Annotated in this window: 48 protein-coding genes and 1 riboswitch (2 of these 49 cut by a window edge); of the genes, 38 read left to right on the top strand and 10 right to left on the bottom strand. The window is 43.6% G+C overall.

Going from position 1 to position 57671, the window contains the following annotated elements:
• The 3 genes in view from MM817_RS06820 to MM817_RS06810 are tightly spaced (at most 44 nt apart) and all read left to right on the top strand, a layout consistent with a single transcriptional unit that may run on beyond the window.
• Positions 1-109 carry the final stretch of a D-alanyl-D-alanine carboxypeptidase family protein gene (locus tag MM817_RS06820; protein ID WP_241712939.1) on the top strand. Its footprint begins 1163 nt before the window's first position, so the window shows 109 of its 1272 coding nt (coding positions 1164-1272); its start codon lies off the left edge, out of view; the stop codon is at positions 107-109.
• A 44-nt stretch (positions 110-153) separates the two neighbouring features.
• Positions 154-1488, top strand: coding sequence for a GH1 family beta-glucosidase (locus tag MM817_RS06815; RefSeq protein WP_241712937.1), 1335 nt, complete (start codon positions 154-156; stop codon positions 1486-1488).
• 5 nt (positions 1489-1493) lie between these two features.
• Entirely contained in the window at positions 1494-2864 is a 1371-nt protein-coding gene (locus MM817_RS06810) for a class II fumarate hydratase (protein ID WP_241712935.1), read from the top strand.
• A gap of 51 nt (positions 2865-2915) precedes the next feature.
• On the opposite strand, the gene MM817_RS06805 is transcribed toward MM817_RS06810, so the two are convergent.
• Positions 2916-3776, bottom strand: coding sequence for an arginase family protein (locus MM817_RS06805; protein WP_241712933.1), 861 nt, complete (start codon positions 3774-3776; stop codon positions 2916-2918).
• A 158-nt stretch (positions 3777-3934) separates the two neighbouring features.
• Here MM817_RS06805 and MM817_RS06800 point away from each other — a divergent pair, with 158 nt between their 5' ends.
• Entirely contained in the window at positions 3935-4273 is a 339-nt protein-coding gene (locus MM817_RS06800; RefSeq protein ID WP_241712931.1) for an SCP2 sterol-binding domain-containing protein, read from the top strand.
• A gap of 75 nt (positions 4274-4348) precedes the next feature.
• On the opposite strand, the gene MM817_RS06795 is transcribed toward MM817_RS06800, so the two are convergent.
• Positions 4349-4534, bottom strand: coding sequence for a hypothetical protein (locus MM817_RS06795; protein WP_241712929.1), 186 nt, complete (start codon positions 4532-4534; stop codon positions 4349-4351).
• Positions 4535-4711: 177 nt separating this feature from the next.
• Between MM817_RS06795 and acnA the strand changes: the two genes are divergently transcribed.
• Both acnA and MM817_RS06785 read left to right on the top strand, forming a co-directional pair.
• On the top strand, positions 4712-7429 hold the full coding sequence (gene acnA, locus MM817_RS06790; protein ID WP_241712927.1) for an aconitate hydratase AcnA: 2718 nt from the start codon (positions 4712-4714) through the stop codon (positions 7427-7429).
• Positions 7430-7731: 302 nt separating this feature from the next.
• Positions 7732-9129, top strand: coding sequence for an MFS transporter (locus tag MM817_RS06785; RefSeq protein WP_241712925.1), 1398 nt, complete (start codon positions 7732-7734; stop codon positions 9127-9129).
• A 72-nt stretch (positions 9130-9201) separates the two neighbouring features.
• On the opposite strand, the gene MM817_RS06780 is transcribed toward MM817_RS06785, so the two are convergent.
• Positions 9202-11121: a hypothetical protein gene (locus MM817_RS06780; RefSeq protein WP_241712923.1), complete on the bottom strand. Its 1920-nt coding sequence runs from the start codon at positions 11119-11121 to the stop codon at positions 9202-9204.
• 200 nt (positions 11122-11321) lie between these two features.
• Between MM817_RS06780 and MM817_RS06775 the strand changes: the two genes are divergently transcribed.
• The 4 genes from MM817_RS06775 to metH are packed head-to-tail and all read left to right on the top strand — an operon-like array spanning position 11322 to position 22787.
• A complete protein-coding gene (locus tag MM817_RS06775; RefSeq protein ID WP_241712921.1) occupies positions 11322-12119 on the top strand; it encodes an ABC transporter ATP-binding protein in 798 nt (265 codons plus the stop codon).
• A gap of 15 nt (positions 12120-12134) precedes the next feature.
• A complete protein-coding gene (locus MM817_RS06770; RefSeq protein WP_241712919.1) occupies positions 12135-15566 on the top strand; it encodes a PD-(D/E)XK nuclease family protein in 3432 nt (1143 codons plus the stop codon).
• Position 15567: 1 nt separating this feature from the next.
• Positions 15568-19293, top strand: a complete 3726-nt coding sequence (gene addA / locus MM817_RS06765; protein ID WP_241712917.1) for a helicase-exonuclease AddAB subunit AddA — start codon at positions 15568-15570, stop codon at positions 19291-19293.
• 53 nt (positions 19294-19346) lie between these two features.
• Positions 19347-22787 carry a methionine synthase gene (gene metH / locus MM817_RS06760; RefSeq protein ID WP_241713311.1) on the top strand — a complete coding sequence of 1147 codons (3441 nt, stop codon included), beginning with the start codon at positions 19347-19349 and terminating at the stop codon, positions 22785-22787.
• A gap of 54 nt (positions 22788-22841) precedes the next feature.
• On the opposite strand, the gene MM817_RS06755 is transcribed toward metH, so the two are convergent.
• Entirely contained in the window at positions 22842-24011 is a 1170-nt protein-coding gene (locus MM817_RS06755) for a THUMP domain-containing class I SAM-dependent RNA methyltransferase (protein WP_241712908.1), read from the bottom strand.
• A 113-nt stretch (positions 24012-24124) separates the two neighbouring features.
• On the opposite strand from MM817_RS06755, the gene MM817_RS06750 reads away from it, so the two are divergent.
• Genes MM817_RS06750 through MM817_RS06715 form a run of 8 tightly spaced genes read left to right on the top strand, consistent with a single transcriptional unit; the run spans position 24125 to position 29327 of the window.
• Positions 24125-24562 (top strand): MaoC family dehydratase N-terminal domain-containing protein, encoded by a 438-nt coding sequence (locus MM817_RS06750; RefSeq protein ID WP_241712907.1) that lies wholly within the window; start codon positions 24125-24127, stop codon positions 24560-24562.
• Positions 24559-24972, top strand: coding sequence for a MaoC/PaaZ C-terminal domain-containing protein (locus MM817_RS06745; protein ID WP_241712905.1), 414 nt, complete (start codon positions 24559-24561; stop codon positions 24970-24972). The genes MM817_RS06750 and MM817_RS06745 overlap by 4 nt, the downstream gene beginning before the upstream one ends.
• Before the next feature lie 14 nt (positions 24973-24986).
• A complete protein-coding gene (gene fabG, locus MM817_RS06740) occupies positions 24987-25739 on the top strand; it encodes a 3-oxoacyl-ACP reductase FabG (RefSeq protein ID WP_241712903.1) in 753 nt (250 codons plus the stop codon).
• Positions 25739-26281, top strand: coding sequence for a cysteine hydrolase family protein (locus MM817_RS06735; protein WP_241712901.1), 543 nt, complete (start codon positions 25739-25741; stop codon positions 26279-26281). Before fabG ends, MM817_RS06735 begins: the two co-directional genes overlap by 1 nt.
• A gap of 14 nt (positions 26282-26295) precedes the next feature.
• Positions 26296-27618, top strand: coding sequence for a glucose-6-phosphate isomerase (locus MM817_RS06730; protein ID WP_241712899.1), 1323 nt, complete (start codon positions 26296-26298; stop codon positions 27616-27618).
• Positions 27615-28532 carry a cysteine synthase A gene (gene cysK, locus MM817_RS06725; protein WP_241712897.1) on the top strand — a complete coding sequence of 306 codons (918 nt, stop codon included), beginning with the start codon at positions 27615-27617 and terminating at the stop codon, positions 28530-28532. Before MM817_RS06730 ends, cysK begins: the two co-directional genes overlap by 4 nt.
• A 14-nt stretch (positions 28533-28546) precedes the next feature.
• Positions 28547-28972: an OsmC family protein gene (locus MM817_RS06720; RefSeq protein ID WP_241712896.1), complete on the top strand. Its 426-nt coding sequence runs from the start codon at positions 28547-28549 to the stop codon at positions 28970-28972.
• A gap of 28 nt (positions 28973-29000) precedes the next feature.
• Positions 29001-29327: an ASCH domain-containing protein gene (locus tag MM817_RS06715; RefSeq protein ID WP_241712893.1), complete on the top strand. Its 327-nt coding sequence runs from the start codon at positions 29001-29003 to the stop codon at positions 29325-29327.
• Between the two features lie 50 nt (positions 29328-29377).
• On the opposite strand, the gene MM817_RS06710 is transcribed toward MM817_RS06715, so the two are convergent.
• Positions 29378-30703 carry an NRAMP family divalent metal transporter gene (locus tag MM817_RS06710; protein WP_241712892.1) on the bottom strand — a complete coding sequence of 442 codons (1326 nt, stop codon included), beginning with the start codon at positions 30701-30703 and terminating at the stop codon, positions 29378-29380.
• Positions 30704-30814: 111 nt separating this feature from the next.
• Between MM817_RS06710 and MM817_RS06705 the strand changes: the two genes are divergently transcribed.
• Positions 30815-31498, top strand: coding sequence for a helix-turn-helix domain-containing protein (locus tag MM817_RS06705; protein ID WP_241712889.1), 684 nt, complete (start codon positions 30815-30817; stop codon positions 31496-31498).
• A 30-nt stretch (positions 31499-31528) separates the two neighbouring features.
• Here MM817_RS06705 and iadA read toward each other — a convergent pair whose 3' ends face one another.
• Positions 31529-32863: a beta-aspartyl-peptidase gene (iadA, locus tag MM817_RS06700; protein WP_241712887.1), complete on the bottom strand. Its 1335-nt coding sequence runs from the start codon at positions 32861-32863 to the stop codon at positions 31529-31531.
• 171 nt (positions 32864-33034) lie between these two features.
• Between iadA and MM817_RS06695 the strand changes: the two genes are divergently transcribed.
• The 17 genes from MM817_RS06695 to MM817_RS06615 all read left to right on the top strand — a co-directional run bounded on the left by MM817_RS06695 (position 33035) and on the right by MM817_RS06615 (position 51776).
• Positions 33035-34225, top strand: coding sequence for an amidohydrolase (locus MM817_RS06695; RefSeq protein WP_241712885.1), 1191 nt, complete (start codon positions 33035-33037; stop codon positions 34223-34225).
• A gap of 153 nt (positions 34226-34378) precedes the next feature.
• A riboswitch (cobalamin riboswitch) is annotated at positions 34379-34562 on the top strand.
• Positions 34563-34701: 139 nt separating this feature from the next.
• Positions 34702-35622, top strand: coding sequence for a sirohydrochlorin chelatase (locus MM817_RS06690; protein WP_241712883.1), 921 nt, complete (start codon positions 34702-34704; stop codon positions 35620-35622).
• A 2-nt stretch (positions 35623-35624) separates the two neighbouring features.
• A complete protein-coding gene (gene cobA, locus MM817_RS06685; protein WP_241712881.1) occupies positions 35625-36389 on the top strand; it encodes a uroporphyrinogen-III C-methyltransferase in 765 nt (254 codons plus the stop codon).
• Positions 36390-36426: 37 nt separating this feature from the next.
• Complete coding sequence (gene cobJ, locus MM817_RS06680; protein ID WP_241712880.1) at positions 36427-38091, top strand: precorrin-3B C(17)-methyltransferase; 1665 nt, start codon at positions 36427-36429, stop codon at positions 38089-38091.
• 15 nt (positions 38092-38106) lie between these two features.
• Entirely contained in the window at positions 38107-38901 is a 795-nt protein-coding gene (gene cobK / locus MM817_RS06675) for a precorrin-6A reductase (protein ID WP_241712877.1), read from the top strand.
• A gap of 15 nt (positions 38902-38916) precedes the next feature.
• Positions 38917-39591, top strand: a complete 675-nt coding sequence (locus MM817_RS06670; RefSeq protein ID WP_241712875.1) for a precorrin-8X methylmutase — start codon at positions 38917-38919, stop codon at positions 39589-39591.
• A gap of 1 nt (position 39592) precedes the next feature.
• Positions 39593-40696 carry a cobalt-precorrin-5B (C(1))-methyltransferase gene (locus MM817_RS06665; RefSeq protein ID WP_241713309.1) on the top strand — a complete coding sequence of 368 codons (1104 nt, stop codon included), beginning with the start codon at positions 39593-39595 and terminating at the stop codon, positions 40694-40696.
• Positions 40680-41933 carry a precorrin-6y C5,15-methyltransferase (decarboxylating) subunit CbiE gene (gene cbiE, locus MM817_RS06660; protein WP_241713307.1) on the top strand — a complete coding sequence of 418 codons (1254 nt, stop codon included), beginning with the start codon at positions 40680-40682 and terminating at the stop codon, positions 41931-41933. The genes MM817_RS06665 and cbiE overlap by 17 nt, the downstream gene beginning before the upstream one ends.
• Positions 41926-42648 carry a precorrin-2 C(20)-methyltransferase gene (gene cobI, locus MM817_RS06655; protein WP_241712873.1) on the top strand — a complete coding sequence of 241 codons (723 nt, stop codon included), beginning with the start codon at positions 41926-41928 and terminating at the stop codon, positions 42646-42648. Before cbiE ends, cobI begins: the two co-directional genes overlap by 8 nt.
• A complete protein-coding gene (gene cobM / locus MM817_RS06650; RefSeq protein WP_241713305.1) occupies positions 42639-43430 on the top strand; it encodes a precorrin-4 C(11)-methyltransferase in 792 nt (263 codons plus the stop codon). Before cobI ends, cobM begins: the two co-directional genes overlap by 10 nt.
• On the top strand, positions 43427-44518 hold the full coding sequence (locus MM817_RS06645; RefSeq protein ID WP_241712871.1) for a cobalt-precorrin 5A hydrolase: 1092 nt from the start codon (positions 43427-43429) through the stop codon (positions 44516-44518). Before cobM ends, MM817_RS06645 begins: the two co-directional genes overlap by 4 nt.
• A 43-nt stretch (positions 44519-44561) precedes the next feature.
• Positions 44562-45995: an APC family permease gene (locus tag MM817_RS06640; RefSeq protein WP_241712869.1), complete on the top strand. Its 1434-nt coding sequence runs from the start codon at positions 44562-44564 to the stop codon at positions 45993-45995.
• A gap of 47 nt (positions 45996-46042) precedes the next feature.
• Positions 46043-47434, top strand: a complete 1392-nt coding sequence (locus tag MM817_RS06635; protein ID WP_241712867.1) for a cobyrinic acid a,c-diamide synthase CobB — start codon at positions 46043-46045, stop codon at positions 47432-47434.
• Between the two features lie 15 nt (positions 47435-47449).
• A complete protein-coding gene (locus tag MM817_RS06630) occupies positions 47450-49021 on the top strand; it encodes a cobyric acid synthase (RefSeq protein ID WP_241712865.1) in 1572 nt (523 codons plus the stop codon).
• Positions 49018-49605: a cob(I)yrinic acid a,c-diamide adenosyltransferase gene (locus MM817_RS06625; protein ID WP_241712863.1), complete on the top strand. Its 588-nt coding sequence runs from the start codon at positions 49018-49020 to the stop codon at positions 49603-49605. Before MM817_RS06630 ends, MM817_RS06625 begins: the two co-directional genes overlap by 4 nt.
• A gap of 99 nt (positions 49606-49704) precedes the next feature.
• A complete protein-coding gene (locus MM817_RS06620; RefSeq protein WP_241712861.1) occupies positions 49705-50409 on the top strand; it encodes a precorrin-2 dehydrogenase/sirohydrochlorin ferrochelatase family protein in 705 nt (234 codons plus the stop codon).
• 14 nt (positions 50410-50423) lie between these two features.
• Positions 50424-51776 (top strand): DNA recombination protein RmuC, encoded by a 1353-nt coding sequence (locus MM817_RS06615; RefSeq protein WP_241712859.1) that lies wholly within the window; start codon positions 50424-50426, stop codon positions 51774-51776.
• A 33-nt stretch (positions 51777-51809) separates the two neighbouring features.
• Here the strand turns inward: MM817_RS06615 and MM817_RS06610 are convergent, their stop codons facing one another.
• The 4 genes from MM817_RS06610 to MM817_RS06595 all read right to left on the bottom strand — a co-directional run bounded on the left by MM817_RS06610 (position 51810) and on the right by MM817_RS06595 (position 56797).
• Complete coding sequence (locus MM817_RS06610; RefSeq protein ID WP_241712857.1) at positions 51810-52568, bottom strand: LutC/YkgG family protein; 759 nt, start codon at positions 52566-52568, stop codon at positions 51810-51812.
• An 8-nt stretch (positions 52569-52576) separates the two neighbouring features.
• Complete coding sequence (locus MM817_RS06605) at positions 52577-54016, bottom strand: LutB/LldF family L-lactate oxidation iron-sulfur protein (protein ID WP_241712855.1); 1440 nt, start codon at positions 54014-54016, stop codon at positions 52577-52579.
• Positions 54013-54780 (bottom strand): (Fe-S)-binding protein, encoded by a 768-nt coding sequence (locus MM817_RS06600; protein ID WP_241712853.1) that lies wholly within the window; start codon positions 54778-54780, stop codon positions 54013-54015. The genes MM817_RS06605 and MM817_RS06600 overlap by 4 nt, the downstream gene beginning before the upstream one ends.
• A 232-nt stretch (positions 54781-55012) precedes the next feature.
• A complete protein-coding gene (locus MM817_RS06595) occupies positions 55013-56797 on the bottom strand; it encodes a S9 family peptidase (protein WP_241712851.1) in 1785 nt (594 codons plus the stop codon).
• Between the two features lie 166 nt (positions 56798-56963).
• Here MM817_RS06595 and MM817_RS06590 point away from each other — a divergent pair, with 166 nt between their 5' ends.
• Together MM817_RS06590 and MM817_RS06585 are read left to right on the top strand one after the other, a co-directional pair.
• The gene (locus MM817_RS06590; protein ID WP_241712849.1) at positions 56964-57302 is read left to right on the top strand and encodes an SCP2 sterol-binding domain-containing protein; all 339 of its coding nucleotides are present in this window, start codon (positions 56964-56966) and stop codon (positions 57300-57302) included.
• Positions 57303-57368: 66 nt separating this feature from the next.
• Positions 57369-57671 carry the 5' end (the start) of an SPFH domain-containing protein gene (locus MM817_RS06585; protein WP_241712839.1) on the top strand. 528 nt of this gene lie beyond the right edge of the window, so 303 of the gene's 831 nt are visible here — the first part of the coding sequence; it begins with the start codon at positions 57369-57371; the stop codon falls past the right edge of the window.

Genomic DNA, 57671 nt, shown 5'->3' with positions numbered 1-57671 from the left:
GAAAGCAGATTTAATTCAAAAGTTATGGCGCACTGTAGTAGCCTCTGCTCATCAAGGTGCAAGACATATTGTGAAGTGGGTTGGATCTAAAGTCCGCAAGTATGTGTAGACTACAAAGATGCATGGATTGGTTGTAGGAGGCGGGTTTGTGCCATGTCAAAGCAGTTTCTGCGCAATTTTGTGATTGGAGCGGCAACGGCTGCTTATCAGGTAGAGGGAGCAACGCGTGAAGATGGACGCCTTCCTTCTATTTGGGATGTATTCTCTCATACACCAGGGAAAACTTTTGAAGGCCATACCGGTGATAGAGCGTGTGACCAATACCACCTATTTCGTGATGACATTCGCCTAATGAAGGATCTTGGTCTAAGCAGTTATCGATTTTCTGTATCGTGGTCACGTATTTTTCCAACGGGTAAGGGAGCATTCAATCAAAAAGGGATGGATTATTATCGTCGCCTTGTCGATGAATTACTGGCACATGATATTCGTCCTCTTGTGACGTTGTATCACTGGGATTTACCACAGGCTCTAGAGGAACAGGGGGGCTGGCTAAACAGGGATACACTCTCGTATTTTGCGTCATATGCAGAGACCGTAGTACGTCAATTTGAAGGTGCGGCAACGCGGTTTATTACGATCAATGAGCCATCTGTGGCGGCTTATGAAGGATATTTAACAGGTCAACATGCACCAGGCCACTCTGATTTGACAGAAACGCTACATGTCGCACATCACTTTATGGCAGCACATGCTTATGCGGCAGAGGCAATTCGAGCATTAGCGATGCCAGTGGAGATAGGAGTTGCACTCAATTTATCTCCAGTCTACCCGGCATCGCCTTCAGAACTGGATATTGCAAAGGGCTACGATCGCATAAGTAATCAATTCTTTCTCGATGCAGCGTGCAAAGGGAAATACTCACCAGAAATACTGAGTCTATATGGCGAAATCATGGATTTATCCTTTATACGTGACGAGGATCTCTTGGTTATGTCGAAACAGTCACTTGATTTTCTTGGTGTGAACTATTACTTTCCAACGATTGTTCAGGAAGGGATGCATCCTTTATTGCCTGATGTGTTGCCACCGAGTGAACCGTTAACTGATATGGGATGGACAATCGATCCTCAGGGATTACGTGAGTTGTTAGTGCGGATCCATCAAGATTATCCTCAAATCCCCATCTATATAACAGAAAATGGAGCAGCATTTGCTGATGAAGTCGTTTCTAATCAAGTGAACGATCCCAAGCGCATTGCTTTTATTGAGGGACACCTACAAGCATGTATGGATGCAATGGAACAAGGAGTAGATGTCAGGGGATACTATGTGTGGTCACTGCTTGACAACTTTGAATGGGCGTATGGGTACAGTAAACGCTTTGGACTTGTGTATGTCGATTATGAATCGATGAGGAGAATACCAAAAGCAAGCGCGTATTGGTTGCGTGACTGGATGATGGCCCATACCCCAAAGGAGGTGTAACAAGTGTGGAATATCGCATAGAAAAGGACTCCATGGGTGAAATGAAGGTGCCAGTAGATGCGTTATATGGAGCATCTACTGCACGAGCTGTAGCCAACTTTCCGATAAGTGGTAAAACGTTGCCAAGATCTTTTATTCAAGCACTGGGTTGGATTAAGATAGCTGCTGCACAGACAAATGCAGATCTTGGATTATTGAGTGAAGAAGTTGCAACAGCGATTATAGATGCCGCGAAGCAGGTTTTGAATGGCGAACATGATCAACAATTTGTAGTGGATGTATTTCAAACTGGTTCAGGTACCAGTACTAACATGAACGCGAATGAAGTGATTGCACATATCGCCCGCTTAGCGAGCGATGAACAGATACACCCAAATGATCATGTCAATATGGGACAGTCGAGTAACGATGTGATACCTACAGCGACTCATTTGGCAGTGAAATATCAAATCGAACAACATGTTGTACCTGCATTGCAGCAATTAAAGACCGCGTTATCTGCTAAAGCAGTGTTATTTCATGACATCTTGAAGTCGGGGCGAACCCATCTTCAAGATGCCGTTCCCATTTCTGTTGGTCAAGAGTTTGCAGCGTATGCGTGGCAGGTAGAAGAATCTATTCGTCGCTGTACACGGGCTGCGAAAGAATTAGGTTCGCTTGCACTTGGTGGAACGGCAGTGGGAACAGGGGTCAATACACATCCTGATTTTGCACAACATGCAATCGCCCATATTGCAAAGCAAAGTGGCATGCAATTATCAGAATCTGGCAATCACGTCGCAGCACAGGCAAGTCCTGATAGTGTACTTGATGCATCGGGAGCATTTCGCCAGACTGCTACTGTGCTGATGAAAATTGCAAATGATATTCGTTGGATGGCTTCTGGTCCAAAAGCAGGCATTGGTGAACTTCACTTGCCGGCTGTGCAGCCAGGTAGTTCAATTATGCCAGGTAAGATCAATCCGGTCATTGCCGAGTCTTTGATCATGGTTTGTGTACAAGTGATTGGCAATGATGCGACGGTGGCTATTGCTGCGCAATCAAGCAATTTCGAATTGCACACGATGTGGCCGCTTTTGGCTGACCGAATGCTAGATTCTGCAGACATTCTTGCTCGTGCAGTGACTAATTTTTCTATGCGACTTGTAGATGGAATCACTGTTTCGAAGGAGCGTTGTGAAGAGTTACTATTGCATAATGCTTCGATAGCTACAGTTCTTGTACCAAGTCTTGGATATGATCGAGTAGCTGCTCTCGTTCATCATGCAAACGAGACGGGCGAACAAATCATGCATACCATTGATGGCCGCGATGATGTGTATCGAGTAGGCGACGAAATGATCCCGAAAAGTTGGTTAATTGGTCCGCACAAGTAAAAAGAGACCCATCGATTATAGTACTCATTAATCGGTGGGTCTCTATAGGTATCATGATCTTTGAGACGATTGTTGCACAAGGGTTTGAATGCACGTAGTTAAAAGTTCTTTTATGGTTTCATACCCTATGCCATGAGGATCGCGGTATGGATTATAAACGGTCATTTCAAGTCCGCGCAGCGTCTTTTTTGTGGCGATTGTTTGTAGTGCCATGTTTAGTTGTTCTTTTGTAATCCCTGGTGGATAAGCAATATCGACAGCTGGCATAGAGGTTAGGTCTAAGACGTCGACATCCAAGTGAATGTACAAGTTACCTTCTACTAGGTCATTTTCAATCCAATGTTGAATATTCTCAGGTTGACAATGGGTAATACCATATGAGCGCATAGACATGATTTCTGTCCAATTGGCACCTCGCCCTGACAATAAAGTAACTTGTTTTCCATCAAGAATCGCTGGATCACCTGCAGCTCCAACAACATGTGAGAGTGACATCCCTCCAAGATAATGTGAAACGGTAGTTTGCTGATTTTCGAAATCTGCGTGACTATCAAACCATAAAAGTTGTAAATCATGATACAAGTGGGTAAGTCCACGCATAGTACCAGATGCTAGGGTACATCCACCGCCTAATACTAGTAAAAAATCACACTGACGTGCTGCATGTTCAGTTTGTGTTTCAATGATAGCATAAGTTGACTCGAGTTCTGGAAAAGTTTTGGCATTTTTAGGGTAAGAAAGTGTGAGATCGCCAAAATCTTTTACAATTGCACCTGTTTCTCGAATCACTTCAAGTAGCCCTGCGTTTCGTAACGCCTGTGGTGTTTCATTCAATTGCTCTAATGGTTTTGATGCATCTGTAGGTAAGAGAACACTTAGCGGAACGCCAAGAATTCCGACGGTTAAGGACATGCAGTAAGCCCCCCAAAAAATTCAAGGCATCAATTTTATGTGATCATAAAAAAGAAATAGCAAGCTCTAGTTAGTATCTCCAATCATATGATGCATATGCTTTGATCATATGGACAGCTTATTCATAGACAATGAGTGTACTTCAAGGAGGAAGTTGGATGGCAGAAGTCACAGCACAAGAAATTTTTGCAGGTATGAAGGAAAATTTTGTGCAAGATGCAGCGAAAAATATAGAGGCTACAGTTGTGTATGTATTGCAAGGTGATGGAGGTGGCACATGGACACTGCGCGTACATAACAATGAATTATCTGTTGACGAAGGTCTTCAAGATGGAGCAAACGCGACAGTGACCATGGCTGCAAAAGAGTTTGTAAAAATAGCCTTGGGACAAGGAAATCCAGTATCTGCATTTATGACTGGGAAAATTAAAATTCAAGGGGATCCATTTTTGGTACAAAAATTTCTTTCTATGTTTAAAAAACCAAATAACATATGATTATTGTTGTTTGTGTGATGAGATAGTAGAAAGAGCGGGGAGTTTATCCCCCTCTCTTTCTGGTGCCAAACTGCATCAGTCTGGCGAACATGGACGAACGAGGTTGTTTCTCAATATGGGGGCACCAATAGGAAAGTTTTGATCAACCACACCACCGCCCTCGTCGGCCATTCGATCGATACCTTCTGTGATATCTTCATGCACTGGTTGCATAGATGTACTTTCTACTGCTTGTGATGAATCATCGCGATTTATCTCCATCGCGTTTGCTGCCCCCCTTCATAAATGTGGTATAATCTGAAGATGAAAAGCTTTGGGTACCTCTACCTCATAGCATGCGGATTGATCGCCGAGTTTATGTAGAGGAGCGGGTGCACCTCTTAGCATTATTTATAGTGGTAGCTAACCTGTCTTATATATGGAGTGAGGTTGAACGAAATGGCAAAACATAGTGATCCATTTGGCACGCGTTCGGTGCTTTCAGCCAATGGTAAGCAATACAATTATTATCGGTTAGATCGCTTAGAAGAACTAAATATAGCAAAGATTTCACGCCTTCCTATTTCTATAAAGATTTTACTTGAAAGTGTACTTAGGAAACTCGATGACTACATCATTACGCAAGAGCATGTGAAACAAATCGCAAATTGGAATGCGCAGGCTCCTGACCAATCACAAGAAATTCCCTTCATGCCAGCACGTATTTTGTTGCAAGATTTTACAGGTGTGCCAGTGGTGGTCGATCTTGCTGCTTTGCGTCAAGCGGTTCATCGTTTAGGCGGAGATCCTAAGAAAATCAATCCACTTGTTCCTGTAGATCTCGTCATTGATCACTCTGTACAAGTCGATAGTTTTGGTCAAGATAATTCTCTTTCAATCAACACTGATTATGAATATGCTCGCAATGAAGAACGCTATAAATTTTTACACTGGGCGACAAAGGCATTCGAAAATTTCCGCGCAGTACCTCCTTCGGTCGGGATCGTCCATCAAGTGAACCTCGAATACTTGGCCTCAGTTGTTCAGGTTTCGGAAAATGAGGATGGACTTGTCGCGTTTCCTGACTCGCTTGTTGGAACAGACTCACATACAACGATGATTAACGGACTTGGCGTACTAGGTTGGGGCGTTGGCGGTATCGAAGCTGAGGCAGGCATGCTTGGTCAACCGCTATATTTTGTGACGCCAAGAGTGGTCGGATTTAAATTAGTTGGTCGCTTACCGGAAGGATCAACAGCAACAGATCTAGCTCTTACTGTCACTAATATTTTGCGAAAAAAAGGTGTTGTGGGACAGTTCGTAGAGTTTTTTGGTCCTGGTCTGAGTGCTATGACGCTTGCTGATCGCGCTACAATTGCCAATATGTCTCCAGAATATGGTGCTACCATGGGATTCTTCCCAGTCGATGCAGAATCGCTTAATTATCTGCGGATGACTGGTCGGGATGAAGAACAGATTGCTCTAGTCGAAGCGTACACAAAAGCGCAAGGTATCTTTAGAACGGACGACATGCCAGATCCTGAGTTTTCAGACGTCGTCACGCTCGACCTCAATACAGTTGTACCTTCACTTGCAGGTCCTCGTCGTCCACAAGATAAAGTGGAACTCACGGCGATGAAGGAGCAATTTAACACGCATTTACGTGCACCCCTTAAACAGGGTGGATTTGGCTTAACAGAGGAACAAATTCAAAAGACAGTCAAGGTAACGCAAGCTAATAAAGAGTCATCTGAATTAAAAGCAGGCTCGATTGTGATTGCTGCCATTACTAGTTGTACTAATACCTCCAATCCATCTGTTATGTTAGCTGCTGGATTACTTGCAAAAAAAGCTGTCGAAAAAGGTTTGTCGCGTGCACCACATGTGAAGACGAGCCTTGGCCCTGGTTCTCGAGTGGTCACAAGCTATCTTGAAAAATCAGGTACCTTGCCATATCTCGAAAAACTCGGTTATGAGGTTGTAGGGTATGGGTGTACGACATGTATCGGAAATAGTGGACCGCTTATTCCAGAAGTGGAGACTGCTATTCGAGAACAGGAATTGACAGTCGCATCTGTATTGAGTGGAAATCGTAATTTCGAAGGAAGGATTCATCCATCTGTTAAAGCTAATTATCTAGCTTCACCACCGCTTGTCGTAGCTTATTCGATCGCAGGAACTGTGGACATTGATTTAGCAACAGAACCATTAGGGCATGATGCTTCAGGCCAGCCTGTCTTTTTGCGCGATATCTGGCCATCGTCCAAGGAAGTGGATCAAGCAATTGCTCAGTTTGTGACACCGGACATGTTTAAGGAAAAATATCGGGATGTCCTTCATTCAAGTGAACGTTGGAATGCATTGCCAACACCCGAAGGGGAATTATTTGAATGGGATAAGGATTCTACCTATATTCAAGAACCACCTTTCTTTGTTGGGCTTGATACAAAAGTATCGCCAATTGCACCCATACACGATGCGCGCGTATTGGCCTTATTGGGTGATTCAGTAACTACCGATCACATTTCACCTGCGGGTGCGATCAATCCTAAGAGCCCTGCTGGTCTGTTTTTGCAATCGCATCATGTCGATGTTCGCGACTTTAACTCATATGGCTCGCGACGAGGCGATCATGATGTGATGATGCGAGGAACTTTCGCAAATGTGCGTATTCGCAATGAAGTGGCACCTGGAACTGAAGGCGGTGTTTCCACTTATCTTCCAACTAATGAAGTCATGTCTATTTATGACACGGCCATGAGATACATGGAAGATGGAGATGCGATGGTTGTCATTGCAGGTAAAGAATATGGAACGGGAAGTTCTCGCGATTGGGCTGCAAAGGGGACGTTCTTACTTGGTGTGAAGGCTGTCATTGCAGAAAGCTTTGAGCGCATACACCGCAGTAACTTGGTCGGTATGGGCGTCTTACCATTGCAATTTGATGCAGGTGTGAGTTGGCGAGCGCTGGGACTCACTGGATATGAAAGGTACCATTTTGAGGGTATCGATGATACATTAAAACCACATCAGCGTGTAAAAGTTAAGGCTACAAAAGAGGATGGTTCGACGATATCCTTTGATGTAACGGTACGCATTGATAGTCCTATTGAGGTTGATTATTATCGCAACGGTGGGATATTGCAAATGGTACTGCGCAACTTAATGCAAGCGTAATGCTATCATGAGGTGTCACCAAAAAAGAGGGGGGATAATCCTCCTCTTTTTTGGTGTGTGCATCACATAGTACTTGCTCTCTTTTTCAACTGAGTCAGTCGTTGTGAAAAATAGTCACTCTCTACATAGGATACAGTGAAATAGGGATTATAAGGAATTCAGTGGGTTAAAATAATATGCAATTATTTAATTGCATGATGTCTTTACGGAACCTTTACAATTCCTTATTAAACACCACACGAGTTCTTGGTATGATCATTACGAATGATAGATTGCATCCCATTTTGCAGGAGGAACCCATTGTGCGAACGCGTGCAGACATCCTAGAGACTCTTGAAGAATCAAAAATTCAGTCTTTCCACTGGAGAACTATGTTTACGTCTGGGATGGGATTTTTTACAGATGCTTATGACTTATTTATTATCGGTGTTGTAACGACGATTCTTGCTCCGATTTGGCATTTAGGCAAAGCGGAGATCGGTATTTTAAATGCTACTTCTTTAATTGCAGCAGCTATTGGTGCTATATTATTCGGTAAATTAGCTGATCGTTTTGGACGTAAATCAGTGTATGGGATCGAAGTCATTATTTTAACTATAGGTGCTTTATTATCTGCCACATCGCAAAATTTTGATCAACTGTTATTCTGGCGCTTTATTATTGGTCTTGGCATTGGTGGGGATTATCCTACAAGCGCTATCATTATGAGCGAATATGCTAATCGCAAAAATCGCGGACGCTTAGTGACGAGCGTTTTTGCTATGCAAGGGTTTGGTTTGCTTGTAGGACCACTGGTTGCGTCAGGTTTACTCGTGAGTGGCATCTCACATGATATGATTTGGAGGATCATGCTTGCACTAGGAGCTGTTCCTGCAGCAGCAGTCATCTACTTGCGTCGAACAATTTCTGAAACGCCAAGATATCTGTTGGAAGTAAAAAAAGATAAGGCAGAAGCTGCAAAAGTAGTGTCTACGTTAACGCAGCATGATGTTTCTTCTGATGATCAAACCCATAGTGATGGGTGGACAAAACGACAGTTTTGGGTTCGCGTGATAGGAACGGCTGGTTCGTGGTTCTTTCTGGATATCGCTTTTTATGGGAACAGCGTCTCATCCACGTTGATTATGAAGTCTCTTGCTCCTCATGCCTCACTTTTACACACGACTCTTGTATCTACGTTAATTTTCTTAGTGTTTGCGGTTCCTGGGTATTGGGTAACTGCATTTACTATCGATCATATCGGTAGGAAAACAATTCAAATGTTAGGATTTATGATGATGGCACTGTCGTTCGCGGGTTTATATTTTATCCCCAATATTACGATGATGACGATTCCGTTTCTCTTGATTTATGGTCTTAGTTATTTCTTTACTGAATTCGGACCAAATACAACTACATTTGTCATTCCTGCGGAAGTTTTTCCTACTCGTTGGCGTGCATTTGGCGATGGGCTATCGGCCGGAGCTGGGAAAATGGGTGCATTTCTTGGCGTACTATTTGTCCCCATACTACTTAGTCGATTATCATTAACCGGTACAGAGGGCGTTATGGCCGTCGCTTGCATACTAGGAATGGGTACGACATTACTTGTTCCAGAGTTAAAACATAAGTCCTTATCAGCTACTTATCACGATACAGATCCAGGTTCTGACTCAAGTAATACGCAGTCCAAAGTGAAAAATCGCCATGCAGTAAGTTAGTATATAGACTTTCTATAGATAGGAAGCAGGATCCAATGGACACATATTACCTGTCCATTGGATCCTGCTTTTTTATGAGGTTTTCGTTCCCTTCTGGTTGAGTGTATTGTCTTTAATTGAGTTGATGGTGATTGGGGCAGTCTGTCCTTTAGTGAAAGTAATCGTAATGTTATCTCCTGGTCTTACAAATGGTACGATATTTGGATTGAGTGATAGTGAAGCGCGATACGATGTTCCATTTAAAAGAAATAGCCAATACTCTTTGACGGGTGCTCCATTGGCTCCACTTGAAGACAATACATTGGCAATCCGTTGTACGGTGGCTGTTAATACTCCGTTGCTGGCTTGTGATGTTGAAGAAGTAGAACCGCCTGTAGCAAGGTAGTTTTGCCACGATGAAAGCGCATCGGCCATAGTGGGTGAAATAATGGGCTGCGTTGTATTGCGCGGATCAACGAGTGCAACTTCCTGGATGATACCCGATTGATTGACAACAGGTGCAATATAAGCATATTGACCTGAAATATTATAGAGTAGCGGGCGTCCAGCAGAAAGTGAACTATTTAAGGTGGAGCCATTAATTCGTTGCTCAGCAGCAAGGTCATTTTGCAACCCGGTAAATGGCGTATACGTGACCTTATTTGTTTGTGCATTGACGATGACAAGTCCTGATAGTGAATTGTCATCACTGTTAGGCGATGTCATAGGGATTTCCCAAGCCAGATCGCCATTGGATAATAGGACATTATAAGGCGTTGCGTGTACTGGTTCTGTCGTTAGTTGATGTGTAAAGGTGGAGGCGAATAATCCGGCACGATCCCATCCAAAACGCATCGCTTCATTTTGTGCAAAATTTGGACCTACAACTTGACTCACCCAAGCAGGTTGCTTTCCTATTGGATAAAACATAACATGCCCTGTTGTAGGATTGGTTAGAGCTGATCCGACAATGACTTTGGTTACTAATCCTGCAAGACCTGGTGCTGGTGAGTAAAGGGATGTTACCCAGTACCCTTGACCGTTTGGATTCAGTTCCCAATCCGATGTTCCTATGTAGTGGGTTGGGAAATTCTGATATAAAACGCGGCGCAAGTTATCACTAAATCCAGCCTGTGGTGTAATGGTATATGCTGTATTTTGTACAAGTACTGGTTTAGCACTTGGATTACTAGCCGATGTCCACACGTATCCAGGAGAGATGTGTTTGGTTAACCAGATCAGTCCATTGTTATAATCTAGTGGTGCAGCCCAAATTAATTGTCCTTGATAACGTACGAGTGATAATCCTTGGTTTGAGACATGGTATTGGGTACCAAGTCCCCCAATGCTATTAGAAAGCACGATCTCAGCGTTTGTGCGCTCAACAATAGGGACATCAGTTGCTGCAACGGGTGGAATGGAAGCTTTAATGTGTGCCTTCACAAGTGCTACTTGTGCGCCGTATGTTGATGCTGCGCTCACTTGTGATGCAGCACCACCGAGAGCACTACTAGCAATCATCGAGATGGCACCAATTGCAGAAAGGAGGGCGATCGGTCCAAGCCTTGCGAGGCTTTGGCGCCAACTTTCAATTGCATTAAGAATACTATTGGACTGATTGCCCACAGGACGTGGACCCCTTGGTTGTCTGCGACTGCGGTAAATAGCCCATCCAATAACAAAGATAATAATGGCACCGCCACTAAACAATGCAAATGCTAATAAAACAAGCGCAGCAATCAGAATGGGTTTTAGCCAGCGGTTGCGAGATAGGTGAGCAAATGATCGCACCGTTAATAATCGTAGCATCCAGGTTACAATAAAGAGTACGATAAGATACAAAGCAAAAAGAATATTGATCGTTGGAAAGAAACCACTAAAATATTCTCCGAGGCTAAGCGCAATGATGGCTATGACAACAAACGCATACGTTTTTTTCGAAATGCGCTGTATACCATAACCAAGCACAACTGCCAGTGCAATTCCAAGCGGAGCAAGCAAATATACGTACATTAGAATCACCTCTTTCTATAGTCATCGATTGTGGACGATGTGCTACATGTGATGGACACGTACAGATAGTGTACCATCCTTAATTTATGATTACCTATATTTCTTTCTCTTTTGTGTCATAGACCTACCTTTATTTGTTCTGTACAATGAAAAACATAATCAATACTTGAGCACTTAGCTTATGGATAGGATGTGCCTTCGTGAATCAATCGACTGCCGTTGTGAAACTTCATAATGTATCCGTTAGACGTCTTGATCAACTTCTACTCGATCGTATTGACCTAGCAACAAACTTAGGTGAGCATTGGGCACTATTAGGTGCAAACGGCGCTGGAAAGACAACTTTGCTACAGGTGATCATGGGAATGCTCTGGCCTACAGGCGGTGATGTAGATGTACTGGGGCACCGTCTAGGAGAGTACGATGTCCGGGAATTACGTAAGGAAATCGGATTTGTAAGCAATCGCATGGACGGCTATCTGGAACAAAGCGTACGTGCAGTGGACATCGTTGCTGCTGGAAAATACGCAACGAACGGTATGTATGCAACGATTACTCGGGAGGATGAAGTACGAGCACAAACCTTGTTACAAGGACTAGCAGCGGAGACGATTGCACTTCGAGCCTATGCTTTGTTATCACAAGGTGAACGCCAAAAGGTTTTGATTGCACGAGCGCTTATGGCAAATCCAAAGTTGCTGATCATTGATGAACCGTGTACTGGTCTTGATTTCCCATCTCGTGAACATGTATTAATGGCACTCGAAGATTTAGCACAAGCAACTACTTTACAATTACTCTACGTGACCCACTATCCAGATGAGATATTTCCTGCAATTACCCATGTGGCGATATTGAAACAAGGGAAGTTGCTTGCGGCTGGTGAAAAAAAAGCGGTGCTCACAGACGACATTCTATCTGATGCTTATGGATTACCAGTTCAACTGCATTGGCAAGATGAACGTCCGACAGTTCGTGTCAAACGAACAACGCCATAGAGGAGTTGCGTATACATGGTTCGATTATTTACTGGAAGAGCAGGTACAGGTAAGACAGAACGTATGGTGGAAGAAATTATTCGTTTGATTGACGAAGATCCACTGGGTCCACCAATTTATCTTATTGTTCCAGATCAGGTGACCTTTTATATGGAGCGAGAATTGACGCGACGTGTTGGGGGACAAGCGTTGGTTCGCGCGCAAGTAATGAATTTTCGCAGGTTTAGTTGGCGAGGATTACAATCCATTGGGAAATTGCCCATTCAACCTATCTCTAAAAATGGAAAATTTGCAATGGCCGCAGCCGTGTATGAGAAAGTGGCGAACCAATTGCAGGTATTAGGGCGAGATAACCCTTCACCATCATTTATAGAAAGAATTTTACTTACATTAGATGAGTTTCAATCTGCTAAGACTAGTTCTTCACAACTTGTACAAATTGCCTTGCAGTGTTCGCCAGGCTCTCAGTTAGAAGCAAAGCTACAGGACATTTCATTACTTTTAGAGGTATACGAACAATCTTTACAAGGTCGCTTTATTGATCCACTTCATTTGATTCCCTTATTTGCGAATAATATAGAAAAATATACTTCACTTTCTTTAGCCCATGTGTATGTTGATGGTTTCTTGGGATTTACTGCACAAGAATTCACTCTTCTTGGCGAACTCTTTGCACATATAGAGCACATGAATATCGCTATGACCATTCCATTTGAGCGTGCAAAAACGTTACAGGATAATGGATTTTCTATGTTCTCGTCGTTTGATACTCCTTTTATTCAAGCTGATGATACCTTGTTACGTTTGCGACAATTAGCTATACAAAAACAAGTCGACATGGAGATCCTAGGTGACTTTACTGAGAGAAATTGGAGATTTACTTCTAGTAAGCGTTTGGCACATCTTGAGCGATTTCTTTTTGCGAGTCTAGAACCTGGTGAACAACCATTTCATAGTGTAGAAGATGTAAGAGATTTAATGATTGCTACTGCATCTACACAAAAAGCAGAAGTTGTAGGAACAGTGAGAGAGTTATTGCGGATTCATCGCGAAGAAGCAGTGCCATGGCATGATTTTACACTTATTGTAACAGACATGGATCGGTATCGACCTTTGTTGCGTGATGTATTGCAACAGGCAAGAGTTCCTTTTTTTATGGATGAGTTGCAATTATTGCGGTACCATCCGCTTGCGCGTTTTATCCAAAGTGCGCTTGAGATGATTGAAAATCATTTAGATAGTCATACTCTCATTCAGTGGCTAAAGACAGATTTAGTTCCATTGCCAAGGAATACGGTTGACCTTTTGGAAAATTTTGTATTGTCACATGGTATTGAGGGTGATGCGTGGTGGGATTCGTTTTCGATCTCGCAAAGAACGAAAAACGTTGAGCGAGTCGAGGCTGTACGTGCACAAGTAGCTACTTGGCTACTCCCTTTATATCAAGCTTTGCATCATCCTGCACGAACAATGCGCTCTATGGTGAAGGCGCTCTGGACTCTCATTGAAACACTGCATATACCAGAACAAATTTCTGTTTGGATTACACGTGAAATCGAGGATTCTCATCCTTTAGTTGCGCAAGAGCATGAACGAGCGATGAATGCAGTCATTGCCATTTGCGATGATCTCGTGGCGGCGTTTGATGAACGCTCATCTTCGATAACTCAGTTTACTGCTCTTTTTCGCCAGGCGTTTGCCTCTACGAGTGTCGGAGCGATTCCGTTATTACTTGATCAGGTGATGATTACTGATGTATCGCGCGTACGTGCATATGAGGTGCAAGTTGCATTTGTCTTGGGGTGTAACGATGGACTTTTACCACGTAAAATCAGCCAAGATGAGATCATAACAGATGAGGAACGAGATTTGTTAATCACGCAGGGACTCTATGTCAATCCTGATAGTGCAAAACAACAATTATACGAACGCTACCGCGTGTATATCGCTTTGACTCGTGCTAAGCAAAAATTATATATATCCTATGCACTTGGCGATGCCGATGGGCGCTCATTAACGCCTGCAGTGAGTATCAATCAACTTCGAACGCATTTTAACATAGGGCAAATCATTGAGAAAAAGTACTATGATTACCCACTCTTTAATGATCAGATCGATCAGGAACTATGTATTACAGAAGATATGACTGCACAGTATGTTGCCACTGTACTGCGCGATGTTAAAAAGGGAATGAAATTAACTCCGATGTGGCATGCAGTATATGAATTATATGCGTCTGGTACATGGTCGCAAGAGCTATTGCGTTCAAAATTGCGCGGTCTTGCCTATACCATCGATAGTGAACCACTCGCACAAGAGATTGCAAAAGAGTTGTTCCACAATGCTGAGGTAAGTTCTGTCTCCCGATTGGAGCGCTTTGCAGCATGTCCATTTGCTCACTTTGCGCAGTATGGACTCGCTTTAAAACAACGTGAAGAAATGGATGTCAATGTACTCTTGCGCGGTCAATTTATTCATGAAGTCTTGCATCAGTTTGTGCTCTATCTGCAAGAAAATAACATCGACTGGTCGATGCTTTCAAATGAAACAGCGCAAGAGATTGTGAACCAGATATTCACAGACGTACTGTCACTAGAGAAACAAGCCGTTTGGATGCAAAATGCACGTTTTCGTAACTATAGTGAACAGATTAGACAAGCCTTACAACGGGCGATTGCAACATTTACAGAACATGCTCATCGCAGTGAATTTCACGTGCAGTTAACGGAAGAAGCTTTCGAATTTGACCTTCCAGGTATTCAACACGTGCGCCTAAAAGGTCGCATTGACCGATTAGATACGGCCGATTTACAAGGACAGCCGTATTTTCGGATTATCGATTTTAAAAGTAGTGAACGAAGTGTGGAGTTGGATCAAGTTTACTATGGTCTTTCTTTGCAGTTGATCTTATATGCGCATGTTGTGGAGCAACAAAGTGCTGACTTACTTGGCATGCCACATCTATTTGCAGGTGTCTTTTACTATCCTGTACGCGACCCTGTCAAACTTGTCAATACACCGACAAGCGAAAAGGAGATTGAGCAGACGAAGCGTAAAGTGGTGCGGATGAAAGGTCTATTGTTACGAGAACCTAAGATCGCCGCATTACTTGATCGCAATCATGAGATGAAAGATGATTTATTCCCAACTCTACTAAAAAAAGATGGACAGTTTAGGGCCAATGTTCCAACAGTGAGTCGTGAAGAATGGTTGGCTTTAACAGACCATGTCAATCGAACTGCAGCTTTATTTATGTCACACATACGCGCTGGGGCGACTGACATTACACCATACCGTCACGGTAAAAAAACGGCTTGTAACTTATGTTCATTTCAAGGATTATGCCAATTTGAACACGGGGGTGGACTTGGGACTTATCGAGAACTTGTCCCATTAAAAACTCAAGCTGTATTGGAGCAACTGACATGGGATGGGGAGGTGCTATAGGGTGAGTGCTCGCCAATTTTCTGATCGACAAGAAGAAGCGATTACTACACGAGGGTCTTCAGTTCTCGTTTCAGCAGGGGCAGGCTCTGGTAAAACGTCTGTTTTAGTGGAACGGGTGCAGCGCTTAGTGATAGATGAGGGAGTGGATATCGATAGAATATTGATCGTAACGTTTACAGAAGCTGCTGCCAATGAAATGAAAGAACGGATTGCAAAAGGATTGCGTGCAGTGTTAGAGGAGCGTCCACATGATCGTGCGATTATACGCCAACTTCATTTGTTAGATCGGGCCCACATATCTACATTGCACAGTTTTTGTTTAGATGTGATGCGGTCAGCGACATTACAACTGCCTATTGATCCAACTTTTAGGATTGCAGATCAGCAAGAAACAACGATGTTACAGTTTACTGTATTAGAGAATCTATTTGCGACATGGTTTGAGGATCCAAGCAATGCCTTTACTGATTTTGCAAGGCATTATGGAGACATGTTTGGCGACGAGCAATTGCGAGAAATTATTTTGCGACTTTATTCATTTGCACGCAGTCAACCTAAACCACAACAGTGGCTTGATCAAGCCGTTGAAAAGCTTCAAGAAAGTGCCAAACTCCCTATGCGCGACTCCCGTTATGGACATGTCTTTTTTTCTTGGTGCAGGGAGCATATTCAGAATGCACAAGATTGGATTTTGCAGGCGTCTTACTTATGTGCTGATGATTCACTAGCGCCCTATCGCGCAGCATTACAAAGTGATATGGCTATGTTGGAAGAGGCGTATCTTGCTGCAAAAAATCTTCAATTTACTGAGTTGCAAACAATTGTACAACGCCCTTTTGTAAAGCTTGGACGAGTGCAAGATGCTGATCCAGATGTAAAAAAAATTGTGCAAAAACTGCGTGATCACATGAAAAAAGCAGTAGGGAAACTAAATGGGACACTACTTGCACGGACGGAGTCTGTGTTGCAAGAGGAAATCGCACAAACAGTGCCATTTGTCCAGACACTGGTTGATTTTTTGTGGCAATTTCATGATGCGTATAAAGAAGCAAAGCAAACAAGAACTTGTGTTGACTTTGCGGATCTTGAACATTATGCCTATCAACTACTGACAACAGATCAAGGTGAACCATCAAAGATCGCACTTCAACTCGCAGATCAATATGAACAAGTTCTGGTAGATGAATATCAGGATACGAGTCCAATACAAGATGCGATATTAGCCCAAATTGCACAAAAAGAACGCCCTAACCTCTTTTATGTTGGAGATGTAAAGCAGAGTATATATGGATTTCGGATGGCAGAACCTGCTTTATTTTTAGCTAAATACGATCAATTTAGACACTCTCAAGAAGGGGTACGCATCGATTTGCAAGATAATTATCGTAGTCGCAGTGAGATTGTCGACGCAGTTAATTATCTATTTGGGCAAATTTTTTCTCCGATATTAGGAGGCATATCCTATGACGATGCGGCTCGCATGAATGCAGCTGCAAACTATCCGCCAAGACCGCAGGAACATGGCCTAGCTGGAGTCGATGTACATATCATTGATTACGCTAGTTCAGCTAATAAACGTGCGTTACAAGATGAGGAAGATGAAGAGGATCAAGCAGACTCAGCGGTTGACATGGGTGATGAAGAGGATGTACTTTGGCAAACTGCGATCGACATGGAGGCGCACGTTGCCGGGCAGGAGATTTTGCGTCTTTATCAAAGTGAGGCGCAAGTCTATGATGCTGATGAGAAAATATATCGGGCCATACAATGGCGTGACATTGTCATCTTATTGCGTTCAAAAGCAGGAAGAATCGACTATATCTTGCAGGTGTTTCGATCACTAGGTATACCTTGCTACGGTGAATCAGATAGTGGGTATTACACCAGTCTTGAAATGCGCTTTATGCTTGCTCTTTTGCAAATTGTTGATAATCCACGACAGGACATTCCATTGGCAACCGTTTTGCGTTCTCCAATTGGAGCTTTTTCAACTACTGATTTGGCCAATATAAGGCTCTGTTTGCAAAAGGGGGATCTTTTTAGTGCTGTAGTTGCATGTAGCAAAGGAAACAATGATTTATCTCAACGAACTCGTACCTTTCTTTCTATAGTAGATCGCATGCGTACATTTGCTCGTATGCATAGTGTTGCAGACACTGTTTTGTTTTTGCAGCAGGATTCTGGTCTTCGTGATTTTGTGATGGGATTGCGCGATGGTGCCGTTCGATTAGCAAATTTAGAACAATTTGTGAAGCAAGCTCAGGCCTTTGATCAATTAGAATATGAGGGCTTTTCTGGTTTTGTACTTTATATTATGAAGCATTTTACTCGTTCCGGGGATGCTGGAGCAGCCGGTGGGGTAGCTGAGCATGAAGATGTTGTGCGAATCATGACGATTCATAAAAGCAAAGGATTAGAATTTCCAGTTGTATTTATACTCAATATGGAAAAGACATTTCGATTAAGTGATAACAAACTCCCTATTCGCTTTCATAAGGATATGGGTTTTGGACCTGATTTTGTTGACTTAGAACGCAAGGAGAAGTGGAAGACACTTGCGTCTGTAGCAGTCGATGCGCTGACATTGCGGCAAAACTTAGCAGAGGAAGCGAGAGTGCTATATGTTGCAGCTACGCGCGCAAAAGAAAAACTTATTTTAGTTGGCGCGTTGCGCAATTTGGGGACGACTTTTGACAAGTGGCGTACTACTTCATTATATGAATCTAATCGACAGGGTCCATTGCGGGATTCTGTGTTACTTGGCGCCAAGCAGTATTTGGATTGGATTGGACCTGCTATTTACAGAACAACAGCGGAAGGTTCTTCATTATTTCACGTTACACTTTGGGGTGATTCATTTGATCGTCCTGTGATGCTTACACATAAAGAACGCGAGAAAGACATGGATTGGAATGCCATTGCACGTTTAGAAACACATGCGTTCACCGTGGATTCTGCATTCCTACAAGAGTCCATGGATTGGCGCGAACAAATACAAGAACAACTGAGTTTTACGGATGAACAAAGAGTGCCTGTTGCTGCAAAGATGAGTGTCACAGAGTGGAAAAATAATTGGATGGATCAATCAGAGGCTGAGAATGGAGATACACCTATACAGCACATGACGAAACGCATTCAATTTCTTCGCCCCACATTTTTAACGCAAGAGGGTGACCTGACTGCGACAGAAAAAGGGAGCTTATTTCACTTAGTGATGCAGTATATAGAATTGAAAAATGAGTTAGTCACGGCGCAAGAAGTCATGCGTCAGGTTGGTCAATTGATCAATTCTGGTTTTCTACCTTCATACGCGTTGAAGCATGTTGATGCAGAATCTATTGCTACTTATTTTCAGTCATCTGTCGGACAGTTAATGATCACTCATTCTGTGCGCGTGTTACGCGAAGTTCCATTTACTTTGTCTGTTCCAAGTGACAAACTAATAGCACAGTCTGTGGAACAAAGTGATATCGTGGCTCAGGATGTTATTATTCAAGGAACTGTCGATTGCTTGCTCGCTCTTGACGGAGGTATGATCTTAGTGGATTATAAAACGGATCACCTACTCACAAATGATGTTGACCTAGTAAAAAGATATGAATTGCAACTTTCATTATATAGAGAAGCCATGGAACGTGCGTTCAAACAACCCGTGACTCAAGCCTATCTTTATTTTGCAACAGGTAAAAAATTAGTACCTGTCTTAGATGCACTAAAAAGTTGGTAAACGGACCATGTCCGATAGGAGAGAAGCTAGTGACTGAGATAATGAAAAGTGATATGAGTGGCACAAAAAAATCCATTGAGTTGCGTATGCAAGAGAAAATCCTCATCCTCGATGGTGCGATGGGGACCATGATTCAACAAGAGAATTTAGATGCAGATGATTTTGGTAGCGAAGATTTAGAAGGGTGCAACGAAGTGCTAAACCTTGTTCGCCCTTTGATTATACAAGCGATTCACGAAGCGTATTTAGATGCTGGCGCAGATGTCATTGAAACCAATACGTTTGGTGCGACTCCTATTGTACTCGCAGAGTATGGCCTTGCAGACAAAACGCATGAGATTAATGTAGCAGCTGCACGTATTGCGCGAGCAGCTGTGGACAAGTATTCAACTGTAGAAAATCCGCGTTATGTGGCAGGCTCACTTGGACCTACAACAAAGACTTTGTCTGTAACGGGTGGGGCAACCTTTGACGAAATGATTGACAACTACTATCAACAAGTTTGCGGGCTATTAGATGGTGGTGTTGACGTGCTTTTACTTGAAACAGCGCAGGATATGCTCAATGTTAAAGCAGCTGGAATCGGGATATTTAAAGCATTTGATCAGATGGGAAAACGAGTACCTATTATGGTTTCAGGTACGATTGAACCGATGGGAACGACACTTGCTGGTCAAAATATTGAAGCATTTTATATCTCTTTGCAGCATTTAGAACCACTCTCTGTTGGGTTGAATTGCGCTACAGGTCCGGAATTTATGCGCGACCATTTGCGCACGCTCTCTAGTCTTGCTAAGTCTGCCATTAGTTGCTACCCTAATGCTGGATTACCAGATGAAGATGGTCATTATCATGAATCTCCAGCCAGTCTCGCCAAAAAGATGGAAGGCTTTGCACAACAAGGTTGGATTAATGTGGCTGGTGGATGTTGTGGTACGACGCCTGAACATATTCGCGCATTGGCTAAGACGCTACAGACATACACACCGCGGGTTGCATCTCCGCCACAGGTTTCTGCTATTTCTGGAATTGATCCAGTGTATGTTGAAGATAGCAACCGACCATTACTGGTTGGCGAACGAACAAATGTGATTGGGTCAAAAAAGTTTCGTAGATTGATTACCAATGAGCAATATGAAGAAGCATCTGAGATTGCTAGGGCACAGGTAAAGAGTGGGGCGCAAGTGATCGATGTGTGTGTCGCAGATCCTGACCGAGATGAAATACAAGATATGGAACGCTTCTTACAATTTGCTGTTAAAAAAGTAAAAGCTCCGTTTATGTTTGATTCAACCGATCCAAAGGTTTTAGAGCGAGCGCTTAGATATAGTCAAGGTAAGGCGATTATCAATTCAATTAATCTTGAGGATGGCGAAAAACGGTTTCTAGAAGTCGTTCCGCTTGTACGATTATTTGGGGCGGCTGTTGTCGTTGGTACGATTGATGAGAGCGGGATGGCTGTAACTCGTGATCGTAAAGTTGAAGTGGCGCGCCGATCAGCAGAACTACTGGTCAACAAGTATCACATGTCGCTAGAGGATTTGATCTTTGACCCATTGGTTTTCCCTGTAGCAACGGGTGATGCCAATTATCTAGGCTCAGCACAAGAAACGATCGAAGGAATTCGCTTAATTAAAGAGGCTTTACCAGAAGTGAAAACCATTCTTGGTGTGAGCAATATTTCTTTTGGATTACCTCCTGCAGGACGTGAAGTACTTAACGCGGTATTTTTGTACCATTGTACAAAAGCAGGACTTGATTATGCCATTGTGAATGCAGAGAAACTAGAACGATATGCTTCGATATCGGCCGAGGAACGCAAATTGGCTGAAGATCTTTTGTTTCTAACAAATGACGAGACTGTTGCGACATTTACTGCCTTTTATAGAGAAAAAAAGGTTGTAGAAAAAGTATCTATATCAAGTCTTTCCCTTGAAGAACGCATTGCTAGATATGTGGTTGAGGGGACAAAAGAAGGACTTGTACCGGATTTAGAGACAGGTCTTGCAACCTATCAACCGCTGGGATTAATCAATGGGCCTCTAATGGCTGGCATGGAAGAGGTTGGACGCCTTTTTAATGCTAATGAACTGATTGTCGCAGAAGTGCTGCAAAGCGCTGAAGTCATGAAGGCAGCTGTCGCCTTTTTAGAACCGCACATGGAGAAAACAGATACTGCTGTAAAAGGTAAAATTATTTTGGCAACCGTGAAAGGTGATGTCCACGATATCGGCAAAAATTTAGTGGACATCATATTAACAAATAATGGATATCGAATTATCAATTTAGGAATAAAGGTGCCACCTGAACGGTTAATTGCTGCGTATCAAGAGGAAAAACCAGATGCTATCGGACTTTCCGGATTATTGGTCAAATCTGCACAACAAATGATTTTGACGGCGCAAGATTTGAAGAATGCAGGCATTGAAGTCCCGCTGCTTGTTGGAGGCGCAGCGCTGACTAAAAAATTTGCCAATACACGTATCGCACCCGAATACGACGGACTAGTCTTATACGCTAGAGATGCAATGGAAGGATTAGATTTAGCCAATCGTCTCACTGATCCTACAGCGCGCGAGCGTTTAGTGGAGGAGTTGCGTACACAGATGCATTCGGACGTGATGCCATCCACGAATAAACCCCAGGTAGTCAGTGATACGTCCACGCGTGCGGTAATTATTGAAGAGGCAGCTGTATTTATGCCACCAGATTATTCTCGTCATGTATTGCGGGATTATCCTTTGCCGTTTATTGCACCGTATCTCAATTGGCAAATGTTACTCGGTAGACATCTAGGACTACGCGGTAATGTTGAAAAAGAGTTGGCGAATGGCAATGAAAAGGCGCTTTCTCTTAAACAACTAATGGATGACTTATTGAACGAAGCCATTTCTGAAAAAAGTATCAAAGCTAATGCAATCTATCAATTTTTCCCTGCCAAATCGGAAGGCAATCGTATATATATTTATGATTCGAATGATCACTCACGTATCATAGAAACATTTGATTTTCCTCGCCAAACAGGTGATGCACAACTTTGTCTAGCTGACTTTGTCAGGCCTGTAACGAGCGAAGAAATGGATTATGTAGCGTTTTTTGTAGTGACGACAGGTGCTGGTATTCGCGTTCAGTCAGAGAATTTAAAAGATCGTGGAGATTATTTGCGCTCGCATGCAGTCCAAGCTTTGGCGCTTGAGTTAGCGGAGTCTTTTGCAGAACGGTTACATCATATCTTACGCGATAGTTGGGGCTTCCCCGATGCGGCAGAATTGACGATGAGAGAGCGTTTTATTGCACGTTATCAAGGGATTCGCGTATCATTTGGTTATCCTGCTTGTCCTAATTTAGAGGATCAGGAAAAGCTATTTGCATTGCTTCACCCCGAGGAAATTGGCGTGGAATTAACTGAAGGATATATGATGGATCCAGAAGCGACAGTTTCAGCCATGGTATTTAGTCATCCCAAAGCACGTTATTTTAATGTAGAAGCTTAAAAAGACGGCCTAATCCATTCATGACCGTGGATTAGGCCGTCTTTTACTATGTCTCTAGGCTAGATGTGCTTGTTGCTCAGATTCTTTTTTTGGACGAGGTGGCAAGGGACCAAGATACTGATAGAAATGACATTCTATCCGCCCGTTGTAAAGTTTGCGATTTTTTTCTGCTCGTTTACCGTATAGCCGCTCAAATTCCTCATGTGAAGTTAAGATGAACGTAGACCAAGTCTCCTGTTTGCGCATTATCTCACCTAATTGGCGATACAGCATGCGCACTTCGCGATCTTCTCCCATCCGCTCGCCATAGGGAGGATTACTTACAAGACAGCCGTACGGATCAACCGGACTAAATTGACGAAGTGGTTGTTGAGAGACTTGAATATACTTGCCAACACCAGCTAAAAGAGCATGCTGTGTAGTAAGAGCAGCTGCATGTGCATCGATATCTGTTGCCGTGATATTCATGGGAGGTATATGTTCTTTGACAGCTTCTGCTTCATCGCGGATATCATGGATCTCTTGTGTTGACAACCATCCAAATGACTCCATGGAAAATGAGCGAAGTAATCCTGGGGCAATGCCAGCGCCAATCCAAGCTGCTTCAATAGCAATCGTTCCTGAGCCACACATGGGATCTGAAAAGGGACGATGTGCTTTCCAACGACTGAGTAATACAAGTGCAGCAGCCAATGTTTCTTTGATTGGAGCAGGTCCTGTTTCTACTCTGTACCCACGCTTGTGTAGACCTTGTCCACTTGTATCAATAGCTAGTGTGACCTGATCCTTTAAAAGGGAGACTTCAACTGAAAAAGTAGGGCCTGTCTCCTCAAGCCAGGAATCGCGATAGGTTTCTGTCAATTTTGTTGCAATAGCTTTTTTCACAATGGACTGGCAGGCTGGAACGCTAGATAGTTGTGATTTTACTGATCGCCCTTCAATGGGAAAGCGAGCACCACGAGGTAACCAATCACTCCATGGGAGAGCCTTTGTTCCTTCAAATAATTCATCAAATGTTTCAGCCTGAAACTGCCCAACGACCCACATAACGCGATCTGCCGTGCGTAACCACAAATTGCACCGTAAGGCACCAAGTGGATCGGCCTTAAAGTAAACTCGTCCATTTTCTACTGTACGGTCATGAAATCCCAATTCTTCTAACTCACGTGCGACAATTGCCTCTAGTCCAAATGGTGCTGTAGCTAAAAAAGTATACTCCATCATTGATATCCGCCTTTATATTTTGTAGAGTCTTGTCTAATTGTAGCATACCGGGGACAAAAAGCCGATTTAACATGGTATGATATTCTTATGGCTTACACAGGGGGGATGAATGTATGACAGATGATTTTATCGGTCGGTGGTCTACCGCAGTGCCAAATGTAGTTGAACGAGGAGCAGTACGCAAGTTTGCAGATGCAATTGGCGATGCTAATCCAGTGTATCGAGATGATGAAGCGGCAAAAAAATCTCGTTTTGGACAATTGATTGCACCTCCAACATTCTCGCGAACATTTGAATATGGAATAGTAGAAGGATTTCAGTTAGAAGGTGATGGGCTGATTCATGGTGAGCAGGTATTTCATTTCGAACGTCCCATCTACGTCGGCGAAGAGGTTTATTGCAGTATGCGTGTGGCAGATACATACACCCGTGATGGTGGATCAGGAAAAATGACGTTTTATCTATTTGAACAAAAAGGGGAAACTGCGACAGGAGAGCTTATTTTTACAGCTAAGATGAATGTAATTCGACGGGATGGTGGTGCTTCATGAAGCGACAAGTAGAAGTCGGCATGGAACTTCCAGAACTCGTAAAAGGTCCTGTTACACATACAGATTTGGTAAAGTACTCTGGTGCATCTGGGGATTATAATCCCATTCATACAGTCGAATCTTTTGCTAAAGCAGTTGGACTAGGTGGAGTGATTGCACACGGCATGTTGACTATGGCGTATGTTGGTCAGTTGCTCACTGATTATGCTTCAAATGATGCAGATCTTGTGGATTATGGTGTACGGTTTCGGTCTATGGTTAGACCTGGAGATACGATTACCTGTAAAGGCACCATTGTTAAAGTTGAACCGTCAGACAAAGGAATGCTTGCTTATATACAAGTACAAGCGCTCACGCAAAATAATGAAGTAGTCATTAAAGGTAATGCAACGCTAAGGTTTGATCGATAGGGAGGTTAATAGAGATGACAGTTACTCATCGCATTGCAGTTGTTACTGGTTCTGGAAGAGGCATTGGTGCAGAAACTGCGAAACAGTTGGCACAACATGGCGCTAAAGTTGTCGTGAGTGATGTGACTATGGCATTAACGGAAGAGACAGTACATGCGATTCAAGAAGCGGGCGGCGAAGCCATTGGGGTTGCTGCTGATGTATCACAACGCAGTCAAGTAGAAGCATTATTTTCCACTGCTATGGAGAGGTTTGGTAGAGTTGATATTCTGGTTAATAATGCTGGAATTATCCGCGATAACTTAGTATATAAGATGACAGATGAAGATTTTGATGCTGTATTAAATGTTCATTTAAAGGGCACTTTTTTGTGTTCTCAAGCAGCTCAAAAAGTGATGGTTCCTAATCAATACGGGCGTATTATTAATTTTTCCTCTACTTCTGCACTTGGCAATCGCGGACAGGTAAACTATTCGGCAGCAAAAGCAGGTATTCAAGGGATGACGAAGACTCTCTCATATGAGTTGGGACGTTATGGTATAACATGTAATGCTGTGGCGCCAGGTTTTATTGAAACGGACATGACGCGTGCGACAGCTGCGCGGATGGGCGTGGATTTTGAGGCATTAAAGGCAGCTGCAGCAAAAGAAGCTGCTGTGCTTCGAGTTGGTGTGCCGGCAGATGTGGCGCATGCAGTGCTGTTCTTTGCAGCAGATGAGTCCTCATTTATAACGGGACAAGTTTTATATGTTAAAGGTGGTGCATGATGAAGCGCGCCTATCTTGTTGTCGATATGACCAATGACTTTATCGAAGAGGATGGGGCGCTCACATGTGGTAGGGCTGGACAGATCATCGTCCAGCCTATCTTGCATGCGCTTGAACTGGCTTATGAGCAAAAGGAATTGATTGTTTTTGCTTGTGATGCACATGCTGTCAATGATCCGGAATTTGCATTATGGCCTGCTCATTGTGTTGAAGGCACATCTGGTGCTCAGTTAGTTAGTGAACTACATCACTTTTATGAGCATTATAAAGGAGAACATGTGCGGTTTTTGCCAAAGACAAAGTACGATGCATTTTATGATACTGCTTTAGAACAGTGGTTACTAGACGAAGAGATAAGGGAAGTTGTCATTTGCGGTGTATGTACATCAATCTGTTGTTATGCCACAGCTTCTGGTGCGTACTATCGAGGATATCGAGTGTATATTGACCCAAATTTAATGGCAGATCTAACTGAAACAGCACATGACTTTGCATTGCAACACATGCAAAATGTTCTAAAAGCACAACTTGTGGAGAAGTGAGGAGAGATATTGTCATGATTCATATATTTGAATGGGCAGATTCATTTGTAGGGAAATCCGAAATTGAATTACAACGTCCATTTATTGAAAGGATTCATTCAATGCTTTTGAAAGGAACGGGTGCAGGACACGAATATCTTGGATGGTTGCATCTACCAAGTGAATTCAATCAAGATGAGTTGCAACGAATAAAGAAAGCGGGAAGAAAGATAGCACAGCAGGCAGATGTACTGGTGGTTATCGGAATCGGAGGTTCTTACCTTGGTGCAAAGGCGGCACTGAATGTACTACAACATTCATTTCAAGACTTACTGCCAAGTCATAAAAAGCCTATGCATGTTATTTTTGCAGGACAGAACATGAGCGGGACGTATCTTCAAGAATTACTCGAGATTTTAGATAATCACGAGGTGGCGATTAATGTCATTTCAAAATCGGGTACAACGACAGAACCTGCACTTGCTTTTCGCGTACTCAAGCAATATATGGAGCAACGCTATGGGGTGACTGAAGCAGCTTTAAGGATTTATGCTACTACAGATGCTGCTCGCGGAGCGCTACGCGCTCTTGCAGATCAAGCAGGGTATGAAACGTTTGTTATTCCTGATGACGTTGGAGGCCGTTTTTCTGTACTCACACCGGTAGGATTATTACCGTTAGCTGCAGCTGGGATTGATATAGATGCTATGCTAGAAGGTGCGCGTATAGCAGAACTGGAACTCAATGAGCCAGATGTGTTTAAAAATCCTGCTTATGCGTATGCAGCATTGCGGCAGATTGTAAGAAGCAAAGGTAAAGAGATCGAACTATTTGTCACGTATGAACCTGGAATGCACTACGTGGGTGAGTGGTGGAAGCAACTTTTCGGAGAGAGTGAAGGTAAGGATGGGAAAGGGCTATTTCCTGCAAGTGCAGACTTTTCCACTGATCTGCATTCGTTAGGGCAATTCGTTCAAGATGGCACTCGGTCGTTGATGGAGACTGTGATAAGAATTAAACATACACGAAAAACATTATCGATTGAAGCTGTAGAACAAGACATGGATGGATTGAATTATTTGGCAGGAAAAACATTTTCAGATGTGAATGATACAGCTCTTGAGGCGACTATGCTGGCACATCAGACAGGTGGTGTTCCGACGATTGGATTAGAGTTGGAAGATATGTCTGAGAAATCATTAGGGTATTTATTTTATTTTTTCGAGAAGGCAGTAGCAGTTAGTGCCTATCTTTCAGGTGTAAATCCATTTGATCAACCAGGTGTCGAGATGTATAAAACAAATATGTTCACGATGTTAGGTAAGCCTGGTTATGATAAAGAAGGTTCCACATCATGAAGGTGGTTAAACGTGTTACTGAGTTGATTGGGAATACGCCACTTTTGCAACTTCAACGTATTGCAGATTCTTCTATGGCGGAAGTGTGGGTAAAGTTAGAAAAGTTTAACCCAGGTGGTAGTGTAAAAGATCGCCCTGCACAACGCATGATTGAAGCTGCAGAACAAGCTGGAACTTTGCACCCTGGGATGACCATCATTGAACCTACAAGTGGCAATACAGGCATTGGTATCGCTATGGTTGCAGCAGCTAAAGGGTACAGAGCGATACTCGTGATGCCAGACACGATGACCTGGGAACGCATTGCAATTTTAAAAGCCTACGGTGCACAAGTCGTTCTTACTCCTGGGAATTTGCGCATGTCTGGAGCAGTACAAAAAGCGCAAGAACTAAAAACAGAATTAGGGGATCAGGCGATGATTCTCTTGCAATTTGAAAATCCTAACAATCCAGATGCGCATCGAACATCCACTGCTCTAGAAATACTAGAGCAGACAGATCGACACCTAGATGCATTTGTTGCATCTGCAGGCACTGGTGGTACGATCACTGGTTGTGGAGAGGTATTGAAGGAACATATACCTGGTGTAAAGGTGTATGTTGTGGAACCAAAAGGATCACCTGTTTTATCTGGAGGACAACCTGGACCCCATAAGCTGGTAGGAACAAGCCCAGGATTTATACCCAAAATCTTAAATACGAACATTTATGATAAGATTTATCAGGTTGCAGATGAAGAGGCTATCGAGATGACAAAGCGTCTAGCACGCGAGGAAGCGTTACTCGTTGGCGTTTCAGCAGGTGCAGTTGTCTATACAGCACTTCAAGTGGCAAAGGATTTAGGTCCTGGTAAACGCGTGGTTGCTTTGTGCCCAGATACAGGAGAACGCTATTTGAGTATGGATTTATTTTAAAGGGGTGTTTTTTAATGAAAGCTAGAGTGAGTTGGAAAGAAAAAAGGCGATTTGAAGCGGTATCTGATTCTAATCACATGGTAACCATTGACGCTAAAAAGGAGGCCGGCGGAGAAGATCAAGGACCGCGACCAATGGAACTTTTGCTTATGGGTCTCGGCGGCTGTACTGGTATAGATGTCACCATGATCTTAGAACGCATGCGCATTGCTTATGATCGCGTCGATGTGTTATTGGACGCTGATCGGGCCAAGGAAATACCAGAGAAATTCACGAAAATTCGCATGACGTATGAGGTTGACGCTCCGAACGCGCCAGTTGAAAAAGTTGTGCGTGCAGTAAAATTATCACAAGAAAAATACTGTTCTGCATCTCATTCACTCAGTGCACCCTTAGAAGCTATCCTTATTTTAAATGGTACAACATATCCCGTAGAGTGATAGAATGCAATAAAAAGGAGAGATTCTTATGGATGCTACGCTTCCACCAAAGACGTGCTCGATTGAACGTTTAGTTACCAGAGAAGATGACGTGCAGCGCGTTTTACGCGGTGAAAAAACGGCTGTTCGCCGCAATGGTCGCTATGCTGACCCAGGTGAAAAAATGAATTTGCAGGGACGAATATTTGTCGTCTCTAATGTGTTTTTACAAACATTTGGTGACATGACAGATGAAGATGCACGCAAGGAAGGGTATATAGATCGTAAAGGGTACTTGGATTATCTACAAACTGTACACCCAGGTATGACGCTTCAACCGTCCACGAAAATGTGGGTACATGAATTTCATGAATAAAACGTACTGCAGGCCAAGTGATCTAATGACAAGCCTTCATGTGGCTGTAGTTAGATCACTTGTGTCAAGAGTGCAATGGTGAGTCCAATCAATATTGACGCTATTGCAAACCCCCACACGCGTAGGATCGGCCCATTTGCAAATTCCCCCATGATTTTTCGACTACTCGTTAAAACAACTAGAAAAATAAGGATTGGAATCATCACCATAGCACCCATTGCTTGTGAAAGTACGGCAATAAAATTGAGCGGCAACCCTGGGATGAGGATGGCAAGTGCCGCAAAAACAAGACTACCAATATAAACGGCATAAAACTTCGGAGCGGTTGATATTCTGTCATTGAGACTTCTTGCAAATCCAAAGGCATCTGCAACCGTCCAAGATGAAGATAAGGAGATCGTGATTGCAGCTAAAAATCCTGCATTAAAAAGACCAAATCCAAAAAGAATGCTTGCTGCTCTACCGGAAGTTGGTGTTAGTGCTTGAATAATGGCTGCTGGACCCAGTGCTGATGCATTGTGTATATGCCCATATAACGATGCACCACAGAGGAGTATAGCGACGGCTATGATTACTTGTAGTACGCTTCCAAGAAGTGTATCAATTCTGCCGAGTTTTAACTCTTTTGAAGTAATCCCTTTGTCTATCGCGGCGCTTCCTTGAAAAAAGATCATCCATGGTGCAATCGCGTTACCAACTGTCGCCACGATAAACCAAATGAGTAAATTGCCCATCCCTTTTGGAATCGTCCAAGCTATAAATGCATGCCCGATTGCACTCATGGAGGGATGTGTAAGTAGAGCAATGATCAGAAAAACGCCATTCAATGCGCCTACAAAGAGTGCTAGTCGTTCTTTCGTCCAATATCCAGTAAAAATAGCGAGTGAAACGACGAGTATCAAACTCATGAGATCGCTGATCCAAAGCGGCAAACCAAACATCATGAGTCCTGCTGTCATGCCAATAAATTCAGTCATGAGAGTGAGTAAATTTTCAATCATTAATGTACCGATGCTATAGTAGCCGAAAAAACGACCAAAATGGCGAAAAACAAGCTTAGTATAGCCAGTTTGTGTGACTGCGCTAAGGCGCATGGTCATTTCCTGAATGGTAAAAGTCAGTGGTGCGAGGCATAGAATCAAAGGAATGAACAATCCGATGCCAAATTGAATTCCAGTTACTGCGTATTCAACGACACCACCTGCATCGTTGTCGCCGATCATAGCCAGTAGTCCAGGACCAATGAGCGCCCATATAATCCAGCTAAAACGGCGCCAACCAGTGCGTTCTTTAGCTAGAATATCGTGGAATTTTGAGGAGGTAGCATGGTTTTCAGCAGTACTAGGAGTGATCGGTATAGATTTTGGTTGGGTCATTTCGGTTCCCCCTCATCGTCTTCCATATCACGGTATGAAGAGGTGTTGAAAGAAGTGCATGACCATCAGCAATGTGTTGCATATTTTGCAACGTTGTGAGGAGGAGATTGCATGAAGGAAAAAGATCATTCCTTCGGAAATTATTTACGTAACGAGCTACATAATAGAAAATTATCGATGCGACGTTTTGCAGAGATGTGTGGAGTAGATCCAGCAACTGTATCACGGTTAGCATCTGGTAAACAGCGACCGCGTGCAGAACACCTACTGATGATAGCTCGTGTATTACAAGTGTCACCTCAGGAATTGTGGACCATTGCAGGATATGCGTTAGGCGAGGAGATGAGTACAAAAGATTTTGTAAAAAACGAGTCTTCACCAGTTGTCCATGATGATGTCTTTCATCAGGATCACTTATTGAAAACGTATGAATTGCCAACATTACAAGCAATAGACATCGAAAAAATTATGGTAGAACTGCGTAAATGTAAAGATTATGCAGGCACTAAAGAAGGAAAAGAACTTATTCTGCGTGATTTTTTGCAAAAGATCAATCAGCTTCAAGGGATTGGTCCATTTATTGAACAGTTACATGCTATGTATGAGCTTTTTCAGGATGAGGAGTTAACGGCAGAGCAACGTCAAGTTTTAGGTAGTGCGCTTCTTTATTTTATCTCAGCAACTGACATTATCCCTGATTATTCATTTCCACTAGGGTATCTGGATGATGCTGTAGCCATCGACCTCGTATGGAAGGAGATGAAGACATGGAAAAGACAAGAAGGTGAATACTAAGCACAAGCAAAGAATTCACCTGCCATTTGGTTAACAGCAATAATCCCGACGACTTTTACGCTGCCTTTCATCGCGATCTGGAAAATCATCCGGATCGTCGTCATCATGTTCAATCATAGGTCGACCCCGTTCTGTATTTTCTTTGCCTGTTTGCGCTTTACTTCCAGGAGATCCCGGAATTCCACTAACATTTTCAAATGTACCAAATACAATTGGCTTCCCATCTTCTACTACTTTTCTGCCCTTGGCATAGACATGCTGTATCTGAAATTTATCATCTGTTAGCAATAAATCAGCATCGAGTCCAGGTTTAATCTGACCCTTGTGAGCGAGTTTTAATACGCGAGCTACGTGAGTGGTCACAATTCCAACGGCAGTTTCGATAGGGACATTTTCTTCGACAATGGCATCGCGCGTTTCCTCCCATAAGGTTGCTATGGAACCAATGCCCATGGCCACAAGTTTTCCTTGATCATTAAATATAGGAGAACTGCCGTTACTATCTGAACTCATGGTAATGAGATGTGGCTTTACACCTGCATCAAGTAACATGCGCATGGCTTTAGATGGTTTCACAGAAATATGGTCATGTTCGTCAGGCCGAATGCCTGATGTCAGATCCACAAATCCACCTTGTTTCCCGTAGCGAATGGCGTCTTTTAGCAAATCGGGGTTGCGATTCAGATGTGTTGGGGTAAATGTGGATTTTGGGAGCTCGGTTTGCTTTAATACATCAAATAGCAATTGTAGTTTTGTATCATCATCACCTAAATGAAGGTGCAATACGCCAGCTTTCCCTGCAAGTAATCCACCTACGCGAGCCTCACTAGCAAGTTCTGCTAGATCGCGATCAGAGGGGTGACTAGAGCGACTATCTGAGATTGCAATTTCCCCCACACCAATAACCTTTTCAATCAACACAAGATCAGATCGTGGCATGCCAGTAATCGTTCGTGTAGGTACTTGATAGGCACCGCAGTAGATATACGTAGAGACACCCTCAAAATCTAGCGCCATGGCCTTAGCGAGTAATTCTCGCGTGCTGCGAGTCACACCATCTGTTCCGAGTACGCCAACGGCAGTAGTAACACCTGCAGTTGTCATATGACTTAATGAAATTTCTGGTGTTCGATAATGAAAACCGCCTTCACCTCCGCCTCCTGCCATGTGGACATGCTGGTCAATCAGTCCAGGAAAGAGAAAGAGTCCTTCAGCATCTACTGTTTCAATGGCAAGATTACTTCCATGCAGTTCGATGGATTCGCTAATCGCCAGTATTTGTCGTCCGCCAATAAGTATATCTCGTTTTCCTAGCCGTTTTGGAGAATATACAGTGGCATTTTTAATAATGGTTAAAGAAAACATGGATGCCCCTCCTCAATCAAAATACAGATACAGTATGAACAAATTCGAGTCATCACAGACATGTGATGGAAGAAGCAGGATAGATATCGTGAATAGATCCGAAATCGTTGTGGTGAAAAGAATAGAAGGAGCGTATCATAGAGTGATAGAGTAGATGAATGACTTGGAGGGATGGCAATGAGTGTCGTACTGAATGATTTAGAAAGTCGATTGAATGAGGTACATCAAGATGTTGTCAAATGGCGCCGTTATTTACACGAGAATCCAGAATTATCTTTTGAAGAGGTTGCAACATCGCAGTTTGTGTATGATACCTTGCTTACTTTTCAAAATTTAGAGATTTCTCGACCGACGAAAACAAGCGTGATGGCAAGGTTAAAAGGCGCGCATCCAGGTAAGGTAATTGCACTGCGCGCTGATATGGATGCATTACCAATTCATGAAGAAAATGAGTTTTCTTTTATATCAAAAACACCTGGGAAAATGCATGCATGTGGGCATGACGGTCATACTGCGGTGTTATTAGGAGTAGCTAAAGTGGTATCACAGATGCAAAGTTCTCTCTCAGGTGAAGTGCGCTTTCTCTTTCAGCATGCTGAAGAACTATTTCCTGGTGGCGCGCAAGAGATGGTACATGCGGGCGTTTTAGATGGTGTAGATCTGGTTTTAGGTGCACATCTTTGGGCTGGACTACATGTGGGCACGATTGCTGTGAGAAGTGGACCGCTTATGGCTGCTCCAGATACTTTTCGTATTACGATTGTGGGTAAGGGTGGTCATGCTGCCATTCCTCAGCAGACGGTCGATAGTATTGCAGTAGGTGCACAAGTTGTGACGAATTTACAACACATTGTGTCTCGTGCTGTGGATCCATTGACCCCTATAGTTGTATCGGTAACTACTTTTATTGCTGGAACGGCTGATAATGTGATTCCAGAAGTTGCAGAACTTACCGGAACGGTGCGGACATTTGATGAGTCACTTCGTAAAGAAGCGCCTATTTTAATGGAGCGCATCATAAAAGGTGTCACAGAAGCTCATGGAGCAACTTATCAATTTGCATATAAAAATGGTTACAGACCAGTGATCAATGATGCTGAAGTAACAGCAGTACTGGAGTCTTGTTTGATTGAAACATTTGGTGAAGATGTGGTTCAAACAGCTGAACAAACGATGGGTGGGGAAGATTTTTGTGCATATCAACAAGTTGCTCCTGGCACTTTTTTCTTTATTGGAGCAGGCAACCCAGAGGAAGGCATCATAGCACCGCATCATCATCCGCGTTTTACTGTGGATGAACGTTCACTACCAATGGGTGTTAAGGCATTTGTCGCAACCGTATTGAAACTATTAACGCAGTAGAGTAACTAACGGATTGCATCGCTTTTACTTCGGTTCAAGCGATGCGAGTTCGGGTGGTTACGAGTCGATACTAGACAACTACTAGGGTTTACTTGTACTATGATAGCGATAGACATCATAATGTATCACAACACTATATATTCGCTAGCCAAAAGAATAGCAGATAAAAAAGGTGTTCACCGTAAGGTGAGCTTAATAGGGAAACCGGTGAAATTCCGGTGCGGTCCCGCCACTGTAGAAGATGAGTACGGACGAGAATCCACTGAGTGAAAACTTGGGAAGGACGTTTAGTACGGTGAATCTAAGCCAGGAGACCTGCCTTTTTTTGCACCATATAACCTACGGTCGATAGGGAGGTGTTGAATTCGGGGCATCAGGGATCCGTATAGTAACCTAAGCTAACTCGACTTCACCACAGGCACTCTCTATGACTTAGGGGGTGTCTTTTCTATTTGGATCGTGGAGGGAGAGATATCGTGAAAGAAGTTATTTTGCTTGTTGGTCATGGTAGTCGAGATGCGGAAGGTAATGAGGAATTTTTGCAGTTTGCTAAAACTGTTCAATCAAAGTTGATCGATCGCGATGTTGTTCCGTGTTTTTTAGAACTCGCAGAACCAACGATTCCGGATGGAGTTGAGTCTTGTGTAGCACTTGGGGCCACAAAAGTGGTTGTCGTACCTGTTATTTTACTTGCGGCATCGCATGTCAAATTAGAAATTCCAGAATTTATTGATGCTGCAAGAAAAAAATATCCGGCGATCGAATTTGTATATGGCCGTAATATTGGGTTGCATGAAGATATTTTTAAGTTGCTTGAGGCGCGTTTTACAGAAGTCGTGACAACAATACCTGAATTTTCTCCTGCAAATACCGCCATTGTTCTCATGTGTAGGGGGAGTAGTGAACCAGATGCAAATGGAGATGCCTTTAAAATCGGTCGCTTACTGTTTGAACGAACGCATGTAATGACAGTAGAAACGTGCTTTACAGGAATTACAACACCGCTCTTCCCAGACGGGATAAAGCGAGCCATTGCTCTTGGTGCAAAACGGGTGGTCGTAGTTCCCTATTTTATGTTTACAGGTATCTTGATCAAACGGATGAACAATGTTTTAGCTGATTTACAGGAAGAGTACCCAACCATTCCAATGACAATGGCAGACTACTTTGGCTTTCATCCGTTGTTACTAGATGTTGTGATCAGTCAATACGAAGAAGCTGTCGCAAAGCAATCCTTTATGAACTGTGACTTGTGCAAATATCGAAAAGAGGTCAGTGCAAGTCACTCACACGATCACTCACACGATCACTCACACGATCACTCACACGATCACTCACACGATCACTCACACGATCACTCACACGATCACTCACACGATCACAAGGGGGATGCCTGAGAATGTCTGGGAAGGTTTACTTAGTGGGGGCAGGACCGGGGGATGCGGGGCTCATTACAGTCAAAGGTAAAGAATGTATCGAAATGGCTGACGTTCTCCTCTATGATCGCTTAGTTGCATCTGAATTATTGGAGTATGCGTCACATGATGCGAAAAAAATCTATGTTGGCAAAGATGCTCATCATCACACTGTACAACAAGAAGAAATCCAACGACTACTCGTACACTATGCCTTGGAAGGTCACACTGTCGTAAGACTAAAAGGTGGCGATCCATTTGTTTTTGGGCGAGGTGCAGAAGAAGCCGAAATGTTAAGAGAGCATCACATAGCCTATGAGATTGTGCCTGGAGTTACTTCGGCTATTGCAGCTCCGGCATACGCTGGTATACCAATTACTCATCGCAACTATAGTGGATCTTTTCATGTCATTACAGGTCATGAGTGCGTTGATTCGAAAGTATCCGATCAGGAATGGCAAGCGCTCGCAAAAGTGAGTGGAACAATTGTCATTCTTATGGGACTAGGTCATTTATGCGATATCTCAGAGCGACTTATATCGTATGGAAAATCTCCAGAAACACCATGCGCCGTAATTAGCATGGGGACAACACATGATCAACGAACCATTATTGCATCATTGGCAACTGTCGCAGAGAAATGCGTAGCGGAGGCAATTATGGCACCAGCAACTGTGGTTATTGGAGATATTGTTTCCCTACACGATCGGCTTACGTGGTTCGCACCACAGATGGCTATTAAACAATAATATCGCTTGTCTACTGCTGAGTTGGAGGACGACAATTATGGTTGGATCGATTAAAGTAGTTGGATTTGGCCCAGGCAGTTTTGAACATATCACAGAACGTGCTCGTCAGGCGATTACAGAGTGCGATGTGATCATTGGATATAACACGTATGTCGACCTCATTCGGGACCTATTGACGAATCAAGAGATTGTGCGTACAGGAATGACAGAAGAGGTAAGTCGTGCGCAAGCGGCAGTTAAGCAATCGTTTGAAGGTAAGCATGTTGCAGTCATTTCTAGTGGTGATGCTGGAGTATATGGTATGGCCGGTCTTATCTACGAAGTATTGATAGAATATGGATGGATGCCGAGTGATGCACTTCAAGTAGAAGTGATACCTGGTATTTCTGCAATAAATTCATGTTCTTCATTGCTTGGCGCACCGATCATGCATGATGCATGTACCATCAGTTTAAGTGATCATTTAACTCCTTGGGAAACGATTAAAAAACGTGTCGAGGCAGCCGCTATGGCAGACTTTGTGATTGCACTCTATAATCCGCGCAGTGGACGCCGAACACGTCAAATTGTTGAAACACAAGAGATTCTTCTTGCTCATCGATCAAAAGATACACCTGTTGGTCTTGTAAAAAGTGCGTATCGAAAACAACAGCAGGTAGTCCGCACAACACTAGAACATATGCTCGACCATGATATTGGAATGCTGACCACTGTAATTATTGGGAATTCAGCAACTTTTTATCATGGTGATTTGATGATTACACCGCGCGGATATCAACGTAAGTACACATTGGATGAGGATGTTCAACGGTTGCGGCCAGGTGAACGTCTGCATGCAGTCAATGAACCTTGGGCACTACAGGCACATGTCGAGCAGTCACAAAAAATTCAAGAACGGATGACTATCCCTCCTTTGAAATCAATAACAAGGAGTAGTGACTCCGTAGTAGCACTAGCAAAAGAAGCGCTAGATTTAGTGCAATCTAAGGCGTCCATGCGATCTGGAGAGACGCCAGTGAACGTGACTTCTGTCATCGCCAACAATCCAGCCGTCACGTCCGAGTTTCGAGTGGCTGTTGCACCAGGTATCGCTAATAAACGCTTTTCAAAAGAGCAATTAATCTGCCTTTCTGAACTAGCCAGTGAACAGGGAGAAGTACACTATACGGCAGACCACCAAATGGAATTGCGCCTGCAAACAGAAGATGCACAAGCAGTAGTGGAACGGCTACTCGCTGCTGGTTTTTATGTCTTTCCTGTAGGTGAGGTGGTCAAGGTAAAAGCGTGTGATTTTTGCGATGGAGAGAAGGAAGAGCCGATACCTTATGCACGTGAATTAGCCGAACGTCTTGGCGGGCGCAAAGTACCAAAGGAACTGCATATTGGTGTAAATGGTTGTGCTATGGCTTGTTATGGGGCTGTATTGGAGGATATTGGACTTGTTTACCGTAAAGGAAAGTTTGATTTGTTTTTAGGCGGGAAAACCACTGGGCGTACCGCATCTGCAGCAAAAATGATGGCAGAAGGTATTCCTGCAGAGCAAATCGTAGAGCTGATGGAAACCATCGTAGAAGAATATAGTTGTCAAGCATTTCCTAGTGAACGCTTCCACAAATTTTTTGCGCGTGTAGGGATTGTTGGGGGATTTTCTTATGAGAAGAAGGGGCCCGCAGTAGTTGTGGATACTGTATGTGGCGCGTGAGGAGGGTCCTACGGGGTGATTTTTCTTTTAGCAGGTACGAGTGATGCGCGTGAGCTAGGTGTTGTTCTGCGCGACGCAGGGTATTCTTTGATTGCAAGTGTCGTAACAGAGAACGCTGCGCAAAGTCTTCGCGAGGAGCATCTGATGGTTCGAGTGGGAAGATTAGATGCGATACACATGGAGCAGACCATGAGGGATGAACACATTAGCGTCATCATTGACGCAAGCCATCCTTTTGCACGAGAGGCGCATGAAACAGCGATGGCAGCTGCAAAAGCAGTCGATGTACCGTATATTCGCTACGAGCGTGCTGGTTTGGATTTTTCTTTGCGCCATGGAGTGGTTTTAGTAGAAACATATGAAGAAGCTGCCGATGTTGCAGCAGAATTAAAAGGAAGCGTGATGCTAACAACTGGGGCTAAAACATTGCCTATCTTTGCAAAAAGATTATCTGCTATTTCTGATCTTCGACTCGTCATTCGTCTTCTTCCGCGGGCAGAGAACATGCAGATGTGTGAACAGCTGGGTATTGCGCAAAAAAACATTGTAGCTATGCAAGGTCCCTTTTCGTATGAATTCAATGCAGCTTTATATCAACATTATGGAACAACGGTCATGATCACAAAAGAAAGTGGAGAAGTCGGAGCAGTGGATGAAAAAGTTCAAGCTGCCATTGATCTTGGCATTATGATCATTGTGATCGGCAGGCCAAATATAGAGTATGGTACAAGTTTTTCTACTACTGGTCAGATTGTAGATGCATTAGCAGAATTGGGAGTTCCCTGTTATACGCAACCATCGCAGTTGTAAATGAGGAGGTATACGATGAGCCAACCACTCGATTTTCAACCAAGTACTATTGCACCCATGGAAATTGAAGAAAAGAGTTTTGAGATGATTGCACAGGAATTTGGGGAACACGAGATGTCGCCTACGCAGTTTGCAGTTGTGCAGCGCATCATTCATGCAACAGCTGATTTTGATTTGGGACGCAGTGTAGTTATCCATCCAAAAGCAATAGAATCAGGTATTGCTGCCATTCGCGCGGGTCGTCCGATCATTGCCGATGTGCAGATGGTACAAGTCGGGATTAGTAAGCCGAGACTAAGCCAATTTGGTTGTGAGGTACACGTCCATATTTCTGATCCTGATGTTGCACAAGAGGCAAAGGAGCTCGGGATAACTCGTGCTATTGTTTCTATGCGTAAAGCTGCAAGACAGTATCGGGGTGGGATATATGCTATTGGCAATGCTCCGACTGCGCTTCTTGAATTGATTACGCTTGTAAAAGCGGGGATTGTGTTACCTGATTTGATTATCGGAGTTCCTGTTGGTTTTGTATCTGCTGCGGAATCAAAAGCGGAGTTACTCAAATTAGACGTTCCTTATATCACCAATCATGGCCGTAAAGGCGGGAGTCCAGTGGCTGTTTCTGCTGTCAATGCCTTATCACTTCTTGCAAAACACGGTGCCGTTACTGAAGGTGAACGTCGTGTCTGAAATGCAAGAAGTTCCTGATCGACCCTTACGGCATGGGTATACGACAGGTGCATGTGCTACGGCATGTACAAAGGCGGCACTATTGACATTGCTCACACATACCCCCATAAGTACGGTGGATATAGTTCTGCCTATTGGAGAAGTTGTTACCTTCTCGATGGTGCGCGTAGACTGCAAAGACGATTGTGCAGAAGCCGCCACCATGAAAGATGCGGGAGATGATCCAGACGCTACACATGGCGCAACAATTGTAGCTAGTGTTTCATTTACCGATGGAATAGGTGTTGAAGTAGATGGTGGTATCGGAGTTGGACGTGTAACAAAACCTGGGCTTCCCGTTCCCGTGGGGATGGCTGCTATTAATCCAATTCCACGTCGCATGATCGTACAGGCTGTGAATGAGGTACTTGAATTGCATGGCATGACAAGGGGTGTTCGTGTCATTATCTCTGTGCCAGATGGAGAAGAGATTGCTAAAAAAACGTTAAATGCGCGCCTTGGCATTATCGGTGGAATTTCAATTCTTGGAACACGCGGGACAGTCGTGCCATTCTCCACATCATCTTATCGTGCAAGTATTATACAAGGATTGCGTGTGGCAAAGGAGCAGGGTAGGACAGCAGTTGTCCTCACTACAGGTGGTCGCAGTGAAAAATTTGCCATGCGAATGTATCCAGAACTTGCTGAAGATTGTTTTATCGAAATGGGCGATTTTGTTGGTTTTTCGGCATCGCAAGCAAAAAGGCTAGGTTTTCATGATCTGCGTTTTGTTGGCATGATGGGTAAATTTTCAAAAATCGCACAGGGAATCATGATGGTTCATTCTAAGAGTGCACCTGTTGATTTTGATTTCATTGCCCAAATGGCTGCAGAAGTAGGCGTAAAAGAAGAGTTATTGGCACAGATACGTACGGCAAATACCGCCACGCAAGTGGGGGACTGGATGCTAGAGTGGGGTTATCCACAATTTTTCGAACAAATGAGTCTCTATTGTTGTAAGCGGATTTCTGAAAGTATGGGTGGCGGTACAACCATTGTCACGCGTCTTGTCACCATGGGCGGAGTGGAACTAGGAGGGGCAACATTTGATGGAACTGAATCATAAATGGATTCAAGTCATTGGTATAGGCGATGATGGGATGGCAAGTCTTACACAGGCGCTGATTAAGCTTGTGTTGAATGCCGATCTTTTAGTTGGTGGAGAACGACATTTAGCGTTTTTTCCACAGTTTCAAAAAGATAAGATCGATATCAAGGGACCTCTTTCAACTGTTGTTGATCGCATCAAACAAGAGGGTTTAGGTAAACGCGTTGTCGTTCTTGCTTCTGGGGATCCCAACTTTTTTGGTATAGGTCCTTATCTAGTGAAACAGTTTGGTTCTTCGGAAGTGGAGATTCTCCCTAATCTAAGCTCCATTCAATTAGTGTGCGCACGTAGCAATGAAAGTTGGCATGATGCGACATGGATTAGCCTTCATGGTCGGTCGATGACAGGTCTTGCACAGCGTGTGCAGGCAGCGGATAAAGTGCTGATAGTAACCGATCCAATGAACACACCATCTGCCATAGCTCGTTATTTACTGGCTTATGAGATGAATGAATACGAAGCATTCATCGGTGAACACTTAGGTGGGCCCAATGAGAAAACAGGGTGGTATACACTCGAGCAATTGATCGATGGAACTTTTGCTGAGTTAAATATCGTGCTTTTAAAGCGCGTGCACAATGTGGTGTCGCACTATCCACTAGGTGTTGATGATGAACAATTTAGTCAGCGCAAACCTGATCGCGGGTTAATTACCAAGCGGGAGATTCGCGTGTTAAGTCTTGCACAACTGCAGTTGCAACCAGGTCATGTGTTGTGGGATATCGGGGCGTGCACGGGGTCTGTATCGATTGAAGCAATTTTACATACGCCGTTATTGCGAGTATATGCTATTGAGAAAAATGCTGATGATTTGATTAATTTACGTGAAAATCAGGTGAAGTTTCGCACTGATTTTGTGGCTGTCAATGGTCGTGCTCCGGCTGGATTAGACGAGTTTGAAGACCCTAATGCAGTCTTTATTGGAGGGAGTGGTGGGGAATTAAAGGAACTCTTGCAACTTTGTGCACAGCGTTTACGAGCAGGTGGCCGCATTGTCGTCAATGCTGCAACAATCGAGACTCTTGCTACAGCCTATGAGACGCTTCGTTCCCTTCAATTCACTGTGTCAGTTTCATTAGTGCAGACAGCGCGAAGCAAAGCGATTCTCCAATTGACGCGCTTTGAAGGTATGAATCCAGTGTACTTAGTTACAGGTGTGCAAAGTGAAAACGGGGATGGTGATCACGGTGAGTGAACGATTGACAGGTACATTGTACGGAGTGGGGGTTGGACCTGGAGATCCGGAACTTCTCACCATTAAAGCTTACCGCTATCTCAAAGAGTGCCAGGTGATTGCTTACCCTAAAAAACGTATGGGTGGACGAAGCTATGCATTGGATATTGTTGAACTCTATGTGAATCCCCAGGAAAAAACGATGCTTGGACTCATTTTCCCAATGACTAAAGATCAGTCTGAACTCACTGCCAGGTGGAATAAGACAGTAGATGAAGTAACAGCGCATTTGTTAGAACAACGGGATGTAGCATTTGTCACTGAAGGCGACCCAATGCTTTATAGCACATTTATTCACATGGCAAGGTTGTTAAAAGAGCGCTTTCCGGATATTCCAATTGTCACAGTACCTGGCATATCGTCTGTAAATGCTGCTGCATCTAGATTATCTGTGCCGCTTGCAGATGGCGATGAGGTGGTAGCAATCGTTCCTGCAACTGAGGATATGGCAGGTATGCGAGAAAGACTACGTGATCATGATTGTGTTGTTTTTTTAAAGGTAGCTAAAGTATTGGATCCGATGATTCAATTGCTTGAGGAGATGAAGTTAGTGGATTGTGCGATGGTCGTAACTAAAGTGACTTCAAGTGAAGAAGTTGTGTGGCGTAATGTGCGCGATCTTCGAGGAGCAGAATTAAATTATCTGACGCTTATGGTGGTGAAAAAATCATGTTAGACAATAAAGTATATATCGTAGGTGCGGGACCTGGTGATCCAGAACTCATAACTGTGAAGGGATTACGCATACTGCAAGAGGCTGATGTAGTGATATATACGGATAGTTTGGTATCAGAGGAGCTAATAGCACAGGCCGGAAAACATGCGATGATTGTGAAGAGCGCAGGAATGGATCTTGTGCAAATTGTAGATTTAATGGTAACCCATGTGCAAGCGGGACAAAGTGTGGCACGCGTACATACAGGTGATCCAGCGGTATATGGAGCTATTCTTGAGCAGATGGCGTTGTTGCAGCAATTAGGGATAGGTTATGAGATGATCCCTGGTGTCAGTTCAGTTTTTGCAGCAGCTGCAGCTCTTGGGGCAGAATTGACCGTTCCTGATCTTACGCAAACGGTTATTCTCACGCGCGTGGGCGGGAGAACGCCTATGCCGCCTCGTGAAGATTTGCGATCACTTGCAGAACATCATTGCACGATGGCATTTTATCTCTCTGCAACCCTTGCAAAAACCATTGTTGATGAACTTCTTTTGGCCGGATGGGATAAAGAAACTCCTGTTGCAGTGGTGCAAAAAGCCACATGGCCAGAACAAAAGATCATTCGCACGTCGTTAACGGGGCTCATTCGCTCGATGGGAGATCAGCATATCTCCAGTCATGCCATGATCTTAGCAGGATGGGCGCTTGATCCACAATTATTGCATACCACGGAGCATCGGTCAAAGCTCTATGATAAGACCTTTACTCATCGGTATCGAAAGGGTGTGGCAGACGTTTGAAACAGAGTTTTGCAGTAGTCGCCATAACCAAACATGGGACAGCGCTCGCTCGCAAACTACATGCACAGTGGCCGAGTGTGGATGTGTATTATTCCAAAAAATTTCTGCATGGCGATGAAGAGACACTTGGCATAGTTGCATTTGATGAATCGGTCATGCAACTGTTGCCAAAGCTTTTTACAAGCTACGAAGGGATCATTAGCATCATTTCACTTGGAGCGATGGTGCGCATGATCGCGCCATTGTTAAAAGATAAGAAAACAGATCCTGCGGTTGTAGTCATCGATGATCGTGGGAACTACGTCATTAGTGTATTATCTGGGCATCTCGGTGGGGCAAATGAACTGACCCGTACGGTGGCTCAGATGCTAAAGGCAACACCCGTGATTACGACTGCATCTGACGTGAGTGAAACGATTGCAGTAGATTTACTGGGACGGAATTTAGGCTGGGAGATCGAAGGATTTGATCAGGTGACAAGAGTGAGTGCAGCGATAGTCAATGAAGAACCTGCTGTCGTCATTCAGGAATCTGGTGAACGCAATTGGTGGACATACAATAAACCGCTACCTTCGCACATCCATGTCGTTCGTCATTTGGATGAAGCAAAAGATGAACAGTATCACGCTGCTCTGTGGATCACTCATCGTGTATTGACGGAGAAGGAGCTTACAGCGTGTTCACCAGCAGCCGTGTTGTATAGGCCAAAAGTGTTGGTGCTTGGTATTGGCTGCAATCGCGATACGACAGCCGATGAGATTGAACGGGTGATCTCTGATACGTTAGCTACACATCAGCTAGCGATGACAAGCGTTCGCAATGTTGCTACTATTGATCTAAAGGCACATGAACCAGGTCTTCTTTCAGTATGCACCACTCATCATTGGCCACTTGTCACGTATACGGCAGCGGAATTAAACGAGGTACCATTAGTGCATCCATCAGAAACCGTGTTTCGCTATGTTGGTGCGTACGGTGTGAGTGAACCTGCTGCTTTGCGCTCTGCAAAAGCACAAGACTGGCTGATTGAAAAAGTTAAATCAGGCAATGTAACACTTTCTGTATGTCTAGTTCACGTTACAGATTAATACGGATTGTACGTAGTTTACGAGAGGGCGTGAACAGAGCACAGTGGAACGGAAAAGTAACAAGCATCACAATTTGAAACAAACATTCTCTCTCTTGGATTTAAGTAGTTTATCTATTTCTAGCGTTGGACCAGCCTTTAGTATCTCAGCAGCTGCTGGAGTGATGGTTGCGTACAGTGGCATCTATAGTTTACTTGCTATTTTACTTGTGGCCATTCCGTTTATTTTATCTTCGTTTATTTTTCGCGTTCTCAATCAACATTTCCCACACTCAGGTGCATCCTATCATTGGTCTGCACGTGTGATTGGCGCCAAGGCAAGTCGCTTTCAAGGATGGGTAATTATTCTTGCGTATTTCACATCACTCCCACCGATTGTTATTCCTGCTGCGCAATATACAATAGCTTTGGTTCATCCAGGTTGGCAAAATAACGTATGGGCGGAATTAGCCATAAGTACATTTTGGTTAGTGTTTGCATTAGTTCCGCTTCTTTCTGGAGCAAAACCGACTGCGAGGATCACACAAGTTTTTTTAGTTGTTGAAGTGCTATTTTTAATAGTATTTGCTGGGCTTGGGATCACGTTGTTACCACACGCCCATTTTCCAGCATGGCACGGCAAGTTTCCTGTTGCCGGAATTTTATTGACCATGGTTGTCGCAACGACGATTCTCGATGGTTGGGAAATTGATAGTTATGCATCGGAGGAATCTTCAAAGCCAAAGCAAGATCCGGGACTAGGCGGAATTATCGGTGCCATGATTGCACTGCTCATCTATGCAGTATTGTTTCCTCTGATAATTGGGGAAACACCAATATCTGCACTAGCAAACTCACCTGATCCGATGGTAGCTTGGATCAATCATGTAGGGCCTTTTTTGCCATCGATGTTGCGCAAGTCTATACTTATTCCTATCTTAGCATCTACTGCTGGATCGCTGTGGTTAACTGCTTTCATCTTAATTCGAGCTCTGTATGCCATGGGGCGTGACCGCTTATTGCCGCAATCATTTGCTACGCTCAATCGGCATGGATCACCTGCTACGGTTACACTCATCGTCTTTGCTTTACTCTTTATGATTACTATTTTACAGTTGTTTGTGACCTCTTTAGCCACATTTTTTGCTATTATTTTATCAGCAGCAGGCTTCTTTCTTACGTTAGAATTTACACTTGATAGTTTTACCGCATCCATTTTTTTGTGGCGAATGCATCGACATCGTCATGTAAGTGATATGAAATGGCACACTCATCGACTGATGGGGATTAGTTCTATTTTCACGACAGTGTACTTGGCAGCAGTTTTAGTTGCCTTTCTTGTGTTAAGTCCGAAGATCATCTCTCCGTGGTCAGATTATGCTGTCTTATTTTTATTGATACTAGGGATCATCTTTATGCTGATTCCAAGAAAACAATCGCACGTAGTATACACAGTAGAATTCGAAGAAGAAGGTACAGGAACTACAGTATCTATCTAGCATAGATAGATACTGTGTGATCTCAATGTTTTTGATGGGAGGAAAGCATGAATCAACCACGATTGCTTCTAGCAGGTACGCATTCAGGCGTTGGAAAAACGACCTTTACACTTGGTCTCTTGGCCGCTTTGCAAAAAAGAGGATTAGCCGTTCAAGGTTTTAAAGCAGGTCCTGATTATATCGACCCTAGTTATCACACCGCAGTTACAGGAAGAGTGTCTCGCAATGTTGACCGCATTATGCTAGGAGATGAGGTCGTTTTAGAGATTTTTATGCGCGCGAGCAGAGGCGCAGATATCTCAATGATTGAAGGCGTGATGGGGCTTTACGATGGCCGCGATGCGCAATCAGATCGCGGGAGTAGCGCGGATCTTGCCATGTTACTGCAAGCTCCCATTGTGCTTGTCATCGATGCAAGTGGCATGGCTCGTAGTGCCGCAGCCCTTGTTTTAGGGTATCAGAAGTTTTTGGATGGAGTTCCCATTGCGGGGGTTCTTGTCAATCGGGTAGGGAGTGAGGGCCACTATCGTCTGGTTCAGTCTGCAATTGAACAAATGTGTGGACTTCCTACAGTGGGCTATCTTGAAAAGATGACAGAAGTGTCGATGCCAGAGCGGCATTTAGGTCTTATTCCGGCACTAGAACGCGGGGAATTACGACCTCTATTTGATCAACTTGCACAGCGTGTAGAGGCAACTGTAGATATTGCTGCACTACAAGTCATTGCGCAGTCTGCGCCTGCTATACAAGAACCGTCAAAAACTATTTTCAAACGTAAAACAGCGTGGGCAATTACCAAAATTGCCATTGCTAAAGATTCCGCTTTTAACTTTTATTATCCAGAGAACTTAGAGCTCTTACAACTAGCCGGAGCAGAGCTTGTCTACTTTTCACCGCTTGCAGGAGAATTACTTCCAGAAGATGTAGATGGGCTCTATATTGGTGGTGGATTTCCGGAAGAGTTTGCACACGACTTAAGTCTACAAACTGCTGTGATGAGTCAATTGCGCGAGCGCATTGAAGCTGGGTTACCAACCTTTGCGGAATGTGGTGGCTATATGTTTTTGGCAAAAGAGTTGATGGATCGTACAGGCAATTCGTATCAGATGGTAGGTGTTCTAGACGCAAAAGTACAGATGCATGCACGTCTTGTCGCGCTTGGATATCGGGAAGCAACAGCACCTGTCGATCAATTGCTATTGGCAAAAGGTGAGATGGTAAAGGGACATGAGTTTCACTACTCGACATTGACGTACGAGAGAGAGCAAAGTACGCCTGCGTACGAGGTGACAGGATTGCGCGGTAAAAAAATGGACGGATTTGCATCGGAGACGTTAGTAGCAGGGTATACGCATCTTCATTTTGCCTCCAATCCAATGGTTGCGACTCGCTTTGTGGCCTCTTGTGTGGCATATCAGCAACAGCGGATCGCGAAGTAGAAGGAGGGGTTGTGGATGGGAGTGCAACATGGAGCAAAAGGAATTATGTTTCTTGGGACGGCATCGAATGTTGGCAAGAGTACACTCTCTACTGCGCTGTGCCGAATTCTAGCGCAAGATGGGTATCGGGTGGCTCCATTTAAGGCACAAAATATGTCACTGAATTCAGCTGTTACGCCATCTGGACGAGAAATAGGGCGTGCGCAAGCGGTTCAGGCAGAGGCTGCGGGAATTTTATCAAATGAACATATGAATCCTGTATTATTGAAGCCGACAGGTAGTAGTCGATCTCAAGTTGTTGTACAGGGACGTGTAAAAGAGACCATGTCAGCACGTTCCTACTTTCAAAGTAACAAAAGTGAATTGTGGCAAGCAGTTGTGGAGTCCTATACGTTCCTAAAAGAACGATATGATGTGATCGTGATGGAAGGTGCCGGAAGTCCGGTTGAAATGAACTTAAAGTCACGCGATATTGTCAATATGCGGGCTGCGATGATGGCTGATGCGGATGTTTTTCTCGTCGCAGATATTGATCGTGGGGGCATTTTCGCCTCGGTCGTAGGTACACTGTTGCTGTTAACGGAGGAAGAGCGGGCGCGTGTCAAGGGGATCATTGTCAATAAATTTCGCGGCGACCCTAAGTTGTTTGAAGATGGAGTGCGTTTACTTGAAGAGTATGCAAAAGTCCCTGTTTTAGGTGTCATACCACACATCGCTGATTTGGGAATTGAAGAGGAAGACTCACTTGGGTTAGAAGAGGATCGTTATCACCATGTGAAGGCACATACAAGAGAGGATCAAGTACCTGACGAACAGCGAGTACATATTGGCATCATACATTTACCTCATATTGCGAATTTCACGGACTTTGATCCACTATTTCTTGAGGCTGAGGTGTCTGTCACTTTTTGTACTAAAGTAGAAGATCTTATAGGTGTAGATGCAATTATTCTGCCTGGAACGAAAAACACAATGGAAGACTTGCGTTTTTTACATGAGTCTGGACTTGCAAAAGCGATTACTCAGCACGCAACAAAGGGTGTATCAGTGCTTGGTATTTGCGGTGGGTTGCAGATGCTAGGTGAGCGAGTAATGGATCCCCATCATCATGAATCAGAGGATTCAGTGATACCCGGGCTTCACTTATTTCACTACGAGACGACAATTACCGATGAGAAACGCACAGAACTTGTGCGTGGAGAACTGCAAGGAGTATTTGCAGGAATTTTTGTACATGGTTATGAAATTCACATGGGTAAAACAGTGGGTGACAAAGATCAAGCATTTGCTTTAGCTAAAAGCGATCGTGATATAACGATGATCGAAGATGGAGCACAGTCACTGGATGGTCGCTATATTGGAACCTATTTGCACGGAATTTTACACAATGATCACTTTCGTGTGATATGGTTGAATCGCTTGCGAGCTGTGCATGGGTGGAAACCATTGGAGCATACGGTGTTAACGAGTGAAGTGCGGGCACATGCATATGATCGGTTGGCTTCAATCGTGCGAGAGCATCTAGATATGAATGTAGTATATCAACTACTTAAACAAGATTCTAAGCGAGGAGAGAACTGTATATGAAAATTTATACGCGTGGTGGGGATAAGGGAAAAACGGCGTTGATTGGTGGCGAACGTCGGTTTAAAGATAATGCACGAGTTGAGGCTTATGGTGCGGTCGACGAAGGCGGTGCGTTTATCGGACTTGCAATGACTGAACTCGATGCCACTCGCGATGCCGATATCATTGCATTACTGCAAAAAATTCAACAAACGCTATGGGATGTGGGGGCAGACCTCGCGCGACCTGCAAACATCGAACGTCCATTTCGCACCGTAGATCATGCGGCAGATGAACTTGAACCGTTGATTGATGAGTATAAAGAACAGGCTGATCGTTTGACTAAATTCGTCTTGCGTGGTGGGAATAAAGGTGCGGCTTCACTGCATGTCGCGTGCACAGTGATCAGAAGAGCAGAACGACGTGTTGTTGCTCTGATGCAGCAAGAGGATATTCATCCAGTCACCTTAAAGTATATCAACCGCTTATCTGATCTGTTATTTGTTTTAGCACGTGCTATCAATGCTCGTGAAAACCATGCAGAGATTGAGTATGAGCATAGTCCTACCGTATTTCATGATAAGCCCCAAAAGGTGAGAGAGTAATTAGTATTTCTAAAAAGTGTTGTTCATGTAGAGTATTGATTTCTATAGGGTACTACAACTAAAGGTTCAATGAGTGACAATGCATTGGAGATGAGCGCGGTGGGCGCATCACAGTATGGAGCGTTTCTACAACTTGTCGATAGTAAGTGTCTTGTAGTGGGTGGGGGAACAATTGCCGTTCGCAAAATACAAGGATTAGTGGAAACGGGAGCTCATCTTGTCATAGTCAGTCCAGAGCTTGATCCGCGACTTGTGGATGTACTTCTAATGGGTACACATACACATATTAAACGATGTTATGAAGCACATGACGTATTAGGGATGCGACTGGTTTTTGCAGCTACCAATGATGCAGATGTGAATGCACGCGTGGCACAAGATGCAAATGCACAGGGGATTTTGGTTAATGTCGCCGATAATCCAAGCCTTTGTTCATTCATGGTACCCTCTGTTATTGCGCGAGGTGATGTCAGTATTGCTATTGGATCAGCAGGTCAAAGTCCAGCACTGACGCGAGCTCTCAAGCAATATTTAGAGCCCCTATTGCCTATTGCAATAGGGGCACTTGCTCGCTATCTAAGTAGCTTGCGCGAGCAGATCTTAAGTCTTCATCTGCCTGAACATGAACGGCATGAATGGTTAAAACGCTTGATTTCAGTGGAGATGCTAGAAGCTTGGCGGCAAGGGGATCATACGAAATTAGAAGCAACAATACAACAAGTATGTAATCAGTATGGTTTAGTCGTGGCACCTCTTCCTAAAGCGATTGATGAGTATCACCATAGCAAGCAAATAGTAGAATAGGAGAAAGCAGATACATGGGAACGACTATATTGTTAATCATCGTGATCATTTTAGAGATATGGCTCGTGTATGCGACTATTATGAAACAACGTATCCATGGGACACATCAAGAAACAGATCGATTGATGCGCGAGATACGTGACGAGTTCTTGCGCAGTCGTACTGAGACACTAGAGGCTGCACGGCGAGATCGCGAGGAGATCGGGTTACTGTTGCAACGACATGATAAGGCATTACAAGATGCCATTATGCGTCAGAGTGATCGAATGCAAAACGGCTTTGAAAGTGTTTCCCATACGCTTTCAAAAGTATCACATGAACAGCGTGTGGAACTCACGCAACGTCTTGATCGCTTGACAGAAGTGACAGAGGTTCACTTGAATAGTGTGAAAGAGACGATGGACAAACGTTTACAAACTATGCTTACTAACAATGAACAAAAGCTTGAACAAATACGTGTAACAGTGGATGAAAAATTGCACCAAACGTTAGAGCAACGATTGGGTGAGTCATTTAAACTGGTTTCTGAACGCTTGGAACAAGTGCATAAAGGACTCGGTGAGATGCAGTTACTCGCAGGTGGCGTTGGTGATTTAAAACGCATTATGACAAATGTTAAGATGCGCGGTACATGGGGAGAAGTACAGTTAGGCAATTTGCTTGAACAAATCTTAACCATCGATCAGTATGCGTTAAATGTCGCAGTCAATCCAGAACATCAAGAACGAGTTGAATTTGCGTTGCGACTTCCTGGTAAACGAGCAGATGAAATACCTGTGTGGTTACCGATTGATGCTAAGTTTCCTGTAGAAGACTATCAACGTCTCATGGATGCGCAAGATACAGGCGATATAGTGCAAACCGAAGAGGCGGCAAAGGCGCTCGTGCGTCGCGTTCGCGATGAGGCGAAAAAGATCCACGATAAATATATTTGTCCACCTCACACGACAGATTTTGCTCTATTATTTGTGCCGACAGAAGGACTTTATGCAGAGATCATTCGCCGTCCTGGTTTGCTCGAAGAGCTACAACGAACGTATCGTGTGGTTGTTACAGGGCCGACAACCATAGCTGCGATTTTAAATAGCTTGCAGATGGGATTTCGTACATTAGCGATTGAAAAACGTTCTTCAGAAGTGTGGATTACACTTGGAGCAGTAAAAACGGAGTTTTTAAAGTTTGGAGAAGTATTAGCAAAAGTGAAAAAGAAAATTGACTCAGCGAGTTCGGAATTTGGACAAGTAGAGCGGCGCACACGAGTGATTACAAAAAAATTGCACGACGTGGAGTCACTACCTGAAGGACAAGCAACAGAATTCATTGATGACTCTCTACTAGTATTGGATGAAGATCAAGATAGCGACTAAACCAACTATTGATGAAAAGAAGTGAGATACCGATCACTTGTTTTCATCAATAATGATATAAATATACACGTATTTTGGACCGTGAACACCTATTGTAGAATCCATTTCAATATCAGAAGTACGGCTGGGACCAGTGATAAAATTTACAGCACTTTTCATCTTCTCTTTTTGTAGATCTAAAAGAACGCTCGCAGCACGTAAATGGATGCGTTTATAGGGTACAAACGCAACATGCACAGGTGGTAAGAGGCTAACGGAACGACCACTCTGAGCATCTCCGATGACTACTAGGGATCCCGTTTCAGCTATGGCGTATGGCGCTGAAGTAATGCCAAGCGTTGCTTGTGCAATGGTAGCTTTAGTTATCTCTTTTTCTTCTCCCCAGGTGTACAGCACAACACCGCGATCTTGCAAAACCTTGTCTAAGTCAAGTGAATGTAGCCATGGATCTTCCCATTTGATTGCAGACTGGATATGATGCTCGATGATGAGTTTGTCTAATGCATTTGGAGCTTCACTCAGAGAGATGATGGCTCCATGACCTCCAACTTCTTCAAGCTCACGGCAAAAAATCTCCGCTAAGTGCATCCAATCTTGTGGATCGAGTGGGTCATTTACTAGTTGCTTTTGTAATAATTGTGCAGACCAAGTGGGCGTAGATGTGGGTAAGGAACTATGCACGAGTCCTTCACTACCTACTAAATTTCTCTTTGGTGCTTCTGTAGGGACTGTATTGCGTCCTAATCGTTTTATAATTTTATTCATAAATTCTGATTCACTTGTTGGTGTCATGTCCGTCCTTACTCCTTTCGCGCCACGTGTGGTAATTTTTCTGTGATTTGATCGATGACTAGACCTTTTGCAAAACGTTCGCGAAAGGTGAGTGGACTTAATCCGTCAAGACTTCTAGTTTTTGACCAACTAGATAAAATAGGAATAGATGAGTGGAATTCTCCATTTTTCATCAACCATTTCTGTACAGACCGTAGAGAGCGTACAGCTAAACGATAGTTCTTAGGACTTGCAAATGTTTTTTTATATATTTGAAATGCGAGTCGTTCAGCGGGTGGTGTAAAACCTCGTGACACATTGCGTGCTCGCAGTTTTACAAGCATGTCGTGAAGTGGAATTTTTACAGGACACGCTTCATAACAGGCACCACATAGGCTAGATGCATAGGGCAGCTCAGCCGATTCTGGATCGTCGCGCAATAGTGGAGTGAGGACTGCACCAATGGGACCAGAATACACGGATCCGTAAGCATGACCTCCGATTTGTCGATAGACGGGACACACATTCAGACACGCACCACAGCGAATACACTGTAAAACTTCCTGAAAATCAGGATCTCCAAGCGATTGACTACGTTGATTATCGAGAATAATGAGGTGGAACTCTTTGGCTCCGTCTAATTCATCATGTGCGCGGGGGCCTGTGACAAGGGAGACGTAGCTTGTTAATTGTTGGCCTGTAGCACTGCGAGGGAGTATATTCATAAATACTTCTAGATCGGCAAGTGTTGGTAGGACTCGCTCCATCCCCATAACGGCAATATGCACAGGTGGAAGGGTTGTAACCATACGTCCGTTTCCCTCGTTAGTAAATAGACAGACAGTTCCTGTTTCTGCAATACCAAAATTGCAACCAGTAATGCCAATTTCAGCTTCAATGAATTTTTGTCGCAATACTTCGTGTGCGTAATCGTTTAAGCTTGGTGTGTCAGATGCGATTTTTCGATTAGCTACTTGGCTAAATAAATCTGCGATTTGTTCGCGTCCTTTATGAATAGCAGGCGCAATAATGTGGGATGGGGTTTCGTGAGCTAGTTGAATAATGTATTCACCAAGATCTGTTTCTACAACTTCAACACCCATTTGTTCTAATGCATCATTGAGGTGCAGTTCCTCTGTAACCATAGATTTTGATTTAATCACTTTGGTCGCATGATGTGATTGGATCACGCCTTGAATTGCTTCTACCGCATCCGTTGTATCTGCACAAAAATACACATGACCGCCGCGCCTGCGAACTTCACTAGCAAGCTGTGTAAGATAGTAGTCTAGGTTTGATATAACGTGTTCACGAATCTCACGTCCTCGCTCACTCCACTGTGCAAAATCAATCTTCGTAAGTGCCTGTGCTTTTTTCGTGCGCAAGCGATCTGTTGCGATATTCACTGCATGATGTAAATGATCATCTGTAAGGGCATGTGTAATTCGTTCGTCAAATTGTTTATTCACTTGATGTTCACCCCTTCCCGATTATCTAAGATCGGTAGGTCAGATGAGGCTCGATCTAGAAATTGTGCAAGATGCATAGTGGGGATATGTGTATTCATGTGCTTCATTCGCCCAGCAATATTCATTAGACACCCCATATCAAGACCGAGGAGGAGTTGTGCGGAAGTCTCTGCAATATGAACGACTTTTTCTGTGGCCATGGCAGTTGAAATGTGCGGCATTTTTACTGCAAACGTACCCCCAAATCCACAACACAGTTCAGCAAAAGGGAGATCTACTAACTGTAATCCTTCAACATGTCGCATAAGACGATAGGGGGAATCCGTGACACCAAGTAAACGCATTCCATGACACGATGGATGGTAGGTTGCTGAAATATGTGCTTTTGCTCCAATGTCCTCTACTTTTAATACATCAACAAAAAATTGCGTCCATTCATAAGTGCGTTGTGTCAATTTTTTTATTCTATCAAGTTGTTTATGGTCACCTTTAAATAAAATAGGATAATCATGAATGACCATCGCTGCGCAAGAGCCGGAAGGCGTAACAATGTATTCGCTATCTGCAAATGCAGTAAGCCACGTCTTAGCAACCTCGCGAGCCTCTTCAAAATATCCAGAATTAAATGCAGGTTGTCCACAACACGTCTGACCCATCGGAACATCCACTTGAATACCTTGTCGTTGCAATAAGTGGACGAGACTTTCTGCGACTTCAGGAAACATGGTATCTACAAGACAAGTAATAAAGAGAGAAACTTGCACCAGTTCACCAACTTTCCATGATGTGATTAAGTAATTACATCTATGCATGTACTCATGTATACTAAAAAAGCCTGTTCAAAAAGGGTGCAGGTAAGACCCGCGCAGTGCAAGGAAGCAAGCCAAGAATGTGGACTGAGCGTACGTTTTGGGTACGTGAGGGAGCGTTCTTGGCGCTGACGCTACCATGTGCCGGGGAGTTCTGACCCCTTTTTGAACAACTTCTAAAAAGTGATCATTTGCGATGTTGATCTAAAAACTCTACAATGCGCCGATAGGCAGCTATTTCATTGGCTTTTTTCATAAATCCATGTCCTTCGTCGTCGAATACGAGATACTCTACTTCTACTTGGCGATCGCGTAAGGCTTGAACAATTTGGTCAGATTCAGCTTTTACTACGCGTGGATCATTGGCACCTTGGACGACTAACATAGGCTTTGTCATACCATCGAGATAGGTAATAGGGGAGTCGTTGGTTAAACGTTCTTTATCTTCCACAGGATCTCCTAACCATTGTTTCATCATTGGTTTCCAAAAATCAGGAACAGAGTTCAAGAAGGTAAATAAGTTTGCAGGACCAAAAATATCTACACATGCTTGAAAGTAATCTGCGTGGCGTCCATGCAAGAGTAGCGTCATATAGCCACCATAGCTTCCTCCAACTAAGAATAGTTTATCGCGATCTGCGCGCCCTTCCTGAAGTAGCCATTCCATACTTTCAATCATGTCGAGACGAGGACCATGTCCCCAATCACCTTCTACTTTTTGCATAAATGCAGCGCCATACCCGGCACTTCCGCGAAAGTTCGGAGCCCAAACATTATATCCTCTACTGCATAAAAATTGAAAAAAAGGTCGAAACATGCGACGTTCAGATGCTTGTGGTCCACCATGTGGCCAGACAACGGTATATCCGTTTGCTGTTTCTTTGTGTGCAGGAAACCACAAAGCTTCGATCTCTAGTCCATCAAATGACTGAAAATGTACAACTTCTGCTGGTATAAGTTGATCACGCGCCATGCCCATCACGCGATTATTTGTCAGCATGGTCCACGTACCATCTGGGGAGCGCTTGTATAAGTTAAATGGATCGACATCACTTCGCCCTAGAATATAAAGTGTTCCACTATCCCCCACTTTTAAATTTTCAACAACCGCTACAGGAGACTCGATCAAAGAAGCTTTTTTGGTTTCCACATCGAATGTGTATAAATGATCTTCTACTCCACCATGTGCAACAAAATATACAGTGTGGGTCGACTCATGAACAGCCAACATGCCGATATCTACATTTTCTAAAGTGTGTAGTGTGTGAAACTGTTTTGTTGCCATCTCAAATGTAGCGAGATAGGTTCGATCAGAGTTGAAGTTTGTGGAGAAAATATACTGATCAAAGAGGTATGCGCCATGTAAAACGACATGTGGCACAGTGGGATCGGGAGTTAGACTATGAACTTCTCCAGCCATGTGGAGGAATGCTGGAATAAAAGTGTTAGCATATGCCTTTTGTGTGATAAAACTAGACTCATCTGGAGCAACATCGGAAAGCTCAGTAGCTCCCCCTTCACCGATATACAAAGTGGATTCTTCCCCACTGCTTATCGTATAGACATACCCATTAAGAAAATTGTGATTTTCTTTATCAGAACAATAGTACACTCGGTTCCCGTCTTTTGAAAGAGCACAAAAATAATGACGTCTGCCTTCAAATGTTCGAAGTGGGGTGAGTGCTCCGCCATTTGGTGGTAGGATGTACATTTGGATGTTTTCATCGCCATCCTGATCGAAACCAGCCAAAAGGTACCGATCTTGTGGGTCGAAACGGATATAAGCAGGAGTTTGATCCACATACGACAGTGGATATGGGAACGAGTTTGGTAAATCCATTCCCCAAATATTATACTTACCGTTCAAGTTGGTGCTAAATGCAATTTTAGTTTCTGCTTTGTTGACTGTAAATCCAGTAATGGCATATGTACGGAAAAATTCGTCAATATCAGGCCGAGAAAATTGAATCATGTGACTATCCCCTCTCTACTTATACTTTTGTATTCTTCGTAAATAAAAAAAGTCCTGCTTCGCTTCCCATTGTCAAATGGATCTATCGATCCAATAGGAGATTAAAATAGTGGTTATTTAATCCATTGTAGTTTGTTATAATCTAAGTGCGAAAGGGGTCGATGAGATGTCTACGACTAAGGAAACATTTGATCAACTAAATACCGCACTACAAGCTGATCCGAGAAAAGTCAGTGGTCTAGTGGCTGTGTATCAGTTTAATTTGGAGGGCGAGGATGGTGGTACTTATCAAATCATTTTAAAACCAGATTCGGCTTATGCACAAGAAGGGGCAGTAGAAACAGCAAATTGCACACTGACGATTGCGGCAGAAGATTTTAAGGAGATGATTGCAGGCACATTGAGTGGAACGACTGCATTTATGTCTGGAAAACTAAAAATTGATGGAGATTTATCTTTAGCGCTTCGGTTAGAAACTGTGTTACATGCGTATTCACAGCGATAAAAGGCACAACCTTTTGAACAGTAAAATAACACAAGATACCTGTGTAGATCTTTAGGAGGTGAAAGGATGGCAGGAGTTAGGCAAGTCATTAGTACCTTGAGTAATGATGGAAAAGAAGTGATGGGTGCCAATATTTTGGCCTATCATTATCCGGATAACAGCATTATTAATGGGTCATTATTGACAGTGGAGAGTAATCATTTTGGAGTATTAAAGTCGCGTGGGGCTATTTTAAATGTGTATGAGACAGGACAATTCACGATCCAAACGCCTGATCGACCTTTGATTGGCGCGTTTCAACAGGCCTTTTTTGGAGGAACGAGTCCTTGGCAATATGAGGTACTTTATATCAATCGTGCAAAATTAATT

It is taken from the genome of Sulfoacidibacillus ferrooxidans, assembly GCF_022606465.1.
Lineage (GTDB): Bacteria > Bacillota > Bacilli > Alicyclobacillales > SLC66 > Sulfoacidibacillus > Sulfoacidibacillus ferrooxidans.
Note: the sequence above shows the minus strand (reverse complement) of the source record. Positions and strands in the feature narration are given on the sequence as shown.

Coding starts and splice junctions, on each gene's coding strand:
- MM817_RS06590 (WP_241712849.1), top strand. CDS start 56,964: ATGTCTACGACTAAGGAAACATTTGATCAACTAAATACCGCACTACAA.
- MM817_RS06665 (WP_241713309.1), top strand. CDS start 39,593: ATGCAAGAAGTTCCTGATCGACCCTTACGGCATGGGTATACGACAGGT.
- cbiE (WP_241713307.1), top strand. CDS start 40,680: ATGGAACTGAATCATAAATGGATTCAAGTCATTGGTATAGGCGATGAT.
- MM817_RS06670 (WP_241712875.1), top strand. CDS start 38,917: ATGAGCCAACCACTCGATTTTCAACCAAGTACTATTGCACCCATGGAA.
- cysK (WP_241712897.1), top strand. CDS start 27,615: ATGAAGGTGGTTAAACGTGTTACTGAGTTGATTGGGAATACGCCACTT.
- MM817_RS06755 (WP_241712908.1), bottom strand. CDS start 24,011: ATGATGGAGTATACTTTTTTAGCTACAGCACCATTTGGACTAGAGGCA.
- acnA (WP_241712927.1), top strand. CDS start 4,712: ATGGCAAAACATAGTGATCCATTTGGCACGCGTTCGGTGCTTTCAGCC.
- MM817_RS06795 (WP_241712929.1), bottom strand. CDS start 4,534: ATGGAGATAAATCGCGATGATTCATCACAAGCAGTAGAAAGTACATCT.
- MM817_RS06770 (WP_241712919.1), top strand. CDS start 12,135: ATGGTTCGATTATTTACTGGAAGAGCAGGTACAGGTAAGACAGAACGT.
- MM817_RS06710 (WP_241712892.1), bottom strand. CDS start 30,703: ATGACCCAACCAAAATCTATACCGATCACTCCTAGTACTGCTGAAAAC.
- MM817_RS06750 (WP_241712907.1), top strand. CDS start 24,125: ATGACAGATGATTTTATCGGTCGGTGGTCTACCGCAGTGCCAAATGTA.
- MM817_RS06625 (WP_241712863.1), top strand. CDS start 49,018: ATGAAAATTTATACGCGTGGTGGGGATAAGGGAAAAACGGCGTTGATT.
- MM817_RS06800 (WP_241712931.1), top strand. CDS start 3,935: ATGGCAGAAGTCACAGCACAAGAAATTTTTGCAGGTATGAAGGAAAAT.
- MM817_RS06595 (WP_241712851.1), bottom strand. CDS start 56,797: ATGATTCAATTTTCTCGGCCTGATATTGACGAATTTTTCCGTACATAT.
- cobJ (WP_241712880.1), top strand. CDS start 36,427: ATGGTTGGATCGATTAAAGTAGTTGGATTTGGCCCAGGCAGTTTTGAA.
- MM817_RS06610 (WP_241712857.1), bottom strand. CDS start 52,568: ATGACACCAACAAGTGAATCAGAATTTATGAATAAAATTATAAAACGA.
- MM817_RS06695 (WP_241712885.1), top strand. CDS start 33,035: ATGGCAATGAGTGTCGTACTGAATGATTTAGAAAGTCGATTGAATGAG.
- MM817_RS06730 (WP_241712899.1), top strand. CDS start 26,296: ATGATTCATATATTTGAATGGGCAGATTCATTTGTAGGGAAATCCGAA.
- MM817_RS06720 (WP_241712896.1), top strand. CDS start 28,547: ATGAAAGCTAGAGTGAGTTGGAAAGAAAAAAGGCGATTTGAAGCGGTA.
- MM817_RS06635 (WP_241712867.1), top strand. CDS start 46,043: ATGAATCAACCACGATTGCTTCTAGCAGGTACGCATTCAGGCGTTGGA.
- MM817_RS06715 (WP_241712893.1), top strand. CDS start 29,001: ATGGATGCTACGCTTCCACCAAAGACGTGCTCGATTGAACGTTTAGTT.
- MM817_RS06780 (WP_241712923.1), bottom strand. CDS start 11,121: ATGTACGTATATTTGCTTGCTCCGCTTGGAATTGCACTGGCAGTTGTG.
- MM817_RS06735 (WP_241712901.1), top strand. CDS start 25,739: ATGAAGCGCGCCTATCTTGTTGTCGATATGACCAATGACTTTATCGAA.
- iadA (WP_241712887.1), bottom strand. CDS start 32,863: ATGTTTTCTTTAACCATTATTAAAAATGCCACTGTATATTCTCCAAAA.
- MM817_RS06615 (WP_241712859.1), top strand. CDS start 50,424: ATGGGAACGACTATATTGTTAATCATCGTGATCATTTTAGAGATATGG.
- MM817_RS06705 (WP_241712889.1), top strand. CDS start 30,815: ATGAAGGAAAAAGATCATTCCTTCGGAAATTATTTACGTAACGAGCTA.
- MM817_RS06805 (WP_241712933.1), bottom strand. CDS start 3,776: ATGTCCTTAACCGTCGGAATTCTTGGCGTTCCGCTAAGTGTTCTCTTA.
- MM817_RS06745 (WP_241712905.1), top strand. CDS start 24,559: ATGAAGCGACAAGTAGAAGTCGGCATGGAACTTCCAGAACTCGTAAAA.
- fabG (WP_241712903.1), top strand. CDS start 24,987: ATGACAGTTACTCATCGCATTGCAGTTGTTACTGGTTCTGGAAGAGGC.
- MM817_RS06815 (WP_241712937.1), top strand. CDS start 154: ATGTCAAAGCAGTTTCTGCGCAATTTTGTGATTGGAGCGGCAACGGCT.
- metH (WP_241713311.1), top strand. CDS start 19,347: ATGAGTGGCACAAAAAAATCCATTGAGTTGCGTATGCAAGAGAAAATC.
- MM817_RS06630 (WP_241712865.1), top strand. CDS start 47,450: ATGGGAGTGCAACATGGAGCAAAAGGAATTATGTTTCTTGGGACGGCA.
- cobA (WP_241712881.1), top strand. CDS start 35,625: ATGTCTGGGAAGGTTTACTTAGTGGGGGCAGGACCGGGGGATGCGGGG.